The organism is Pseudomonas sp. BT76 TE3572 (assembly GCF_050435365.1).
Taxonomy (GTDB): Bacteria; Pseudomonadota; Gammaproteobacteria; order Pseudomonadales; family Pseudomonadaceae; genus Aquipseudomonas; species Aquipseudomonas fluorescens_W.
Genome location: NZ_JBNDKE010000001.1, coordinates 6,850,654 through 6,906,070 on the forward strand (window position 1 = coordinate 6,850,654; position 55,417 = coordinate 6,906,070).

The following is a 55,417-nucleotide window of genomic DNA, read 5'->3' on the forward strand; positions in this document are numbered from 1 at the left end:
GTCATGATGGCGCTCGTGAAGTCGGGAAAGTCTGAGTGTCGAGTTAACCATTTTGCGCGGCTTTTGGCACTCCGACTTAGGCATGAGAGGAGGGCTATGCGACACTTGGTCTTTGACGAATTTTCAAGGACTGTGCTGTGCAAATCGATTTGAACACTCCTGACGGCTTGACCCTTGAGGCGGTGCGTCAGCTGCTGGCCTCTGCCAGCGACGATGAGCACACTCAATTGCGAGTCACCAAGGGCGGCATCGCCTACATTTCGTCAGGCGTTGTGGGCGGCACTGATATCAGCGGGCTGTTGTTTCGTCTGGAGACGTGGGCCAAGGGTTCCGGTTATGTCGGATTGGTCGCGGCCAGTGACGAGGTCTGGGTCATGCAGATTTTCAATGCGCTGAAAGAGAACTGGCCGAATCCGCCATTCGACTACATTGACGTTTATTGAACGCTGTTCATATTCAGTCACGATTGAGTGGTAAACGGCAGGGCGATGCTCAGGCAAACTCGCCACGTGTCCGAATAGAGGGCAGGGAGCTAGTACTCCCTGTGAAACCAAACGCCAGATTGGCGGTCGCACGATCTCAGCTTAACTATTGAAAAAAGGAGGCTTCATGCCTTGGAAGCTCGCGTCATTGGGTACTTTGCTGGCCGTTGCCATGCTGGCCGGTTGCAGCACTACCTCCACCGAGTCGACAACAGATCCTGTCACGACGACTGACACGGGTCATAGCCGTTGTGAGGCAAAGGCTGCCGAATTCACCATTGGCAAAAAGGCTTCGCCTGAACTGCTGGAGCAGGCGCGTACTCGCGCAGGCGCGCAGAATGCACGGTTCCTCTTGCCCACCGACATGGTGACCCTGGAGTACCGCTCCGATCGCCTGAACCTGAATACCGATGCCAATCGGGTCGTCACCCGCGTCAACTGCGGCTGATCGCTTCAGGCTTTTGTTTCGCCCATAAAAAACCCCGTCACATGGACGGGGTTTTTTTAGTGCGGCTGAAAATTACTCAGCGCGGACTTGTGCAGCTTGCATACCCTTTTGGCCTTTCTCAGCCACGAAGGAAACGGTCTGGCCTTCTTTCAGGCTTTTGAAACCGTCGCTTTCGATAGCTTTGAAGTGTACGAACAGGTCGTCACCGCCACCTTGAGGAGTGATGAAGCCGAAGCCTTTTTCATCGTTGAACCATTTAACGGTGCCGGTTTGGCGATTAGACATGGTGTATCTCCAAGAAACATATATTTTCAGTAGTGCTGTGCTGCTCAGGCCAACTGGGCACACCGGGGTATCATAGTCGAAATGTTCGCTTTGGGAGCCCCCCGGACGTGCTGTTTGCCCTGCAGTCGCGTTCCGTTTGCTGCTTTGTTTGGCTGCAAGCCCCGTTTTAAAAGGCTTTCAGCCAAAAGTAAAGACAATAAAAAAACCTGTAAAACCTGAATAAATTGTACGAAAAAGCGGTTTTCAGAGGCTTTTTACTGTCGTTGCAGGCGCAAAAAGCGCTCTGTCGGGCTTATTTTTTGGCCTTGTTATCGGCTTTGCACGCGCTGATTTGCGTCAGTGCTTTTTGTTTCAGGGCGTCATTGGCGGTGTTGTCCATCAGGGACTGGATGTCTTTGGCAGGGTACGATTTGATTGCATCGGCGCCGCAAGCGCAGTGAGCTTTCGCTGCTGCAGCACCGATCTGCGGAGTGGCCGCTTCTGTGCACTGAGCCATGTATTTCTCGCGTTCGCCCTTAGGCCAATCGGCATGGGCGGCCAGTGGCAGCAGCAAAACGATGGGGGCGACTACTGCGAATAAACGTTTCAGATGCATGCTGGGATGCTCCTTGTGGGTCAATGTCTTGTTATCTGAGGGGTAAAGCGGGGTGCTAGTTCATCACTCTGGCATAAAATTACCCGATTTGCCCCAAGACAAAGCCTCGGTGCATCGACGACCGTTCATCTGTGCTAGCATGCCTGGCTCGGGCGTTTGCAGGCTCCGGATGACCTTCAGTCCCGGTAGCGGCAAATGTGCGAATAACCCTGATTTGAATCCCAGTCACTCTGGTTCGGTTTTCCGGTTGGCCGCAAGGCTCCTGCCGCTGTAAGGCAGGCGTTCGTCATTGAATGGCCTGGATCGGATCTTGTACTGGCTCATCCCAACCCACGTGACCTTTGGTAGGGGTCACCACTAGGAGAGGAGGCGCCATGCCAACTATTACTCTTCCCGACGGCAGTCAACGTTCATTCGATCACCCGGTATCCGTAGCCGAGGTCGCCGCATCCATTGGTGCAGGTCTGGCCAAAGCCACCGTGGCCGGCAAGGTCGATGGCAAGCTGGTCGACGCCAGCGACATCATCGGCAGCGACGCTACGCTGCAAATCATTACGCCAAAGGATGAAGAGGGGCTGGAGATCATTCGCCACTCTTGCGCCCACCTGGTTGGCCATGCGGTCAAGCAGCTGTACCCGACGGCCAAGATGGTCATCGGTCCGGTCATCGACGAAGGCTTCTATTACGATATCGCCTTTGAGCGTCCCTTCACTCCGGACGACCTCGCCGCCATCGAACAGCGTATGCAGCAGCTGATCGAAAAAGATTACGACGTGATCAAGAAAGTCACTCCGCGCGCCGAAGTGATCGAAGTGTTCAAGGCCCGCGGTGAAGACTACAAGCTGCGTCTGGTCGAGGACATGCCGAACGAACAGGCCATGGGTCTGTACTATCACGAAGAATACGTCGACATGTGCCGCGGTCCGCACGTGCCGAATACGCGCTTCCTGAAATCCTTCAAACTGACCAAGTTGTCCGGCGCCTACTGGCGTGGCGATGCCAAGAACGAGCAATTGCAGCGCGTTTACGGCACGGCGTGGGCAGACAAGAAGCAGCTGGCGGCTTACATCCAGCGCATCGAAGAAGCCGAGAAACGCGATCACCGCAAGATCGGCAAGCGTCTGGGCCTGTTCCACACCCAGGAAGAGTCGCCGGGCATGGTGTTCTGGCACCCGAACGGCTGGACTCTGTACCAGGTGCTCGAGCAATACATGCGCAAGGTTCAGCGCGACAACGGTTACCTGGAGATCAAAACTCCGCAGGTCGTTGACCGCAGCCTGTGGGAGAAATCCGGGCACTGGGCCAACTACGCCGACAACATGTTCACCACGCAGTCGGAAAACCGCGACTACGCCATCAAGCCGATGAACTGCCCTTGCCACGTGCAAGTGTTCAACCAAGGCCTGAAAAGCTACCGTGAGTTGCCGATGCGCCTGGCCGAATTCGGTGCTTGCCACCGTAACGAGCCATCGGGTGCACTGCACGGCATCATGCGCGTGCGTGCGTTCACTCAGGACGACGCCCACATCTTCTGCACTGAAGAGCAGATGCAGGCCGAGTCCGCTGCGTTCATCAAGCTGACCATGGACGTTTATGCCGACTTCGGCTTCAAAGACGTCGAGATGAAGCTGTCCACTCGTCCGGAAAAACGCGTCGGTTCCGACGAGTTGTGGGATCGCGCCGAAGCGGCCCTGGCTGCAGCCCTTGATAGCGCTGGCCTGCCGTACGATCTGCAGCCGGGCGAGGGGGCGTTCTACGGTCCGAAGATCGAGTTCTCGCTGAAAGATTGCCTTGGCCGCGTCTGGCAGTGTGGTACCCTTCAGCTCGATTTTAACCTGCCTGTCCGTCTGGGAGCCGAATACGTCTCTGAAGACAACAGTCGCAAGCACCCGGTGATGTTGCACCGGGCGATCCTTGGCTCCTTCGAACGTTTCGTCGGAATCCTGATCGAGCACTACGAGGGTGCATTCCCCGCGTGGCTGGCTCCGACCCAGGCAGTGATCATGAATATCACTGATAAACAGGCTGAATTCGCTGCTGAGGTTGAAAAAACTCTCAACGAAAGCGGATTTCGTGCCAAGTCTGACTTGAGAAATGAAAAGATCGGCTTTAAAATCCGCGAGCATACTTTGCTCAAGGTTCCTTATCTCTTGGTTATCGGAGATCGGGAAGTCGAGATGCAGACTGTCGCTGTGCGTACTCGTGAAGGTGCTGACCTGGGCTCGATGCCCGTCGCCCAGTTCGCCGAGTTCCTCGCTCAAGCGGTTTCCCGGCGTGGTCGCCCAGATTCGGAGTAATTACTATTAAGCGTGAAATGAGACAAGATAAACGAGCTGCACCGAAGGCCCCGATCAACGAGAATATCTCGGCACGCGAGGTTCGGTTAATTGGGGCTGAAGGTGAACAGCTTGGGATTGTGTCAATTGAAGACGCGCTTCTTAAGGCTGAAGAGGCCAAGCTGGATCTGGTGGAAATTTCCGCCGATGCAGTACCCCCTGTTTGCAAACTGATGGACTACGGCAAATCGATCTTCGAAAAGAAGAAGCAGATTGCCGCGGCCAAGAAAAACCAGAAGCAGATTCAGGTTAAAGAAATCAAGTTTCGTCCAGGGACGGAGGAAGGGGATTACCAGGTAAAACTGCGCAACCTGGTACGTTTCCTGAGTGATGGGGACAGGGCCAAGGTATCCTTGCGATTCCGCGGCCGTGAGATGGCCCACCAGGAGCTGGGGATGGAACTCCTCAAGCGAGTTGAAGGTGACTTGCTCGAGTACGGTTCGGTCGAACAGCATCCTAAGATGGAAGGACGCCAACTGATCATGGTCATCGCCCCGAAAAAGAAGAAGTAATCAATAGGGCACGGCAGGCCTTCTGATTATGTTTATCAACTGAATGCGGAGTATCCGAACATGCCAAAAATGAAAACTAAAAGTGGTGCTGCTAAGCGGTTTCTGAAAACTGCTAACGGTATCAAGCACAAGCACGCTTTCAAGAGCCACATCCTGACTAAAATGTCGACCAAGCGTAAGCGTCAACTGCGCGGTAGCAGCTTGCTGGCACCGTGTGACGTGGCAAAAGTCGAGCGCATGCTGCGCCTTCGTTAATTTAGTCAAGAATAGAGGAAGTAACTCATGGCTCGTGTAAAGCGTGGCGTCATTGCCCGTAAACGTCACAAAAAAATTCTGAAACTTGCTAAAGGCTACTACGGCGCTCGCTCGCGCGTATTCCGTGTTGCCAAGCAAGCGGTAATCAAGGCAGGCCAATACGCCTACCGTGACCGTCGTCAGAAAAAACGTCAGTTCCGCGCTCTGTGGATCGCTCGTATCAACGCTGGTGCACGTATCAACGGTCTGTCCTACAGCCGTTTCATCGCCGGCCTGAAAAAAGCGTCCATCGAGATCGACCGTAAGGTTCTGGCTGATCTGGCAGTGAACGAAAAAGCGGCGTTTGCTGCGATTGTCGAGAAAGCTAAAGCCACCTTGGCTTAAGTACCCCCGACAGTCACCCGGCCTCACCTCTGTGGGGCCAGGTGTTAAACGTCATAAATAGGGGAAGAGCCTTCAAGCTCTTCCCCTATTTTGTATCTGGAGTCTGTACATGGAAAACCTGGATGCGCTCGTCTCTCAAGCTCTAGAGGCTGTGCAAAGCGCTGAAGATATCAATGCCCTGGAGCAAATCCGGGTTCACTACCTTGGCAAAAAGGGCGAATTGACTCAGGTGATGAAGACCCTGGGGAATTTGCCGGCAGAAGAGCGTCCGCAAGTCGGCGCCCTGATCAACGTTGCCAAGGAGCGTGTCACAGAGGTTCTCAATGCGCGCAAGGCACTGTTTGAAGAGGCCGACCTGGCCGCCAAACTGTCCGCCGAGTCCATTGACGTGACCCTGCCTGGCCGTGGCCAGACCTCGGGTGGTCTGCATCCGGTTACTCGCACTCTGGAACGTATCGAGCAGTTCTTCACTCACATCGGCTACGGCATTGCCGAGGGACCTGAGGTCGAAGACGACTACCACAACTTCGAAGCGCTCAACATCCCAGGCCATCACCCGGCCCGGTCGATGCATGACACCTTCTATTTCAATGCCAACATGTTGCTGCGCACCCATACCTCGCCGGTACAGGTCCGCACCATGGAATCGAAAAAGCCGCCGATACGCATCGTCTGCCCAGGCCGTGTGTACCGTAGCGACTCCGATATCACCCACTCCCCGATGTTCCACCAGGTCGAAGGCCTGCTGGTCGACCGCGATATCAACTTCGCCGACCTGAAAGGGACCATCGAAGAGTTTCTGCGCGTGTTCTTCGAAAAAGAACTGGCCGTGCGTTTCCGCCCTTCGTATTTCCCGTTCACCGAGCCATCCGCCGAAGTCGACATGGAATGCGTGATGTGCAGCGGTAAAGGCTGCCGTGTCTGCAAACAGACTGGCTGGCTGGAAGTGATGGGCTGCGGCATGGTTCACCCGAATGTGCTGCGCATGTCCGGGATCGACCCGGAAGAGTTCTCGGGCTTTGCCTTCGGTATGGGTGTTGAGCGTCTGGCCATGCTGCGTTACGGCGTGAACGACTTGCGTCTGTTCTTCGACAACGACTTGCGGTTCCTCGCGCAATTTCGCTAGTCGTAACGAATTCTTAGGAGAGCAGGATGAAATTCAGTGAACAATGGCTGCGTGGCTGGGTAAGCCCGCAGGTAAGTCGTGACGAGCTGGTTGCTCGTCTGTCGATGGCCGGTCTTGAGGTCGATAGCGTTACGCCGGCCGCTGGCGAATTCACCGGTGTGGTGGTGGGCGAAGTGCTGAGCACCGAACAGCACCCGGACGCTGACAAGTTGCGTGTTTGCCAGGTCAGCAATGGCTCGGAGACCTTCCAGGTCGTTTGCGGTGCGCCTAACGTGCGTCCGGGCCTGAAGATCCCGTTCGCCATGCTCGGTGCCGAACTGCCAGGCGATTTCAAGATCAAGAAAGCCAAACTGCGTGGCGTTGAGTCCAACGGCATGCTGTGCTCCCAGGCCGAGCTGCAAGTCGGCGAAGGCAACGATGGCCTGATGGAATTGCCGGTCGATGCGCCGGTCGGTCAGGACATTCGTGAATACCTGAGCCTGGACGACGCCAGCATCGAGGTCGACCTGACCCCGAACCGCGGCGACTGCCTGTCCCTGGCCGGTCTGGCCCGTGAAGTCGGCGCGTTGTACGCTGCTGAAGTCACCCGTCCGGTGGTTGCTGTCGTGCCAGCCGTGCACGACGAAGTGCGTTCGATCGAAGTGCTGGCGCCAGCCGCTTGCCCGCGTTACCTGGGTCGTGTGATCCGTAACGTTGACCTGTCCAGGCCAACGCCGCTGTGGATGGTCGAGCGTCTGCGTCGTGGTGACGTGCGCAGCATCGATGCTGCCGTCGACATCACCAACTACGTGATGCTGGAACTGGGTCAACCACTGCATGCCTTCGATCTCGCCGAAATCAATGGCGGCATCCGCGTGCGCATGGCTGAAGAAGGCGAGAAGCTGGTGCTGCTCGACGGTCAGGAAGTCAGCCTGCGTAGCGATACGTTGGTGATTGCCGACCACACCCGCGCCTTGGCAATCGCCGGCGTGATGGGTGGCGAGCACAGCGGCGTCAACACCGCGACCACTCGCGATGTGTTCCTGGAAAGCGCGTTTTTCGATCAGATTGCTGTCGCTGGCAAGGCCCGTTCCTATGGCCTGCACACCGACGCCTCGCACCGCTATGAGCGTGGCGTGGACTGGCAGTTGGCCCGTGAAGCCATGGAGCGCGCCACCGGCCTGCTGCTGGAAATCACTGGCGGCGAAGCTGGCCCGATCATCGAAACCGTCAGCGAGCAGCACCTGCCGTCGATTGCGCCAGTTACTCTGCGTGCGCAACGCATCACTCAGATGCTGGGTATGGAAATGGATTCGGCCGAAGTCGAGCGACTGCTCAGCGGTTTGGGTCTGAAGATTTCTGCCGATGGGGCAGGGCAGTGGCGCGTAGAAGTGCCAAGCCATCGCTTCGACATTAGCCTGGAAGTCGATCTGATCGAAGAACTGGCTCGTCTGTACGGTTACAACCGTCTGCCGGTTCGCTACCCGCAAGCTCGTCTGGCGCCACAGGCCAAGGCTGAGGCGCGGAGCGATCTGCCTGAGTTGCGTCGTCTGCTGGTCGCCCGTGGTTATCAGGAAGCGATCACCTACAGCTTCATCGATCCGAAACAGTTTGAGCTGTTTAATCCAGGTGTCGAGCCGTTGCTGCTGGCCAACCCGATTTCGAATGACATGGCGGCCATGCGCTCGTCCTTGTGGCCTGGACTGGTCAAAGCGCTTCAGCACAACCTCAACCGTCAACAGGATCGCGTCCGTCTGTTCGAAAGCGGCCTGCGTTTTGTCGGTCAGCTGGAAGGCCTGAAGCAAGAGCCGATGCTGGCGGGTGTTGTTTGCGGTAGCCGTCTGCCGGAAGGCTGGGCGCAAGGTCGCGATGTCGTGGACTTCTTCGACGTCAAAGCCGATGTGGAAGCGGTGCTGGGCTTCGCCGGTGCACTGGATTCATTCACTTTTGTGCCGGGCAAACACCCTGCGTTGCACCCGGGTCAAACCGCGCGCATCGAACGTGAAGGTCGCTTGGTCGGTTTCGTCGGCGCTATCCACCCTGAATTGTCGAAAACCCTCGGTCTCGACCGTCCGGTCTTCGTTTTCGAGCTGGTTCTGGCCGAAGTGGCGTTGGGCAAAATGCCTGAATTCCAGGAGTTATCGCGCTTTCCTGAAGTGCGTCGTGACCTGGCCCTGATTGCGGCCACGGACGTTGCGGCCAGTGCTGTAATGGACGTAATCCGTGAAAATGCAGGCGAATGGCTGACAGACCTCAGGCTATTTGACGTGTATCAGGGTAAAGGCATTGATCCTGATAGAAAAAGCCTTGCAGTCGGCTTGACCTGGCAGCATCCATCGCGCACTCTTAATGACGATGAGGTGAATACTACGACGCAAAACATCCTCACCTCGCTCGAACAAAGGTTGAACGCCACGTTAAGGAAGTGACGTATGGGGGCTCTGACGAAAGCTGAGATGGCGGAACGTCTGTATGAAGAGCTGGGCCTGAATAAACGGGAAGCCAAGGAATTGGTCGAACTGTTTTTTGAGGAAATCAGGCACGCTCTTGAAGACAACGAACAAGTCAAATTGTCCGGTTTCGGCAATTTCGACCTTCGGGACAAACGCCAGCGGCCTGGCCGCAATCCGAAAACGGGTGAAGAAATCCCGATCACGGCTCGCCGTGTGGTCACCTTTCGTCCAGGGCAGAAGTTGAAGGCCCGAGTTGAGGCTTATGCTGGAACCAAGTCATAACGACGAACTACCCGTCATCCCAGGCAAACGCTACTTCACCATTGGTGAAGTCAGCGAGCTGTGTGCGGTAAAACCACACGTGCTGCGTTACTGGGAGCAGGAGTTTCCTCAACTCAACCCCGTCAAACGCCGCGGAAACCGCCGGTATTATCAGCGACAAGACGTGCTGATGATCCGGCAGATTCGCGCGCTTCTTTACGATCAGGGGTTCACCATCGGCGGCGCGCGCTTGCGTTTGTCCGGCGATGAAGCCAAAGACGACACCACTCAATACAAGCAAATGATTCGGCAGATGATCGCTGAATTGGAAGATGTACTGGTTGTGCTCAAGAAATAATTTCCTGCTTTTAAATACTTCCAGTTTTCAAAAGCTTGCGATATATTCTTGAGCGTTCTTCGAGAAGAGGAACGGGTTTCACGCCTAGTCGGGGCGTAGCGCAGTCCGGTAGCGCACTAGCATGGGGTGCTAGGGGTCGAGTGTTCGAATCACTCCGTCCCGACCATATTTTTCAATGACTTAGCCCAATCTTCACCGGTTGGGCTTTTTCATATCTGAAAAAATACTCCCACATTTACTCCCACGGATATCTTGGATCTCGGTAGCTATGCCATCTGAGAGGCGTTTGTTGGCGGTGATGCAGAATTGCCCTACCTGCTGGGGCAAGACTGCCCCAACATAGATAGGTAGATACCCAGCACAGACGGTCGTAGCTTTGAAAGCTCTTTGGGTCAGAGTTTTTTCGGCAGATGGGTCAATTCTTCATCAGCGCCTACAATCGTGGGGTCTCGTTAGTACCACTCGACCTCGGTGCGTACCCCGGCGCAGAGCACCATGATTCTTTTCGTAAGGTACTCATCGACTGGCGCTGCATTTTTGAGCTGAGTCTGCGCCCTGGGGAAGACCTTCGCGGCACCTCCAGCCTTCCCTCTGTACGTGTCAACGGTTATTGCCCCGATATCAAACCCAACTTCCCGGGCCATAAGCCAGTGCCCTAGCTCATGATGAATAACTCGTCTCACGTCTTGTTGATCGCTCAGTCTTGGCAACGCCATAATCAGCTCTTAATACATCGAAATGTCGCTTTACAGTCAGGAATCTTTGCCTTAGATGGCCTTGAAACCGATCTACTTTTGGGTTTTGTGAAATGGTTACTCCGCCGGATCGAAAAGTCCTTTGAGCCGGCGCAGTCATTTGCCAGTGCCTACCAGCGTTCGGCGAGGGCGGGGCGAAGGCTTACTAGGGCAGGCGGCAGCTCCTGATGACAGACCAGGCCTAGGTATGTCGCCGCTCGGGTGGCACCCACATACAGGAACCGTTCGAACAGCGCGGGTTTGGCTCTGACAAGCTCGTCCAACCCGATGAAGAACACTGCTTCGAATTCGAGGCCCTTGATGTGCTGGACATCGAACACGCGAATATCGGATTCGTTGCCCAATGACTGGCCATCTACGCACGGAGTCGCGCGCAGGCTCCGGCTTTCCAACTTGTCGGTCAACGCTTGAGCTACTGGTTTCACATGCGCCTCCGAGGTCACCAAAATGGCAATCGTAGGAACAGCTTCGCCCTTGGCGCGGATCTGATCTTCGATCTCGAAAATCCTCTCGGCTACCCAAGTGACGACCTCTTCACCCTCAAGGTTCTCCCCGAGCACCGGCTTAACGCCTTCGTGAGAAGAGTGCTCTGGTAGGCGACCTACCGCCTCGGTGTCTCCGTCCATGAGTCCAAGCAGCTTGATGGCAAAGCTATTCAAAAGGCGGCTCTGACGATACACAGTATTGATTCGGTGAGGCTTGAGGCGTGGCGAGATCCACTCGAGCTGATCTATGTGCTTGAGACCATTCCCAGTGATTCGTTGATTGAAGTCTCCGCAAGCGAAGAACGACTCGATCGCCGGGTCAGTCAGGCTCTCCATGCATGCCAGCTGGAGGGTTGAAAAGTCTGTCGCTTCGTCGACTAAGACCTGCTGCAGGAACTGGCTCGAGATTCTAGCCAGCTCCGTAAAGCGAGGTTCGTCGAGGTGCCGCTTAATGAAGTCCTGCCGGATGAGCTCTCGAGCGGAGCGAAGCATGAGGAGAAGAATTGCATCAAGCTCAGTCTCATCAATGTGGGAAGGCTGCTCTGGTCGTTGATAGCCGTACCGATCGAACGCCAAGCAATCGCGGCGGAATGCTCTGTAGCTTGCGGGTACATCAAGTAAGTATCTCTTCCATGCGTCTCTGAAACGCCGCAAGGCGTTCTGGAAGCTCATCTCTCGTCCAAGCGTTTTGAGCCATTCATCAGAAGGCACCCGGTCACCGAGCCAGTCTCGGATCTGCGTCGCTCGGCTTGTCTTTCCTAGATTGCTGTTGCGATAGCGAGTGCGTGCATAACTCTGGAGAAACTTTTTGTAGGCCTGGAAGGCTCTGAGTTCCGCGGTATGAGTGGGAGTAGGTGTCATGTCCTCTGTGGCGTCGTCATCAAACTCAGCCCCATCTTCGTCGTCATCATCGTTTTGACCGAGGCTTTCGAGGAATGTAGCCATCTCCCCGAAGACAGCTTTGTTACGGTTGTGAAGGAGGTTGCCTTGCTGCTGGATCAACTTGTCTGTGGTTGCACGACTGGATTTGATCATCGGATCAATCCGTGCCTCGAGGTTGTTCCATTCGGCGTAAGCGCTGAGCAGTCCCTCTGGTCGGAGCTCATTTGCCGTGACGTACAGTTTATGCACCACTGCATCTACTAGGTTAGGAGCCGAATCTCTCAGCAGAACTGCTCCCTCTTGGAGGGAGGAGAGCAAGCGGTTTTGGTGTAGTGATTTGAACTCTGCGAACCACTGGCGGGGATCGTCGTTGATTTCTAATGGAGCGAAATGACGATCCTCTTTGAGAATGCATGTACCGCCGTTACCCGTCTTGAGGATGCCAAATGCTGATCTAGCCAGTTCGTGCCGGCGCTTGCTCCAGGTTTTGATATGTTCATCGGAAGCTGGCACATTCTCACGACTGAAGGCCTCTTTTACGTAGTGCTTCAACAGCTCTGAAGGGGTGAACATCACCCACCGTGAACGTCTTGATTGAGGGCCTAGTAGCAGTCGCTCGTCCTGGCTAAGCGCCTCCCAATCGAGCTTCTGGCCGAGCCGTTTGATCAGCGTTGTTGTTTTACCTGTGCCTGGCGGGCCCAAGATAATCAGCTGGTGATCAATGGAAAGACGGAAGACCTCGTCTTGAAATTTGTCGAGAATTGCTTGGTCTCGCAGGGCCATAGCCTTTCGAATTTCGTGGCGTACACCTTTGCGGATTTTCTCAATTTCAGAGTGACCACCCAGCATTGCTAAGAATTCATCGCCATCGTCTGGCTGTACAACCTTCCGAAGAGAGGGAATCGTCTGCGGGGCTGAGCTTTCTTGTCGCCAAACGCCGTCGATGGAATCCCACAGCTCAGCGAATTTCTGCGGCTTCAGTTCTAGCTTGTCTAGGATTCGAAAGCTGACTTTCTTTCCCGCGATCTCTAACTCGACGTCCTCACCTACGTCGTGAGCAGCCAGTCGCCCGAAGGGGGTGCGATACCCCGCTAGCTTCCCCCGATTGAGGACGAATCCTCCAGTCGTGCGGCAGATGTAGTAAGTCTCAACCTGACCCCTATCGTTCTCCACAACTATCCGGGAGACTGCAGGTTCGCGGACGAGGCTCGCTAGCGATTTAGTTACGTCGTCAGAAATGGATGCTATCTGCTCCACTGCTGCCGAGCCGGTGAAGGTATTTACGACTGCCAAGGCATCGGAGGCCTCGCGACTGCCCGATGCGAGTTGTTTGGAGGCAATCTGTTCGATTTGGTGGAACGAATCTAGGGCGTCGTTGGCAAGATCCAACGCATCAGTGGTACTCATTGAAGCACTCCCTGTTTCAAATAATCACGACTACGCCTGCCAAAAATGCATGTGCGTAGCTTTATGTGCTCATGCGGCGATGTTCATCTGCTGCTCCAGATCCTAAATCCTGGCGCCTTTTGTTGCTAGCAGATTGCCATGAATGAGTACATCTATGTAGTCAGCGTCTATTAAGGCGTGGAAGAATCCGCTTATGGAGAGGGATCGGCAATATCCAGACTCCGCAGAATTTGGAATGTAGGCTTAAGCACTGCAGCGCTTTGACAAGACGGCCTATCCTTGGGCCGCTTCGCCGGGCGCTGCGGCTATTCCAGGCCAGCAGAGCGACACCTGCGCTGGATGGGATCGTCGCGGTGCAGGCAGGTTCGTCGCCGAATGCCGATGATCCCGACTGCAGCTTCTATTTTCCGGAGCTGCACCTGGGCGCTTGGCCTACCCCGACTTCCTTCACCAACACCTGCAAAGGCGAGCGGCTGCAAAAGGCACAGGCACGCTTGAAATCATCAGCCCGTTTTTGCCGAGAAGCCCACCAGTGGGAGCACCCAGGAGCTGATGAGCGAGTTCGCGACGGTATCGATACAAGTTTGCGAGATATGAGACTATGCTATCCATTTTACTGGCACTGTGCCATTTTTTGTGAGGTGCAAGCGAGTATGGCACGAGTCCGTAGAGGTGACGGGGTCGGCTCGGCAAACTGGCTGCCTTAAACCTGCGTTGGAACGCCAACCCGAATACCGGTGACAACAAGGCGCTGGTGTACGAGGGCGTGTCGATGCTGGGTGCTGAAGAGCGCAAGCATATTATCGAGGCCAGCCTGGCGTGATGGGCTCAGCCTGTGTGAGGCAATGCGGCGGTGTGCTGGCCTGTTGATGGGAGCTGGCTGGTGAGTAAAGGGCGCGTCTGGCTTTACCCACGATTCGTCAGTGTATATGTTGTCAGGCATCGCAAAATGGCAGATTGCGGTATACCAGGGATGGCCCTCCGAATGTGCTGCGGCAACCGCCGCATACCGCCGCGCCACCCTCCGACCCCGTCTTAATTGCCACCCCAGTTTGAATTGGGCTGGCCCGCACTATAGCAGGCGGCTGCGGAGTGCTGTGCATGAATGAGTTGAAGCAGGCCCTTCCGGACATCGTCTTAGAGCGGGACCGTGTGCGCTTTGATGGAACGGATGCGGAGATTGAGCGCTACTACGCCACCGGCGAGCCAACCACCTTATGGCAACTGGATTATCGTAACCATACGGAAGAAAAGTCTATTGATACGGGCGTTCTGGATGCATTGAAAAAGGAATTCGATCTGTATGTTTGATGAAATCGATCTTCCGCTGTCGATTAATACTTCTTCCGAAGATCCCAGCGCGATCTTCTTCGACCCGGTTCTAAAGAGAGCAGTCACCTACGACGTAGGTGTGGGGTATTTTACCTCCGGCTGGATTGCGGATACCGCTCAGGGTATCTCGCAGTTCGCCCGGTCCCGGGGCAAAGCTCGATGGATTGTCGGCCACGAGTTGCAGGAGAAGGACCTAGACTGCATCGTGAATTCGAAAGCGATGGCGGATAAGGAGTTTCAGGCCAAACGGATTTTTGAGGAAGAGGTGGATCAGGTGTTCTCGGCACTCAAAGAGGACGCCTGTCTAGCGCTGGCTTGGCTGATCAGAGATGGCATTGTTGAGCTGAAAGTGGCAGTGCCCACCAATAAGCTGAGTGGGATTTACCATGCGAAAAATGGCATCTTTTCGGACGAGGCGGGCAACGATATCGCCTTCAGCGGCTCGTACAATTTGACCTCCAGAGCCTCGTCCAACTGGGAGACCATTGACATTTATCGGTCGTGGGCGAGTGAGGAAGGTCGCCAGCGGTGCGAGAAAAAGAAGCGCGAATTCGAGAGCACCTGGCAAGGTAGAGACCCCAATCTCCTGATATTTACACCCACATCCACGACGCTGGATAAAATCAAAGCTTATGCCACGACGGGCTCTCGCCCTTACAGCTTGCCATCTGGCCACCCGGCCGTCCCCCAAGCCATTCAAAATGAAGAGGGAAGGATCCGGGGGTACCAGGAAAAAGCCATCAAAGCCTGGTTTGTTCAGAATGGGCAAGGGCTGTTCTGCATGGCCACCGGAGCCGGCAAAACCATCACCGCCCTGACGGCGACCACCCGGCTATTGGACCACTTCCGCACTCAACAAGCCAAGCTTGTCATCGTTATTACCGTTCCCTACTTGCACTTAGGGGAGCAGTGGGCGGACGAAGCGGCGTTCTTTGGCTATGACGCGATCAAATGCTACGGGGGCAAAGACAAGTGGTTGGGTACGCTGCAGTCCGCCTACAATCAGCTGCTGTCAGGGGACCGTGACCATATGGTAGCCATTGCGGTCAATGACACCTTCAAGAACAGCCAGTTCCAGTCGTTCCTTGATGGTATCCGTGCCAACTTGTTATTGGTGTCGGACGAGGTGCATAACATGGGCGCTGAGAACATTGTCCAGAAGCTGCCCCAACAGGCGCGATTCCGAATTGGGTTGTCGGCCACGCCCATCCGCCACAACGACCCCTTTGGCACCAAGGCCATCTTTGACTACTTCGGTGAGCCGGTAATTGAGTTTGACATCAAGGACGCCATCGACGCCGGCTTTCTGTGCAAGTACAACTATTACCCGATCGTCTGTGAGTTAGATCCGGAGGAGCTGGACGAATACATCCGGTTAAGCAAGAAGATTGCCCGGCTCATGGCCATGGGGAATAAAGACGATTTTTCGACCAGCCTAAAGCTCGAGCTTATCAAGCGCGCCAAGCTCACCGGCAGCAGTGGGGGCAAAAAGCGCAAACTGAAACAACTGCTGAACGAAAGTCAGGACCGACAACACACCCTGATCTATTCCAGTGAGGCCATCAACGACGGCGAACGGGATATCGACCGGATTGTTCAGATTGCCGGGAGGGACTGCCAATGGCGCGTGGCCAAATTCACGGCCGAAGAAAGCAAAGAACAGCGCGCCGAGATTCTTGGCAGTTTTAAGGCTGGCGACATTGACGCCATTGTTGCCATTAAGTGCCTCGATGAGGGCGTTGACATCCCGCAAACGAAAACCGCTTACATCTTGGCGTCCTCGACCAACCCCCGTCAGTTCATTCAACGACGGGGACGGGTACTGCGTCAGTACGACGGTAAGGGCCATGCATCCATCTATGATTTTATCGCGATTCCTCCCCTAGACAAGTTGGGGGAGGACGAAGAAACGTTCAATATCGAAAAGAGCATGGTAGAGCGTGAGCTTGATCGAATTAATGAGTTTGCCGAGATTTCCGAAAACTACGGACACACCCTTTCCACCTTACGCGACATCCGAAAAAAACTGAAACTGTTAGGTGCTTAATATGAAGAAGCCCAATGAGGTCATCAAAGCTGCTTCTCCGGAAGTCCAGTCGGTTATCAATCAAGTCCTGAAAATTCATCAAGAAGGCAAGCATTACAGAGATCTGCCAGGGGACATGGAGCGGGATTTCTGTGAGCGCATCATCAAGGTGATTAAGGACGAAGTGAAGGCATGAAATTAAAAAAATTAACCATCAGGAACTTCCGGCAGTTCTATGGCGAAGTGTCGATCAGTTTTTCAACCGATGACAAGGCCAGCGTCACGGTCATCCACGGAGAAAACGGTGCCGGCAAAACCTCCCTGTTGAACGCCTTTAAATGGGTGCTCTACGGAACCACCGACTTCGATACCAACAACCAAAACATTCTGAGTGAAAGAGCTATTGCGGAAGCGGGCCAGGACAGCCCGATCATCATGTCGGTGACGTTGGAGTTTGATGATGACGGATTCGCCTACACCGCGCACCGGGAGCAGAAATTTGTCAAAGGAGCGGGTTTGCACGCGGAGTCCTTGAGCCCCTCCGTACCGTTACTCAATTGGATTAATTCTGCAGGCCTATCCGGTCGTTCTTCGAACCCGGGCAGCCAGCTCAATCAAATCTTGCCGGAAGATATGCACGGCTATTTTTTCTTTAACGGGGAGCGCATCGAAAAATTAGCCTACAACAGTGCCTCCACTCAGGTCAGAGAGGCTATTAAGTGCCTAATGGGCCTGAATATTCTGGATCGTGCTGAAAAGCAGCTGAAAGGTCCGGTGATCCGGCATTTCAACAAAGAAGCCAAAGACAGTTCTTCTGGCAATATGACGGTGTTGCTGGAAGAGCAATCGAAGTTGACGGATAAAATCCAGCAAAAAGAAGACGAGATCAAGGGTTGGAAAAGTACCCTGAGTGAAATTGACCTAGAGATCGAAGCCATCGATAAACGGTTACAGTCGATCGAGGCGATCGCTGAAAAGCAAAAGCGGCGAAAGATGCTTGAGGAGCAGCTCGAGCAAATCATAATAGATAAAGCTGACGCCTCGGCTGCGCTCAACAAAAACGTCACAGAACGGGGCTTCCTGGCGTTTATTGATTCACAACTGACCGGGGTGAAACAATATCTGGATGAAATGCGGATCCGGGGGGAGATACCCAGCAAGATAAAAGCCACTTTTATCGATGATCTGATCGGTCTGGGTAAGTGCATCTGCGGTCAGCCGCTGGAGCCGGGAAGTGATTGTGTGATGGCACTTGAGTCGTACAAAACCACTCTCAAGGATAATGGCGTTGAAGAGCAGTTCATGACGCTGTTTGGTCACATGTCCCATTTGCAGTCCGAACGTAAAGCATTGTTCGCCAACATTAATGAGTCGATGACTAAATTGACCGAGCTGGACGACCGACGAATGAACTTTCTGGGGCAAATTGATGAGCTAGGCGAAAAGATTAAGGGCGTAGAGGATTCCGCCGATTTGGAGGAGCGGCGAGTGGGATTAAAGGCGGATAGCCGAAGACTCAACGCCAACTGCGCCGTCGGCGAGCACGCCAAATCCGACTGGGAAGAGCAGCTAAAAGACAAGGAAAAGGAAATTGAAAAAGAACTCGCCAATTCCAATCAGGCGGATTTGAGCCAGCGCAGAAAACAGCTGGCAAAGGAAGTAGCGGAGACCATTGGCGAATTTCACGAAGCGATGGCCCACCAGGTACGCTTAGATTTGTCGAAAAAAGTCGATGACACCTTCCGGAAAATCATGAAGAAAGATTATTGGGCGGAGATCGATGAGGGCTTTACGCTCAAAATATTTAAGAACATCGAAGGGCACGGTAAGCAGCCGGTGTGGGAGAAATCCACCGGTGAGAACCAGGTTACAAGCCTTTGTTTTATTAGCAGCGTCGTTAACAGCGCTAAAGAGCGGGTCACTAAATCGGGTGGGTTGCAAAAGGGTGGCATTTATCCAATCGTGATGGACTCGCCGTTTGGTGCGTTGGACCCTGAGTATCGCCAAAAAGTGGCGAACTTCATTCCTGCCCTTGCTGACCAGGTCATCGTCATGGTGTCGAAATCTCAGTGGCGCGGCGAGGTGGAAAGAGAGTTATCCAAGCGCCTGGGTAAGCAATACACGCTCACATATCATAAGCCTAACCCAGGCAGTGATGAAAAGTTCGAATATACAAAGTTGGAGGAAGGGTTCTATGGTTGATCGTGTCCGGAAACCAGCTAAACACACCGACACCTTAAGTTATCTGAAGGATGACGTGGGTGTCTTCGCCTCCTTTAAGGACGCCATGGTGTTTGCCGCGGCCTTGGGTTTTTCCAGAAAAAAGTCGGTGGCGTTCGACAAGTCTAGCGAGCCCATCCCCTTGTCGGTGTTTCGGGGGGAGTACGACGACGCTTTTATGAACGTGCTGGCCCTGTTCGAGCATCAGGATTCCAGTTACTTGGAGCCTGAGGGCGATAAATTTGACGCCAAGATCAAGCTCTTCGAAGAATACGCCTGCGGCGGTTTGGATATTATCAAAAGCACGATCATCGACCCGGGACTGGATGCACAAAGTGCCATCATTAGGCTGATTCTCGACGAGCAGGCCGAGCACACGATCATTGATGATATTACGGCGCTGGGCGCCTAAGGTCCGGCCTCCGGCTCCAAAACTGCAGAGTGCAGTGGGGCTTGCCGGTGACGTGGGAATGACGTAGGGAAAAAGTTTGAAAAGATTTAGCTGGGCGAAGTGTAAATCAATGGTTGAACACGATAGTCAGAAAATCAGAATCATAAATGATATTCGGAAAGCACACGTTAGAATGTAGTCTTAGTGTTTTTCAATTGAGCTTAACGCCATATAGGCTCGTTAATGGTTGAGCCCACCGCTGAAGGTGGGCTCTTTTTATTTACTTGCTATCAGCAAGGCTACGTCTTTCAGGGAGCGTACATGTCCCATTTTATGCAAGCCTACCTCGATGAGAGATGCGACATGCCTGACGGGATCCCACTCTAGAGCACTTTGATGCGTGAACTGCCTGAGTAGTGCTTCATAGATATCCAAGTGCTCGCCAAATAGAGTTGGGGCGTTAAATTCCTGGCCATCCAGGTCTGACACACTTGCATTGCCAAGCCCATTCTCGTCAGCGAGTGCAAGCGCGATCGCAAATCTACTCAAAATATTGGGCGTCAGGCCTGTCTTCGATTTTAGGTACTTCAGCTTTGCAGTGGATGAGGCTGATATTTTAAATTTGTGCGGAAATACGTTCATGCGTTTTGTGCCCACCGCCAGAAATAGCCTTCCTCTGCTTGAGTGGACCGGGTTTCTGGGTTGTATACCAGATGATAAGAGTGCGAAATACTTCCCTGTAGGCCTTCATAGAAGGCGTAATCAATTTCCGTATCCGTCGAGAGAATGATGACTTGGTGACTTGTTTTAGGGAAATAATTTTCCACGAGCTTTTTCCGATGAACCGAGTCCAGTCGGCCCAGTGGTGTGTCGATCACAACTGGCAGGCTTCGCCCTGAAGTGCGGGCCAGCGCTTCTAAGATCGAGATCGCAAAGATTTGCTTCTCGCCGGCTGACAATTCTTCTTTACGAAGTATTACGCCTTCATCGTCGATCAGTACGACCTCGAAGGTGTTTGGATCGATCTGAATGCTGAGATTCCGATCCTCTTTGCGAGCCAGGCCATTGAATGAGGTGTAAAACTGCGACTCGAGCTCTTTGAGTTTTTCAATTCGAGCGCGAGTAGAGAACTCTTTCAATACATCTTTGGCATTCTGTGCAAGACCGGTCAGGCGCTCCTCTTCCTGGGACTCCGCTATTTCGGTGTAGAGATCGTCTAACTGGCGTGCAGCCACCGAGAGACGTGCGAGGAGGGCCTTTGCCTCTTCAGCCAATACCGATTTCTGCTCCTCAAGAGCGGAAAGCCGTCCTTGTAGCTGCCCTTGTTTGTTAAACAGTGGGGTCAGTACTTTTTCGTCGGGCGCCCTAGCGATATTTTCCCGGGCGGATTCGATCTGGCTATCGGTTTCCTGAAGCGTCATCACTAAGTCAGCAGCACGCTGTTGGAGCGAGCCAACATCGTTCTGTAGGCGATGAGTGATGCTGAATCGTTGAGTATCCGAGAGCTCGTGTACTGGAGCTTGTTGTTCAGCGCTGTTCGCGACCTCTGAGCCGAATGTCCTCAGAAAAATATCTTGAAGGGCAGGGAGCTGATCCTTTGTCATAGCGAAGGCAGATTCGACTTCTGCTAGAAAATTGCTCTGCTGACGTTGCAAGTATTCGGAGAGTACCTGTGTTTTTTCCGCGCGTTGCTCAGCGTCTATTTGCGCTAGCAGTTTCTCGTTGAGACTTTGAGTTATAGCGAAAGGTAGCAGGCCGCTGAGCATGTCATGCAGGGTGTGCTCTATAGCTTTTTTGTCGCTAACCAATGCATCGAGGTTGACCGTTTCCTCTTGCCTGGAGGCGCTCCAGGCGCCACCGCGTGCATTGATGCTCGCTTCGATGTTGCCAAGGTTCTTGTTGGCCTCGACAGTATTCACGCGCATGAGGAGAAGCTTTTCGCGTACTTCTGCCAGTTGCTCGTTCAGATCGTTATATGTCCGTTCTGCTTCAACAATTTTTTGCTTGCGATCTTCAGAAGCCTTTTTGATCGAGCGCCCTCTAATGATAACGGAGAGGTCGGAGTGCAATCTATCGATGAGATCCAAGCCCAAAAGCTTGTTGATCGATTCACGCAAAGCATCTCCGGATGTTTCTTCGGCAAGGCTCGTGATTTTTTCGCCGTCGAAGAAAAACAGCTCAGAGACGCCGATTGGGATCAGCTCGTTGAGAAATGCTTGTGCCTGATCATAGGAAAGCTCGGTCAGAGGGTGCCCGTCCCTTGAAATGATCAGGCCTTCTTTTACCTTGCCAGCATGGTCAACAAACCAATCGCGTGTCAGTTGATAGCTTGAAATAACACCATATTGTGCATAGCGAAAAGTCAGCTCGACAGCCGATCGCGTAGGCTTGGCGATGCTGTTGTGAGCTCTGTGTATGCATTCACGAAGATACTGATGGTACTCGGCAACCGTTGCGCCGGAGCCCAGTACGCCTTTGCCGTACAAGGCAAGCTTCAGCGCGCTCAGAATGGTCGTTTTGCCGCCGCCGTTTAGGCCGCCAAACAAAACAATAGGCGCGTTTTTGCCTCTTTTGATCTTCGGAACCAGGTCAAAGTCGTGGGCTCCGCTAAACACGCGGAAATCTAGTACTGAAAGAGAGTCAATAATCATTGCAGCAAGCCATCTATGTCGGCTTTCAGAGATTCGAAAGCAGTCTTGTACGTATCGGTAACTTTAGGTACGGCGCGTCGTTCCATCGCCTCGTCCAATCCACCCCAGTCTTGCTCCAGGACTTTCTGCAGCTCGTCCAGAATGCCTTTTCGGCGTGAAAGCCCTGAGAATGACAACTCTGTATCGATGAGTTTCATGATCAGCACTGCTGGAACGCCGCGCTCAGCCTCGAGTGCGTTGAGAATGGCCGCATCAGGTTCAGTAAACGCGCCGGCATCATTTTTGATCCACTCGACTGTATCTTCGGGGTAAACCTCTCCGTAGATTTTAGGAAGCGAATCAATCCAGTCCGGTTCGTTTGGATCCTTGAGCCACTGTTGGCGAATCACTTGCAGCTCGTCGCGGCCGATCAGCTCAATCTCGCGATCAGTCTCACGAATACCCTTCTCAATTTCCAAAAGTAGCTTCAGCCACTCTCGACGATATTTCATCCAGTACGGACCAGGCACGTGCTTGGCGGCGGTATTGGAGTCGTCATCGATAGCCCCTCTTGCGAAGGTCACTTTCCCGGTACGGCGTTTGTAGTTACGGAATTCTGTCTTATTTTCGGGCAGCGAGCTGGCGTGCAGTTGGTTGCGGAACTGGAGCAGCGGTAGCATCCAGTCCTCTCCGCTGTTTACGAGTCCTTCGATCGCTTTGTCGTGTGTCACAACAGTGCAGGTCCAGCATCCGAAACGCGAGTTTCCGCACGATGGTGTATTGGTATCGATGACGAGCGGGCACTCTCCAGCATTGGAGTCTTTGTAGAGCTCAAACAGTACTCGGTTAGAGCCACCCCAAGGCCTTGCAGCGCTCATGAGGTATTCCCACACATCATCAGCGTGCCAAAGCTCAATGGGCATGTAGGTATACGCATTGTGCAATGTCGTGTGTCGACCCAGTGCAGAACCATCGATTTTGTGGCGTGTGATTACCTGGGCACGCGTGGAGCTTTCTTCTCGCCTGGAGCCAAGCACAACCACGACTTCACCGAAGCGAGCTACCTTATCCTTGATAAACTCGCTCACAGGGTCAATTTTCATCCGCTCAGTACACCAGCGGAATGCTTTGGTTGGGGCAGGGTAGCCTTTGCCCAGCAGGTTGGCCCAAAACGTCTCGCCGACTTTAGGAGTGACAGAGTGTGCTGTCATGGGTAGTTGATCCTGAATCGCCTGGGCGTTCACCGAATCAAGCACCTGGCGGATCATGTCGACGACTACAGGGGTTTCCACTCGAGTGTCGGAGGAAACCACGTACACATGCTTATGGCGTTCCTCAGGCGGCAACATCTTCAACGCGTAGTATGTGAGCGAGAGAATCACGGTGGAGTCTTTACCACCGCTGAACCCTACCACCCAAGGGCGATTATCTGCCTTGTAAATGCTCTGAAGCTCGCGGACAGCGTCCGCTAAAGGTCTACCAGCAATGATCGCTTCTTGGACGAAGTCATCGTGTGATGGATAGAGAAATTGATCATTACTCATTTTTGAGGAAACCTGTTTTCTAACTCGCGTTCAACCGTGGACAGCGGGACACCAAGCTTCTTCTTGATGAGACTGGCGGTGAGTGCAACGTTCGTTGTGGCTTTGGAGATCCGGCCGTGAACCATGGCCCGGCCTTCCCATTCAGGATTGGCTCTGGACCAGTCGATGGTGCGCAGTTGGCTGATGGTTTTTTTCCACTCGGATTCTTTGCGGATAATCAGCTCAGCACCGACGAGTCCCATCGCTTGCAGCATCACGCCGTGGGCATGGATGTAGTTGTCACGTAGCTCAGACGTCGACAGCTCTTTGTTTTTGGCCCTTATCCAATCGGGCATCTGTAGAGATACCTCTTCCCAGAAAGATTTTGCGAGCTCTCTCTCGTTTTGCGCGATGAGATCACCTTTCCCTTTTTTCAAGAGGACACGGGACGCATTTTTGATGGCGCTGAGAGTAAAGAGCTTGGAACTGCGAGGGGAGAGACTGGACTTCTCCAGCTCAGTCATCCTAGAAAAGACGTCTACATTTTTTGCCAGATACCTGGCCAGATCAGAAATCTGATCGCGGTGGTCGTACAGGGTGCTGATTGAGTTGCTCGGCCGTACGGCATGCTTGTTGAGGTCGGCGAACATTTGCTGGCTGCGATTGAGCCCTTCATCAATAAAGAAAAGGACTGGGATGTTGTCGTGGCCAAGCTCTGGATTCTCACGAATTGCTTGCTCGATGGCTGCGCGGCGATGCTGGCCGTCGTTGATCAGGATCGGAGCTTCCATGGGGATTGTGAGCGTGCCGATGCTTTGCCCCAATCCAGTGTCGGAAGCAGGGGTAAATTGGACTGCCCCATCAACTGAAGCGGTGATTGCAGAAAGGGTGTAGTCATCGCGATTATCAAGCAAATATGCGGAAATCTCAGGAACTCTAGCCAAGTTCAGCGTGCGCTGCGCGCGCAAATCCGCAGGCACGTTTTCCTCGTTGAAAATGAAGATTTTCGGCACGAGGCGCATCGGGCACATCGCTATGTAGCATGGCCTACCGGCTTGAATGCCTCTGACGCAGGGGAAGGAGTGGATATAGGTCGTCATGTGTTCGCATGTCTTTTCTCAGCAGGTACGTTATTTTGCATATTTTTAACATACACGCAAGGTTGGATACCACGACGGTAGGTCTTGCAGCTTGCCTATGAGCGGGAGGTCGGTCAGTGGGGTGTAAGCAGCGGAACGTGAGTGTCGCAGAAATCATGCCGCGCGGCGCGGCGCTGAGACAAGAATGATCGTATGTAAGCTCCTGTAATGGAGGTGCGTTAACCTCCATTGCTTTGCGCCCATTTAACCTGCTCGAAGCCATCGGTTACTGTCGTCAAGGCACCATGAAGGAGGTCAGTTGATGAGCTTGCAGCGCTCGTCGAATGGCTGCGGGGACTTCCCATTGTGGGTCCTTTATCAAGTGCTTTCGTGTTTGCATATATACATCGTGCCAAAGAAAATTTTGCTGATTCGCGGCTTTTTCAATTTTGAGAATTTGTCTGATGACCGCGCGGGCAAACTCATTCGCCAAACTGGCACTTGGTTTGACGTCACCATGGGTGTAATGAAATTTGTTGCGCAGGTCGATGTAAAACTTGCAGGTCAAATAGTCCGCGTTCTGTTCTAAGTTGAAGTAAGTACCTATACCCTTAAACACGGGCGTAAAACCCAAGATACGCTGGTTGTTGATCATATACGAATCAAGGCTTGTCCCGCTTTTTGTATGTAAGCGAATCGTCGCATTGTCAAGAAACAGAGCTCCCGATGTGTAGCACTCATATGCTCTAAAAATGTGCATAAAAGCTTTGCTGAACAGGTTGCGCTCTATGGCGAGCTGATAGGCCAAGTAGTGCAAAACCGACATCACTTTGTAGATACAGGGAAATCCATTTTGCAGCGCGGCCGTCGCTTGGATGTTCGCCAAATCTGAGGCGCTGCTGGGGCAAACTGCCAACAGGGTGTTGCAATGAGTGATCAGGTCTGTCAGCTCTTCTTGGAGCAGCGTAAAAATAGGCACGAGTCCAGTAAGGTGGCCAAGGAATGCTTGGAGCTCGTGCAGCTGTAGCGCATCGAGATCGCTGCCGGCGCTTTTGCTTTTCAGCTGCTGATCTGGCAGAAAGCTGTAGCCAATAAGTAAACGGCACACCAATCTAGTTACCTCGTTGTGCTGCGCACAAGCTGCTTCTACGACACTTTTGACTACCGGATGCAATCCCTGCATACCCGGCTCATAGTAGACGTGCAGATTGGCGTCAATCTTGAAACTGGCATCGCGTACTTGAGGTACTAGCGCCACCTTTCCCGTATCAAGGCATACTTTTAAAAAGCGGCGATTGGCGTCTTCATGTAGGTAAGCATGGTCAAGGAAATGTTCAACGGTCAACAGGAGGGCGTTGCTGGATGCCAAGACACATATCGGGCGGGCCGCAATTGTTGCATGTACGTATTGCGACAAATCGGTCAACAAGCGCTCACTATCCCCTACGAGGATGAACTCCTCATATTCTAGCACCGCCGCGCTCAGCAGTTCGCGGGGGCCGGGGGCGAGTGCGTCCCCTTCGACAACGGCGAAGTAGGTGTCCTTAGAGCTCTTCATCAAGCTCTTCACTCTTCGAGTAAAGGAAGTCTTTAAATTTCAAGGTGCGGGCTAAATCGTCGAACGAGTCCTTGAGATTATCAGCAATGAGATCATCCACCAGACGATCGAAGGTGGTCTTGGATGAATCCCCTGCCAGCTCTTTCATTTCTCTCGACTTGTCCAGTTCGGCGGCATGCAGCCGTTCCCGATCGATTGCCGCCAAGCTAAAGTTGGTGCGGTAGGATTTTTCGAAAACCTTACGTTTATCGTCGCGCATCTGCTTGATGAAGCTGCCGACTTCCTCCTTGGCCAGCGCCGAGATCACGCTTTTTTCCTTGGCATCTTCACAAATTGCCTTCTCGCCATTGGATAGGAGCAAGCGGACAATCTGGCGCTTGGCCGACTTGGTCACCTTAATACGAGAGCCACTGAAAATTGTATCTTGCAGATACAGATGTCGGTCGTCGAACAGGCCTGCCTTGACCGCAAATGAGTGCTCAACAAACTGTTTTATGTAGTGCGCGGCGCGGTTCACAGGTATATCGTGAGCCACAAACTTTGAGCAAAGCAGCGACCAGGCCTCAATCATGGCTTTCTGAAAAATAGCCTTCCGCGAGAAGTCGGGGATGATGCCAGTAATCAATTGCCCCAAGTCCGCACGTACATGAGCATGCATGGCCTGCGCCGGCTTGATGAGCATGCCGTTGAACAGCACATGGTCCTTCACATTGGAGAAAATGTTCTGGTCACTGCGTCGTTCGCGGCGTATCTCGTCTTCTGTATTAACGAAAAAGTCCTGGAATTCCTGGCAATAGCGCGAGAAGAAGGTGGTGTTAAAGAACATCTCGATGAGTGAAGGGGTGATTGTCTCGTTGACTAGTCCTACTAAACGCTCGCGATGGCGGGACAAAAAGTCACGCCAAGGGAAATACTCCGGCGCGCTCTTTTCTTCGTCGTACTCATCTGTGCCAAAGTCGAATTCGCTAGCACGCTTGTCAATCCCCAGTATGGCGGCGAGCAGTCGAACACCACTTTTGGTTTTGAAAATTTCTTCGAATGCATTATTGATAACGCCGATGCTGGTCAGGGTGTGCTCGCGCGAAATTTCCAATGATTGCTTGTGATTTTTCGTGTTCCATTCTATTAAACCTAAGCCTTCACTATGCTTCTGCTCGAGCACAGCTTTGCAGAATTCGCGACAGATAATCGAACCGAGGGTCTGTTCCGACAAGAGGGTCAGGAAATGACCGCTGACACGCTCCACAGTGGAGTTAACATCGACAAACAGATTGCGCAACACCTCGGGTACTTTAGGTTGGCTGTCTGAATTGTGTGCAATCGAATTAGGCGGATACACAAGACAAATCGGCAGTGTCAGCCCCTCGATCAACGAGCGGTCGTGAGTCATCAAGGTGTTTAGAGCGAACAAGCGATGCTGCCCATCAATGACTACTAATCGTGCACCTTTGACATTATCACGAGTCAAGTTGACCTGAATTTTAGCACTGTCGACCGTCACGGAGACCTCATGATCCCCATCCGCACAGCTGAATGTACGCGACTGCTCTTGAGCCATCGCGTAGTTGGTCACCTTTAAAATACCTGGCCACTCGCGAACGTAGAGCTCGCCAACCGAGTCTGCGTCCTCGGAAAATGTGGAGTCGGGGTAGTAGTCATCCAAGCAATTATCATGATCAACGGAGACCACGGCGACCAGCAACGGGGGGAGAAAGACGATGTCTTTCTGCACTACACCCTCTTTTGCGGCGAGGTATTGACTTATCTCGGCGATCGCTCTGTCTTCATCAATGTCACGTTGGATTAAGTAATCAAAATTGAGCTCGGTATTGACGTCTTTTGCGTAAGAGAGATACGGCAGTTCGTCGACCTTGAAGGAGGTCATGAAGTATTCAATAGGAACGGAACCATTAGTCTTGAAGACGCCAAACGCGCCATTTTTTTCGAATTCGTAGCGGAATGGTGCTGCGGCTTGACGTCTGGACATAGGTACTCGCACAGATTTCTTGAATGAATTTGAGGGCGACAAAGGCGCGCGCCTTGGGTCAGCGGGAGCCGGCCCTCGAACGATGGAGCATGGTGATCAAACGTAGCACGTAAGTCTAGCGGTGTAGGTAACTGGCGGTTGGTCCTGACCATCGTCAAAGACCAAGCTACGGCAGGGCGCTCGCCACGGGGGGGCAATTGTTGCTGTGATCCAGCGGCTTGCTGATAAACATTATCCTCTCCGCCAAGACCAGGCTGAAGGATTGCTCCGCATATTTGATACCTTGATTGATCTTGGTGATCGCCGAAGCGCGGCTTTGGAGCAGAGCGAAACGTTCCGAGAAGTGCAGGTCATGGACTGAAAAATCGGAAGGCCTGAATTGTAAGTGGCAAAAAACAGAGGGATCTTGGACGTTTTCTTGCCAAAGCAATACCCAAAAAACCAGTCGGACCTGGGCTATCGATGCTAGGTCGCTAGCCATCATCAACCGCGAGGAAAGGGTTGTTTGGTGGTATCGATGGTAAAAGTAACGTCGACTCCCCAATCAGGTACCCCTTCAAAGTCGATTTCTTCCTGGGCCCTTGCACGTTGCATATCCAGATGTTTAAACCGTTGTCACGCTTCTTGTGGATCTTCAGTTTTTCGAACTGCTTCTGCACCCAACGCCATTCTTCACCTTGAGAGTCTGCCCCCATTGAGATGCCCGGAAACTCCTGGACATAACGTTGGAAAAGCCCCGGTGTTACTAGAAACAAAGTACCGCTCACCGTGTGGATTTTAGCCTTGCTGTCATTGATCATCAGCTTGTGATTCTGGATGCCTTCTCTGACCCAATTTAGGAATGCCTGGCCAGGGTCATCCGATGGGAGGGGGGAGGTCTCGGGCGGGCGTTCTGACGGCGAGTCACTGGCCTCTGGCTCCTCCAAGTCGAACATATTGAGCAGAGTTCCGAGGCAGTCGGTATCTTCCATCGCCATGGGATCTCTCGGCGAAGAGCTCTGACGCAATCCTGTACTCACAATCTTCGGCGCCGGTGGTGATGCCGAAGCGTCATTCGAGTGGTCATCAGCTATAACGCCCACCGTTCCGCTGAAGGCCTCAGGCCGAATTTCGCTCCCCCAAATCAACGCCGGTTGAAGGCGCAGAAAGGTAAAACGCTGCTGCCAGTTTCCCTGCGCGACAAGTGCAGTCCAGATAGCTTTGCCTTCCAGGGTGGACTCGACCAATCCGTGCGATTGCAGTTCGTCGAACACGGCGATATTGGACGAGGGAATGCCCTCAATTGATTGCGACAGCAAATAGGCTCGCAGCTTGTCGGTGACCGTCTTGCTGACCAGCCACAGCGCGTCTTGAGTCAACCAACCCGCGGCACCTGGTTGGTTGAGTTTCAACTCGTGTTGAACCAGATGACGCAGTCCGCTGATCAAGTGGTGTTGCAGCGAATGAATCGGTGCTTGCAGCGCCTTGCTCGGGTTACCACCGATGTTCTGTGCGGTGGAAACACGGTCGGCCTGCATCACCAACTCACCGAGCACGCCGGCACGTTCGTACTGGCCCGCCAGGACATACAGCAGACTGACCCACAGTGGCGGAAATCCACTGAGCCAATCGAGGATTGGGCGGTCGAGAATTTGGGTGTAGAGCAAGCCTGCGGCGGCGCCGTGCAGGTGGTAGTCACGGTCCTTGAGGTAACGAAAACGGTAGGGCTGATCCAGGGAGCCCTGCCAAGGATGCCAAACACGGCCATCCTGGCGTTCGACCAGCAGGTCCACGGCGATCTTGCCGATGTCATGCAGAAGGGCGCCATAGGCGATTCCAGCCGACCAGGCATCGGTCTGGGCGGCTTGGTCTTCAGGCGCGGCGCCGGTGGGCAGCAGATAGGATTGACGCAGTTTCAAACTACAGGCTACCAGTTCCAGTCCATGGTCGAGCATACCGCCGAGATACGCATGGTGGTGCGTTTCGCTGGCCGGGAGTTGCTGGACCAGTTCGGCATAGCGATGAATCGGATGCAAGTAGAGCTGGGTGAATTGGGTGTGGAAGAGGGCGGTGTACTGCCAGATGCGATCGAGTAACTGGCGGCGGTGCTCCGCGGCTAACAAGCTGTGAGCCGACTCGATGGGCAGGTAACCTTCGGCGATGTTGACGGTCGTTGGCGGAAGGGGCTTCTGCCTTTTGCGGCGAAACAGGTTGAGCATCGTGACCTCCGGGAAGTGGCTGGGTCAGTGGCCTTTTAGCCTTTTCGGATAGAGCTCTTACCCTTGAGTCCCCATTCCCTTCCAACCCTTACCCGTCCTTTTTGGCTCGTGTCCCTTTGCATGACAATCGGAATATGGATACTGCTAGGCATCGTTTTGTTGGGGCTAGTACGGCAAAGACAAGAGTCGGTACACTGCGGTGCATATTTTTTGGGTCTTGCCATGAACCTCACTGACGCCACGCTCGTGCTGCTGCTCGCGGCACGTATCCATGGGACCGACGAAGCCGTCCGGGCCTCGGCGAAGAGCGTGGTCAAGAAGTTGCCGCGCAGTAAGCGTGATCTGATCTACAAGGTAATCGATAGCCGAAGTCCGCTCGAGCTGGTGGATTTTCTGGCGCAGAACCTGGATGCGGAATGACAGGCTGCGGGTGTGTGCCCATCCCTGACTCTTTGCATCAGAGCCCCGCGGCATGGTGTTTTCCGGGCGCAGAAAAAAGGGCTCAACTCGCGTTGGGCCCTGTGAAGCGATTGCGGCGGTGAGGTAACGATTAAGCTCCATCGTTCATGCACAGCGAGTCATCCAAGACCGCTTGCTTCAGTTGCTGATCCAGGTTGAGTACATATTCCGAGGCGCTTCGGGCCTGGCCACTGGCACGAAAGATCGCACGCTTGTCAGCCTTGAGCAGGCCGAGCCAGGCGTCGATGTAGCCCTCGTGCCGAAGCTCTCCCTGTATGCCGGTGTAGGCACATAAAAACGCAGCACCCATTTCGGCGATCAACTCTTCAAACGCGTAGCCTGGTGAGCCGTACGGACAGACTGACGTCAAGCCTTCGCGCTGTAACCGAGCGTGATGCCCGGTCCAGTGCGTCAGCTCATGCAGTGCGGTGGCGTAGTAACCACCGTCATCGTGAAATTGTGCTTTTGTCGGCAGTTGGATGAGATCCCTGATCGGATGGTAAAAGGCTTCGTCGGCAGATCGATGAACGATCTGTGCACCCGAACTTAACAGCAGATTTTCCGCAGCACTGTTGGGCTGGAAGGGATCACTCTGTTCCGTCTCGAGCAGGGCGTCATTGAGCATTTCGAGCCCCTCCGTTTGCTCGATGTTGAACAGAAAATGTGTCCTGAGAATGCCAAAGTGAGCGACCTTGGGTTGACCGTTCTCATCGAGGACCGGTTGGCCTGACTCGGTCTGTTCCTCGCGCTCCATTGGCTTGTAGAGCACCGCCAGAGTGCTGTGCTCACCCTTACGAATGTGCCCGCCAGTTTTTTTGGCTTGATTGAAAGTCAGCCAACGATCTTGAGTGAACCCGTGCAACCTGGCCTCGGCCCAGAGCAACGGTAAATTGATCCCCGAATAGCGACGCCGCGTGATGGCATTGATGGGGTAGGGTTGATGACCGATATCAACTGAGCCACTTGAGGACCAGGGTTTGATCCAGGGTGCAACGCCTTGGTCTAACGCGGTAACGATCTTGTCTGTCACGTCTTGGTAGATATCGCGCATGGCAATTTCCTCGAGAGAAAAACGGAGGAACACCTTGCCCGTCGGGGAGGGATCCCCGTTTGGGTGATGGGTTGGATTGATGCAGGTCTTGCATGGCGTCCGAATGTGGAGGTGGGCGCCGCCCATTGCGCTTAGCGCTGGTGTTCTCCTGCAAGCGCTATGAGCAAGGCGCCAGGCTGACCCGGTTCTTGGAGTAGGCTCAGACTCAATTGCAGCAACGGGTCGTGGTCTAAGTAATCGGTTGGTTCAATGTGTATTACCTCGAACAGCACATAAGGTTTGTGTGGATAGGCCAGGTGGGCTTCGAAGGCTGCGCGCAACACGTGGCTCAACCGATCGACCTGCAGCTTCTCAGCGTGATCGGAGTGCTTGAGCAGGACTGCGCGTTGCCACGCGCGAGGGGTGAACACGATGGGCAACCGAAGGCTGTTCAGTGTTTCCGGTGTCAGTGAGTCGGGCATGGTATGTCTCCGTTGAAAACGCGAAGAAACCTGTCCCGTGCGGGAAAAGATTTCCCCGCAGTGGGTTGAAGAAAATCAAGAGGATTTTCCTGACGAGCAGAGCTCGAAAGGCGCTCAGGAGAGCAGTAGGCGTTCATCACCGTAGAAACGGTCACCGTGCGAGCTACCGAACGCTAATCGCACTTGGGGAGAGCCATCATCGAAGTGACGTAGCCTTTAAGGTTCTGGCTACCTGGGCGGGGTGCTGTCGATAACAGCGATCCGTACCTTGTATTTAGCCGGCCGATTTGTATGGGTCAATGACTGTAGAGATGCTGTTTCACGGGGCTTGTCTTCTGTCTTCCAGTGAAGATTTTTCGGCTGGGAAAACTGATAAACGGTCAGGCACGGACCGTTTTCAGTAGTAGGCTGTTACTCCTGTCTCAACCATGAAAACGCTCAGAAGAGGGCGAGACCATGCCGACTCAGAACCCTGTTCAGAATTCACGTTCCCACCGCTGGGCGTACGCCTGTGGCATGTCGGTAAAGCGTGGTTATCGCAAAATGAAAGCGTTTGAGTCCCGCCTGGCTGAACGTGCGGTGACGTCAGGTATGCCTGCGGGTAAATTATTCGTTCGCGGGAGCTTTCTGATTGCCAAGCTGGCATTGATCGGAGGATTGCTTCTTGTAGGTTTTTGGGCGTTCCTGTCGTTGATGACTCTAATGGTTTTGTATTGGGTAATCGCCCATCGTCGACTCAACGATTCAAAGGACTTTTACGGTGCTAAGGCATTCGGTGATCCTCATGGCGAGTACGAACTCAATCGTGCACCGGGACAGCCTGATCTGGACTAGCAGTCTTGGGTTGTCATTAGCTTTTTCTGATTGAAGTACCCGCAGATATCAGGGCATCAGTTCCTTTCGAACCCGCATTTTGGGCACTGAGTGTCCCTTTTCCTAACATGCCTTCTGCGATGGAACCTACGCTATATCCGGCCCAACTCATGGCGGCTAGAAAAACCATTGGCAGCACGATGAACATCGCCCCCATCACATACTCAATTACCTGCGCCGTGACCGTCCCATCCATAAAACCGGATGTGGGCAGCGATAACAGCACTTGATTAGAAGTCGAAACTTGGTTGTACAAGGTGTCGAGCATGCTGGAGTCGACCCAGCGGGCTAGTTCCCACCAGAAGCTCAGCATGTGCAAGGTGAACAGCGCAAACGTCACCGTCATGACGGTCTTCAACTGGTAGGTACTGACCAACAGAATCAGCGGCAAGCTGATGATGACGCCCATGATCAGGAAAGCCTGCACCATCGGCAAGGCGGCGCGTAGCGCGTTCATTGCCGGGAAGTTGCTGAAGGAGCCGAGGGCCAACCCAGTGTTGGTGGCCAGGTTATTGAGCCCCTGATTGATCGAGCCGCCGCGGGCACTGGAGCCATAGTCCTGGTACACCTGTCCGGGCGACATGGACATCGATTGCTGGCGCGGGCTGACCAGCTCACGCAGGGTGGCATCCTCGATCTCGTTGCTCGAACGACCAGTCAACCAACCTTTCAGTTGAGTCAGCAGCGAGGGGTCGACCTGCTGGATCAAGCGCTCGCGCAAGCCAACACCGCTATCACTCCACCACTGCTTGCAGGTGGGGTAGCCCGCGCCATTCTCCATTCGCGGTAAGGAAACATCGCGGCTGTCGTCATACGGCCAACTGACTCGCGGTGTGCGTGACCGATCGGTGTCGTAGTAGCCGGACGTGTCGAGAAAATAGCTTGAGCCGATCCAGGACGCGTCGTGGCTTTGTACCTTGTCCAACTGCGGACGGTTGGTGAACAACCGAGAACGGGAATAGCCATAGCAGTCGCGGGTGAAGTCGGCGACTTCCTGCAGCAGTACCTGGCTGTCGATGCGCGAACTGTCGATCTCCATGCGCATCTGCCGGATATCCGGTGCGCAAGGGATGGAGGCGGTGGCCGCGGCGGTCACACCTTTGCTCAAGGCATGCACCAAAAACCACCAGATCGGTACGTTGGCGGAGCGTTCGCCGATAGTATTGAAGGTCGTCCCCCAGGCGGTTTCCGTCGGTTGGGCCACACTCACGCCGCAGCGCTGACTCGCCGCCTCATCGAACGTCATTGACGAGAGGCTCAACGGAAACACTGGCGCGCAACCGAACAACACGACGATGTAGGACAGCCACAATCGGTTCTCGATCCGCGGCACCGAGAGCAGTCCCTTGTTGCCTTCATCCGCGCCTTGCTGACGGGCCGACAACCACTCCTGCAAGATGATTGCACCAAAGGGCGCGGCGAATAGCCCGGTGTCGGACAGGACACTCCAGAGGCCGTTGTTGATGATCCAGGCCAGCAGCGAGAGGTAAAACTCCAGGTAGCTGTTGGTGCTCATGAGCATGGTGGTGACCTCACAGTCGGGTGAGTTCGACGCAGATAAAGAGCACGAGCGTTAATGCTCCGATGCGTTGTACGCGCAGTCGATCCTGTGGTCGATGGCGGCAGCGCCGAAGCAGATCCCACCAGAGCGCAAACAGAGCGGCGTAGAGCAGGGCGCGCCACCACCGCAGATAAGGTCGTGCGGATTCGAATGCCTGCTGCCAGACCTCGAAACTACCCAGCGCAGTGCGGCCGATCCAGGCAACCAGTGCGGCGGTCAGGATCATCACCGCGGCAATCCCCAGACCCGAAAACAAAGTGAATAGCGGTGAGCGTTTCATGGCTCACTTGCGCCTGGCGTCAGCATCATTGAGTCGACCGGGCTCGGGGTCGCCTTGCTCGACGGTGCGTGAAGCATCGGCACCACCGACATGCCGATCGAGCACCAGGCTGGCGGTATTGGTGGCCAGCATCTGCCGGACCTGCAGTTCGGTCTGCAACAGGCGTATTTCGCGCTCCAGAGCGTCGATGTTTTTCGTCAAGGCAGTTTGGGCCGGCTCGGCGGAGGCGATGTTCGGTTCGTGACTGCCCGCCAGCAGGGTGCGCAGTAGCAGCAACGCTTTGTCGAGCACACTGGACAAGGCCGTCTCACTGGCCAGGCGCCGTGCCAACAGATCCTGTTCGGGATCGTCGCGCAAGGCTTCGATCACGCCACGGGTCACTGGCAGTATTGGGCTCGAGGCTTTAGCCAGATTGTCAGGGGTAGGCGGCAGTGAACCCGACAGCAACCCTTGCAGAGCCTTGAGGCGTTCGCTGTAAGCCTCCTGGATCAGCGGCGTCAATCCGCTGCCAGCGGTCGCCCGCAGGGTTTCGCAGGTGTCGCAGGTCGCGACTTCGTTCTCGCCCAATACGCGAACGGCCCATTCGGATTCCTCCTGGGGCGAGCTCCAGGTCTGGCAAATGGCCCCACCCAGGCAATCGCTGCTACTGATCGAGGCACTGTCATCCACCGTCCGGTTATGCAGCAGATTGTAGCCTGCTCGCACTACGTCGGAGGTCACCCGGATGGGTGTCTGCCCGCTACCTCCAGCCTTCTGGCCGCCGACCCAGGACACCCCGTTGTTGCCGTTATGGGCCTCGGTGTTTTTCACCGCGGCCACCGCATCACCGCCGGTTTGCTCCAGATTGCCCTGCATCTCCTGGTTCTTGGCCAGCGCACCCCAGCCGGCTTGGCCGACCTTGTCCGCCATTTTCTCGGCCATGGCTTGACAGGTCAGTTTGGAGCGATCGAAGTCGATACGCCCCTGCATCACCCCGTTGCTCAACAATTCATAAAGGCCGGGGTTGGCGCGCTGGATGATCAACGCTGGCAGCGACATCACCGCTTGGGTCGCGTTCTGCACAACGCTGCCCATGATCTGCTGGAAACCTTCGGTGGCACCGTTCAGCTGGTTTTGCAGGGTATTGGTGAGGCTCATGTTTCCGCACATCATGTTCGCTCGCCAGGACCCGCCGACACCGAGACCACTGGGTCGGTAGAGCGAGCTCGGTGAGCCGACTGCCGAGCCGCCACCGATGGTGTACATCACTCGGTCGTCGAGCACTTCGCCTTGAGTGCCCAGACGGTAATTGTCCTCGGTGGCGTGGACATGGAGGGCAATGGTCAGCAGTCCGCAGAGCAGCAGGCTCTTCACGGCACGCCATGGTCGCGCGCGCAATCGGCTCATGATGCACCGCCTTCGAAGTCGATACTGAACAGAAAGGTCTGCCCCTCACGTTTGCAGCAGCTATAGGGACGCCACAGCGACCAGGCATAGCCGCCATCCGAGCTCTGTACCGGATCGCTGGGAAAGATGGTGCACGTGGGCTGAACCTGGGGGTAGAGCAATTGCCATTTGTGGGTTGAAGCATCGTTTTCAACGATCGGACCCGGCGGCCAGTAGCCGTCGCTTGGTGCGGGTGTGAGCGGCAAGTACACATGTGGTTGCCCGTTACGGGTGATGACATCGCCGGCCCGTTGCGCCATCACCGCGGCCGCCTTGAAATCGTCGGGCTGTACCAGAAAACCCTGCCGGGGATAGACGTTGCCCCACATGTTTCCCAAGGCCTGCCGACCGATTTCACGGATCCCCGGCATGAGCGACTCGGGGTAAAGACTTTCCGGTATGCCATGGCGCCAGGCCAGCGAGTCCAGGGTGCTCAGGTAGTAGGGCATGAACGCAGTAGCGCCGCTGGCGCAGGCGTAGCCGGAATGCGAGGCCAGTTGAGTGGCGGCCCAGCCACCTGGATGACCGATGCCATCAACGTTTTTGAAGCGAGGCAGGTTGTCGCGGTGGCTGTTCGGCGTGATCAGGTTGCCGCCACCTTCCGCACCGCCAATGGGAGAGGAGAGGGTGGCCATCTCGGACCATGGATTATTGCCCGTAGTGGCGTAGCTCGAGACCACCAGCTCAGGAATAAAATGACGCACCTTGGTCGAGGTTTTGACTTTGCAGCCGAAGGGCGTGCAGAGCAGCCAGAAACAAATGCCGACGACCCTGTAGGCGAGGCAATTTGGCGACAACACCGAGGACGTGATGCTGCCGGTGTCCAGCGCCACGCTTGGCCCGCACGCCAGCAGGAGGCTCAGCGCCAAAGGTCGTAGCTTCTGGGGCGCAATTGATGGGCATACGACAGGCATGATCCAGGCTCTTTGGGCTAATGGCCTGGACACGTTCAATGATTGAACCTACACCGTCAGTGATAAAGCTGAAGCTGACGTTGTCGGTTTACAAGGATTTTCAGGGCGACGAGGTGGCTATTCGATGTCCAGCACACGGCGAAGGGCGTCTGGCTCGGTGAGTAGCTGATCCGTCGTAACCTCAAGGATATTGGCGAGCTTGCACAGGACCATCAGCGACGGGTTGCCCGTGCATCGTTCGATTTGACTGACGTAGGTACGATCGACCTCGGCCATGAGCGCCAACTGCTCTTGGGTAAGGTTCTTTATACGTCGCATCCAGCGGATGTTTTCCGCCAGTTGCAGACGCAGCTGTTCGTAGTCTTGAGTCATGCGCGCAAATTGCGCCTTGAGGGACTCTCAATCCACGGGATATAGTCTACATTGGTATTGATCTAGGCCATTTGATGCTCATGTCTGTTATCGAGCGTTCATTTGGTTACGTTATGATTTCGAGGCTGGGTCCAGCGTCTAACAATAAAATCAGACATCTAGGGTGTGTATGGACGAAAACTACATTTCAATTCCTGCGGCGGATGGTTGCCCAAGTCTTCTGACACCTTGGGGCAACGAATTTGCTCCGATGATCGAACGTGGCGTGCAATGCGCCCAGGTTTGGCTTGATACGCCCGGTGAGATTCCACTGTGGTGGGAGCTGGCGCAAACACGCAAGACCTTTCCTGTCGGTGACTGTCAAGATGCTTTTGAAGCCGGATTCTTGTTGCGGATTCAGCAGCGGCTTCGAGGCGCATCGCAATAACCTATCCCTCGCTCTAGAGCGCGTTACCTGAATAGATTCCCCTATGTGGGTTCTATGCCTCGCGCTCTATCGATCCGTTCGGCTACCCGGTAAGCCGCTTCCAACTCTGAGCAGCCATTCTCCTGCATCAGTGTCCAGCGCTCGGCTTTTTCCTCGGGCTCTGTCATCGCCAGTGCGAGGTAAAGACTGGGCGGCACGGCCCGGAACAGCGTTTCGAGCTTTTTCGACAGCACCACTCCTTCGGTGTATTTCCCCGGCTCCTTGCTGGCGGAGAGCAACAAGGCTTTCTGTGCCGGCGTGAGCTTCTTGAATCGTGCGATTTCCTCAATCTCCGCGGGCGGCATGTTCAAACAAATCCACCATTCGATCATGTTGAGCATGGTCTGCGCGGCCGTGGGGAAATCGGCAAGGTTCTGCGTCGCCAACCAGAACCAGGCACCGAGTTTGCGCCACATCTTCGTGCCCTTGACCACGAATGGCGCCAGCAGCGGGTTTTTGGTGATGATATGGCCCTCGTCGGTGACCATGATGATCGGCCGGCCCAAATACTGATCGCGCTCGGCGAGGTTGTTCACGGTGTTCATCAGGCTGATGTAGCTGATGGACATCTGGGCTTCGTAACCTTCACGAGCATAGGTGGCCAGGTCGACAATGGTCACATCGCTCTCGGGCCAAGGCGTGCCCTCACGATCGAACAGTTCACCCTCGAAACCCTGGCAAAACAGGTCGATGGACTCGCCCATTTCCTGGGCACGCTCACGACGCTTCTCCGGCAAGTGCGGGTCGGCGGCGACGCGCAGCAAGGCGTCGCGCACGTCACGGGTCAGCACCTGACGACCCGCCGCGACACAGGTCTGCGCCGCATCGAGAATGCACTCGCGGATCAAGCTGCGATCGGCTCGACTCAGGCGCGCCTCTTCCTTGGCCTCGCCCCCGGTGATCATCAGCCGGGAGGTGATTTCCAATTCGCCGAGAACATCGCGCTGGTCTTCGCGACTGCTTACCGCCTCATCGTCCAGCTCGTCGATCGACAGACTCGCCACCCGATCCGGCTGCTCGACCAGGCGCCAAGCATCGGCGAACGGGGCGAGACTGACCGAGGCGCCAGGTTTCAATTGGATCTTGTTGACCGACAGGCTCTGTGTCGCGAAGTAGTCTCCCTGCAAGCCGAATGAGTTGCCGGCCTCGACGATAAACAGGCGAGGGCGGTACACCGCCATGACCTGCATCAGCAGGGTGACCAGGGTGGCCGACTTACCGGCGCCGGTGGGGCCGAACAACAGCAGATGGCCGTTCATGGCCCGGTCTAGACGTGACAACGGATCAAAACTCAACGGTGAGCCACCACGATTGAACAGGGTGATGCCCGGGTGGCCGGTGCCGGTACTGCGGCCCCACACCGGAACCAGATTCGCCAGGTGCTGGGCGAACATCAGGCGGGTGTACCAGTTGCGCGTGTCGCAGGCCGGGTTGTACGCCATTGGCAACCAGCGCAGGTAGCTGTTGCAGGCGGCGACCTCGTCGCCTTCACGTACTGGTTGCAGCCCCGCACCCAGCAGCGCGCTGGCCAGGCTGACCGAGCGCTGGTGCAACTGCTGTTCATCGTGACCGCGCACGTAGAACGCCAGGGTGCCACGGTACAGCTTGTGCTGGCGGCCGATGATCGCGCGAGCCTCTTCGACATCCTGGCGGGTCTGGGTCGAGGCCAGGTTTTCACCGATGGCTTTGCGCGCCAGTCGGTTCAACTGCTCTTCGAGCACATCCTGCGGTTTGACCACCAGGGTCAGGCTCATCACCGTACCTTCGGGTAACTGGTCGAACAGGGCATTCACCGCGTCACCCTTGCGGGTTTCGCCAGTGAGTTGGCCAATCAAGGGTGCCCGCCGCAGTTTGTCCACTACCATCACGCGGTGGGGCTGCTCATCGAAATACCAGAGTCCGCGATGCACATCCGAATGCGGCTCATTGAAAAATAGCCGCTCGGCGAAGTCATGATCGAAGGGCAGTTCCAGCGACTCACCATCGCCCGATTCCGGATAGGCCACGCGGCGGTAGAAGTCCTCAGGCTTTTCATCGCTAAGTTTGGGGGCCGGATTGAACCAGGGCAGCAGCCAGGCATACAGACTGCGGCCATCGACTCGCGTCGATTGCACCCCGCACGCCTGCAACGAAGCACCGATACGTTCGCAAGCCTGTTGCAGGGATTGCACCGGGCTGAGTCCCGTCTCCTCATCGCCAGACCCGAGCCAGCGATAAACCACCAGGCGCACCCGGCGGTTGTTGCCACGCCAGGGCAGGCGCGTCACCACCTTATCCTCAAACAGACCACCGGGCTTGGCGATGGCCTGCAGATGACGACGAGTGAGTTCCAGGTACGCTCTGGTGAAGATCGTGCCTCGTGCGCGGTCGTGCACATAATCGGTGAACCGGGTCAGGTAGGGGGTGAAGTCGTTGTCGTCTTGGCAGAAAAACTGCGCCACCCAAGGCGCTTGATCCAGCTCGTCAAAGCTGTCCTGCAGGGCATCCTCGAGGGCATCGCGGGCGGCCATCAACCAATCGGGTTCACGCCCTTCGGTGCCGATGGGTAGTAGCTCGAACACCGCACCCACCGAGCGATTGTCATCGAGCAGAAAACACTGCTCGCTGTCGAGGTACTCGACCCACGGCAGGTGATCGGTGAAGCTGGGGTTGTGCGCGTAGAGTGCAGCTTCATCGGCCAAGGTCGCGCGCGGGCGCAATGGGTTGCGCCAGGCTTTCCACGTGGCAGTGCGGTTGCCCGCATCGCTGGTACGCACTACAAGTCTTCCTGACGTTCACCAGGCAATGCGTACTGCACCCGTTGGTAAAACGGAAAGACGGTCGAGTACCCCGGGATCGGTGCCTGCTCGGTGCCACTCAAATGCGGATACACGTACAGCACCAGATCGGGATTGGGCAGGCGAGGGAACAAATTGTGGATCTCGTTCGTCTCTGTGCGCGTGTACGGTTCCTGGAGAGAAGCGGAGAAGTCTGCCTGAGCCAGCGGGCGGCGTAACTGCTGCCGAGCATCCAGCAGTTGCTGCTGAGTGCCTTGCGAACCCGCGCCGTTCCAGATGTCCAGCATGGTTTGCTCACCATGGGGCAGCAGCGTCTCTTTGTCGGTGGAGCACCCCGCCAAGACCAGGCAGAGCAAGCTAATCCAATTCAGACAGAGAGGCATGGTCTTTTTCATGGCGAACGCTCCGGCCCTTGGGCTCATAGTCGATGGTGATCTCATGGTCGAGGTGCAGGGCGACCTGTGCGGCAGGTGGCACGTACACGGCAGCAAAGGCTTCGCCATACAGTTTGTTGACCCACTCACGGATGTCGCTGACCCCACCACTGAGAATTGAATTCAGTGCGCTATTGCCACTGCTGCTGGTGACCCCGAGCGTACTGCCGCCCGAACTGATCACGCTGCTGTTGTTCTGCTCATCCCCGAGCAAGGCGGCGACACCCGCGCCGGCTGCAGTGATCAGACTCTGGCTGCCGAGGTACTGCTGGGCGTTCGAGCGACGCTCGCCGGCAATGCAAGGAATGCCATACGGATCGGACAGGTAACCGAGTCCACCACGGATCTTGTCGGTGCTCGAGCTCTGGGCGGTGGAGGCATTGCGGGTGGCTACTGCCTTCGGCTGAGGCACTGTACGGATGGTGCCATCGATAAACACAAAGGTGATTGACTCGACCTGTCCGCGTACGCAAGACAGGGTCCAGTCACCGGACGCCGTGCCGCTCATTACGGCCCCCGCGACGTCCGGCAGGTCGATGCCGTTGGCGGTCAGGTTCTCGGGGCCGACCAGCACCTTGAAGGGATAGGGATCATTCACGGTGCCGTCCACCGGGACTCGGCCGATCAGCGCGGTCATGGCGACCGAGCCCATCAGCGTAGCGTTTTCGGGGATGGTGTAGACCGGCTTCGCACCTTCGGTACGATCAACGGATCGCGTGAGGTCATGCTCACCCTGGGTGACCGCACGTAGCTGTTTCTGGCCGCGATCAATCGCGTTATCGTTCAAGCCTTCCAGTGAGTTGAAGGCAGTAGGCAGACTCAGTGCGGAGGCGGTCTTGGTTTTGCCTCGGGCGTTGGTGGACGGAGCATCCGAGGGTTCAATCCACTGCAGCGCATCATTGGCAGAGTGTTGCCCCTCGAATTGAGCCCCATCGCCCGGCTCAAGCCCCAATCCGATCGGCATGTCCTTGCTTTTGCCAGCCAGCCCCGACAACTGTTCCTGCAATTGCGTCAGCAGGCCGCGAGCCTGACGACTGTCTTGTTCCGCTTTGAGTCGGGCCTCGTTGGCTTGGCGGCGGCCTTCGTCGACCTGCTGGGTCACACTGCCAAGCGCGGTCTGGAGACGCGAATCGACACTGTTTTCCCGCTCGCGTAGGCGGTTGTTTTCCGTCTGCAGTGAGTCATTGTGTTTCTTCAAACCAAGCATGTCGCTGCGCATGGCCTTCACCTGGCCGACCAGGGTGGCGACAGTGTCGCTTGGGGTATCGCCCGCAATGCCGAGCGACTTGGCTTGCTCGGCGGATAATTGAATATTGCCCTGATCAACTGGGTGCGCTGGAGTAGGTGTGCTGCCACCCGGGACCCAGGTTTTCAGGATGATCAGCACCACGCCCAGCAGCGCAGCCGGTACCAGCCATTTGAGCAAGGCGTTAGCTTTCATCGTCAGCACCTCGCGCAATAGGCAGGAGCAGCACGGCTTGCTCGAGGCCGGCACCACGAGTGACGAGGTAGGTGATCGTGGTGTCTTCAGGACTGCCGACCGGCCCGAGGACAGCATGTTGGAAGGTCGCGGCGAATAGCTTGGCCTGCAGTCGGCGCGGATCGAGTTGCACCGTCTCTGAACCACGATTGCGCAATTTCACCGCCGTCACCCAGTAATCACCGAGTCGCCAGGCGGCGATGGGTGTGCTGGACACGTTTTCGGTCGGCAGCAGGGTCGGCAGTTCGGTGCGCAGCTTGAGCGGTACGTGGCGTATGCCGGGCAGGGACTCCACGGTGCGCAGCGGCGCGTACAGGCTTTGCGCGGCGTAGCGCGTCAAAGCGACCGGGATCGGTGTACGTTCTGGAACAGGGACGGTGCTCGACTCAGCCTCGGTAGCCTGCACCTGAGCATTCTTGAGAATACGCACGGGCTCCAACGGTTGATCACCAGGCGTGGCCGCGATATCCAGCAGGATGATCTCGCCCGTCGCGACCGATTGCAGTTGCAGTCGGGTCGGGGCAATGGCTTCCGATGCGCGCAGGTACAGCGTGCCGCCGGTTGATTGCACGCGCAGCTTGCCCGTCAGGATTGAGGGCACGCCGACGCGAACAGCCTCATCGACAAAGACCACCCGCTCCTGATTGATCACCAGTGGGACCGCAAGGGGAAGGCGTTCCCAGTGCATCAGCTCGACGGCCTGCGCTGCAACTCCCCATAACATCAGTGCGACTGTCACTCCCAGGGTAGACATCCGCTTCATGGCTCACCTCCAGGCAGGGAGATTTTTTGCGGCGTGCCCTGATAACAATCCAGTGCCAGCCCCCACTTATTGCGTTCGGGGTCCAGGTCGAAACGCACCACGCGCAATGGATAGCGCACCACCACCCGTTTCACCGGTTCAGCGGCGTAATACTCATCGGCGTTGAGGTCGAGCTTGACCAGCCAGCTGTCACGGTCGAGTTGCTTGACCCGGAGTTCAGGATCCTCGCTGTAGCCTCGACCCAGAATTTCGTAGACGCCACGAACTCGCTGACGCAGTTCGCCGGCGGCCTTGCGGTACTCATAATCACCGTCAAGGAAGGCCTTGCAGGAGGGTGTCAGGTAGGACTGTAAGCCATAGATGGCGCGGCGATAGTCCTGTTCTCCATCTGAGGGCCAGCGGTTGAGCTGACCAAAGATGTACAGGGCAAAGGCATACACATTCTCTGAGGGGATATCCCACCACTTGCGAGTGCTGCCCGAGCGCAGATCCGGTGGTACATGCACGGTCAGATCGGTCGGTGCCGAGCGCCAGCCGTACCAGAGCCCGGCACAGACCAGGGCAAGGATTATTACCGCCAGACGCAGGCTGAAGATATGGGCCTGTTGGGCGTCCACCTTATTCCGAAAACGACTCATGGTTGCCACCGGGACAGGGCAGGGCGCAGTCGATGCGAACGGCGAACCGTCCAGGCGCCAGAGTGGAGAATCAAACTTCCGCGCCCCAGGCGCCAACGGCTGGCGAGTATCCATTCGAGCTTGCGGTACAACCAGGTCTCGGGGCGAGCCCGTTTGGCCAGACGCAGTAGTGTGCCACCGGCAAATAACACCACCGCCATGCTTGCGATCATGCTGGTCGGCGCCACGGCAATGGAGGCGGTGGCGATCGCCAGAGGAACGCCCAGCAGCAGGCCAATGACGGCGCCGGTGCCGAGCGCTACCCACATCTCATCATTGGTTAAACCGCGCAATACGGCGGGATCACGATTGAGTCGCTCTGGCAGAAAGACCAAGGTGCCGTCGGCAAGGCGTTCGATTTTGTCGTTCATGCCGACCTCACAGAATCGCGGCAGCCTTGGTCAGGAACCAGATGATGATCACCACCAACAGAGCACCGATACCGACCACCGCACCCAAGTCCTTCCAGGTCTTGCGCTGGTTCTGCACGTCGGCATAGACGGTCAGGGAATGCCAGGCCACGCCGAGAAACGCGAGCAGGGCGATCAGCAGGCCGAGCAGGATACCGCCGTCGTAGGCGTAGTTTTTGATCGTCTCGATCAACCCGGAGCCTTCGCCGCGCGAGGGGGCTTCCATGGTGGGGAGCTCGGCTAAAGCCAGGCTTGGGCCGAGCACCAGCAGCAGACCGATCAAGCGTTGGCTCGTACGATCACGCAGGTTGTTTTTCAGGGGGACAAGGCACTTGAACATGACGGCGATCTCCTGGATTAGGAAAGGGTGAAGAACATCAGAACCAACAACACGAGCAGGACGCGGGCGGCGCTGCCGCCCAACGCACCGAAGCGCACGCTGCCAGCCGCCCAACCCCGGTAAGCCGTCCACATCACCCAGGCACACCACAGCAAAACCAGGACGAGAACCAGGGACAGCCAGAGCGTCGAACTGCTCTGCGGTGAGAAACCGGACGCGTTTTGAAAGGCAGCGGTCTGAGCCTCAGTCATGCTCATGGCGAGGGCTCCGCAGGCGGAGTGTCGAAGCGATAATCACCGACCAGTTCAATGGGATCGCGGGGTTGCGCACGGGAAGGGAACAGATAGCCCTGCACACCTTGGCGGATATGCTGAATGTCTTGGGAGAGGCGGGGGTAGTCGAAGCGATAGCGATCGTCTAGTTGAGACGCGCTGGCTGCCTCAGCTCGTTCCGCAAGGCGTTCGATAATGTCGAGTTGCTGCTGGACTAGGCTGAGCTGTTCCTGCTCATGAGCCGACGCGGCATAGCCGCTGCCATGAGCGATGGTCAGTGAAAGGAGTAAAAAGCAACGAAAGACGGTATTCGACATGATGCTGGTCCATGTGGAGATGGAGCCAGCATCAAGTTAGCGCTTGAATTACTCATTATAAAACGCGAGATGGGATGTATCGCATTTTTGGAGGCGGGCGGAAGAAGTTTACCCACACCTACACCAGCAATCGATTGGGTGAAAAAGAGAGCCCAGTCTAGCAATCCTTCCCCATTAGTAATGTGTTGCTCATAAGGCAATGAGTGGATTCACTTCTGCTTAAAGCGCGTATGGGTGACGAAGAGTCAATCATCGCTTAGCATGGAGGCGTTCACTTCTCATTTCCCTAACTCGAAGGAAGTTTCGCATGTCTCGTTTGGCTGAATTTCGTAAGCTTGAACAACAACTGGCCGAACAGCTCGCAGAGCTCGAGTCGATGAAAAGTGACTCCGGTCTGAAAAAAGAAATGGAATTTGAGAGCAAACTACGTGCGTTGCTTGGCGAGTACGGCTTCAGCTTGAAGAACATCATTGGCATCCTGGATCCAGAAGCTGGCCGTCGTACTTCGACACCAATAGCTACCCCCGTAAAGGCAGTCCGTAAGGCTCGTGAAGTGAAGATTTATAAAAATCCGAACTCTGGTGAGGTGATCGAAACCAAGGGAGGAAATCATCGTCAACTGAAGGAATGGAAAGCCGAGTTTGGCGCAGACGTTGTTGACTCGTGGCGTACTCAGTAAGATCGGTTTGATGATCAGGGGCCTGTAAGGGCCCTTTTTTATCGGTGAGTAAATCCAGAGTGCAAGTCTTGACCCAGTCCTGCACCAGTTTAATTGGTGGTTAGATCCTTGATATTCCCCAAATCTTGGAAACCTACATTCCATCTGATGCTCTAACCCATAGTGGGAGTCGAGGACGACCTCTAGCAGCTTTATTTACATTCGTGTGATGTGTCAGTTTTCGGTCGCGGGATAACTATCCTGGCATCGGGGTATGTAAAAGAAAGATTGGTTTTTCCGAATCAGAGATACTTCTTGAATGTGGTTGCCGTGATTGCCGTAGTGATGCCGAGCATCACCGCACAAGGCAAAAACACGGCAGTGGGATTGAGCGAAAAGGGCAGGGACAGGTAAATGACCCAGGGCACGATCAGCAGTGGCATCACGGCTCGTTTAGCACGATGGTAGACAAAACTGCTCTCTCGCCCAGCGCCAAATTTTCGTAGGTCACGGCGCATCAGTCCATCGACAAAACCAGTGAACATGGCCAGCAGAAACAGGGGGATGGCCAGGACCAGAATGGTAAGGCGCACCACGAAGGTAAAGGTCACATACACCGCCGCCAGCACGAAATCCTCAATACTCACGTAGAGTTGATTGGTCCAGCTCCAGAAGCCGTTGCCCTGGTTCGACACTCGCGCCTGCCGGGCAAAATCCGCAAAGCCAGTCTTGACCAGCAGCCACTGATTGAGGAGCTCCAGCCACTGGCCAATCGTTTTTCCGGGCTGTTGGAGAATGAGTGAAGATTTGAAGTGCTCACTCAGCCAGACCAATTCGCTGCTCAGCATGGCCTGACTATGCCGCCAGCCCTGATCACCCCAGAACAGCAGCAAGCCGGCGAACTCAATCAGAATCGAGAACAGCAACGAGGTGATCAGTACACCGATGATGCGCAGGACCAGGTTGATGGCTGAGACGATCATTCCCGGATGCTGGATCGGTTGTGGCGGCGTGTTCTGAGCGGAAGTCGTCATCGTTCACTCCATTGTGCGCTGCAGAGGTGATGTGGTCACGATGCCTTTTGGATAGTTTTCTATTGAATAAAAATCGGTGGCGGGGGCGGGTTACCCCACCTGTTCTAAATCGAAGTCAATTGTTGGCCCACCACCGCTTGCGCTCCACCATTGCCCCGCCTGCTCGTTGTAAGCCGCTCGCATCCGTTGGGTGAGCTCCTGCAGGTCCTTGGGCATGGCATCATCGTTGGAGGGTTTGGGTAACGGCATACGGACTTTCCAAAGCTGGCCACCGGCCTGGAAAGAGAACATTTGTCCCTTGGGTAAACTGACGATATGAGCAGGCTCGATCAACGGCACGCTGGTGCTGCTGACGCGGTCCTGCAAGGACGAAGTGAAGTCTGTATTGGCTTCAGGATCGGAGGTGTCAGTCGCCCCCGACACCAGGGTTTTGGTCAGCACGTTTACCTTGGGCAATTGCTGGGTGAGCAGTTCCGCAGTGGCGGTTTCGCGCACCCGCAGCATCTGCAGGGTGTTGAAGTTGCCAATAACCTGGCCAGCTTTGGCGCGGTTGCCGATACGTGCTTCGATATCGCTGAGGGTCTGGGTGTAGGCGGTTACCTGGATACCGGCACCGCCACCCTTATTGATCAGCGGGATGAATTCATCGCCCATCAACTCGTTGAACTCGTCGGCGTGCAGGTTGATCGGTAACTTGACACTGCTCCTGCCCGATGCGGGCAGGCCATGGTCGATGCCATGTTTGTAGATGTGGCCGGCGACCGAGACCAAATCGGCGAACATGGAGTTGCCCACAGCGGCGGCCACTTCGGCGTCGGTCAGTGCATCTAGGCCGACGTAGACGATGCCGCGTTTTCGGATGATCTGCATCCAGTCGAAGATTGGCCGCGGGTCATCTAAATCGGTGTAGTTGGGGGCCAGTAACTGTGCGGTCTTGCCGGTGGTGAGTTTCTCCAGCAGCGGCAGTAGCGAAGCCACGATTTTGTCGAAGTAAGTACGGTCGTAGCGTACCGCCGAACGCAGTCCGTCCAGTACCGGATCAAATACCCGTTTCACCGCCAGGTACTGCTCGATGGCCACCACGCGCTTTTCGCGCCCGACCATATGCCGGGGAATGTTCTTCTCGGTGAGCTTGCCTTCAAGCTGGACAATCACTTCCCACGCTTTTGGGTCGGTCTTGGCAAAGAACTGCTGGGCGTACTCGATGAATAGTGCGTCGATGTTCACCACATGTCGCTGAATCTGCAGGTAGTCCGGACGTCGGCCCAGTTCGATCAGAGCGCGGGCAATGATGTTGACGAAGCGCCAGGCAAACTCGCGAAATGCCGCGGAGTTGCCTTCACCGCTGAGCTGACCGGCAATGCGAGACGCCACCTCAGAAATGCGTCCGAAACGTCCCACGGCGTTGTAGCGAGCGGAGATCTCTGGCCAGCCCAGATGGAAGATATAAAATTCCTTTTCTCGACCGGCCCGTTTGGCTTCGACGTACATGCGCTTGAGCAAGTCAGCGTCGCCCTTCGGATCGAAGACGATGACTACCTCGTGTTCGATGCGATGAATGTCCTGGGTGATATACACCTCGGCGAGCCGGGTCTTGCCGACACGGGTCGTGCCCAGCACCAGGGTATGTCCGACCCGTTCGCCCAGCGGCAGACTGATTTCCGTTTCATCGGGCTCGACCCCATGCAACAGCGGCGACCCACCGACCGGGGGCAAAGGGCGCATCGGATTGAAGGCACTGTCCCAGGCCGTGACACGGGCCAGTATCGAGAGTGGAAATGGTGCATGCTCCAGGCGCCGTTCGAGACCACGGGCCAAGCGGTAGCTGGTCGGTTGGTCGACATAGTGGGCGACCGCCGGATCCTGGGCCTCGACCAAGCGCTGGGTGTGCAGGCGGGTCCAGCGAAAGCCGCGACCCATGAACAAACGCTTACGGCTGACCGGAATCTGGCGACTGGTCAGTTCGTAGCGGGGCAGCCGACGGATATTGCGCCGATAGCGCAACACCTCCCAGGCTTGGCGCAGACGAATCAGGCCAAACAGGGCATAGGCCAACGCTGCAACCAGACCGATCTCGGGTGACAGGGCCACGGCCCAGGGCGAGTACACACACAGCACGGCGGCGGCGATGCAGATCGCCACGGTGTACAGCTCCACCGCTGGCCGGAGCTTGGACTCCATTGCATGGTCGGCCATGGCTTGGACTCACTGTTCCAGTGATGTGGCGGTGATCAATACGGGGTAGTGCTCTATCTGCAGGCGAGTGGCGATGTCGTTGCCGTTGACCGGCAGGATGGTGATGCCCGGAGCGGCTGCTCGAATCCGGGCTAGGACTTCAGTATCGGCCACTTCGACGGCGAGGCCGGCCGCGCCCATTTCCTGCAGTTCAGCTGCGCGTTGACGCAACCAAGCCAGTGATTGGGGATCCTCACCGACCAGGAAAAATGGCCGCAAGCCCGGCATGTTCAGGGCGCGAGGCGTGATTTTGCCGGGGCTCAACTGAGAGCTGCGGATGGGCAGTATCCAGGCTTCATCGGTAACCGTGGACAGGTCCGCATGCATGGCCCGATCAGGCTGGATCTTGTTGTTTATTAGCGGCCTGGCAACCTGAAAATGGGGGCGGGTGAAGTCGCTAGGCTGATCCCCGGCTACGGTCAACTCCGGCTGCGCGAAAGGTGCCAAGAGCAAGATGAAGTAGCATGTAAGTGGCATTTGCTTCATGGTGGTGTGTCCTGTTTGAAGGCAATCAGCAGTCGTTCGAGTTGCCGGGAAAAACCTGCGCGGTAACGTGCGGCTGGCGCTCCTCCCGCCGGGCGGTGATAGCGTCCGGCAGCCAAAACCCAATCACCGGTGGTAGCGTGATGCTCCTGCAACAGCTCGGCGGTCACCGCGAGATTTCGGTAGGGATCAAGGGCTTCGCAGGGACTGGAAAAGCGTTGTCCGTGGTAACCCAGGTTGGTTTGCCCGAGACCGACATCGACCCGCTTGGCGTCATGTCGGGCGAGTGCCTTAAGTAAGGCGTGACAGGCGGCCTGGCGAGTGGCGAAGCGGTAAGGGCTACCGGCGATGTTCAGGGTCCAAGGCCAGGGCCGCAGGCGACCACGGACGCGGATACCACTCTCCTGCAGGGCAATCGCGAACAACACCGTAGAAGGAATGTCGGCGTCATGCGCCGCCAGTTGGTAGGCAGGAGGCGGCAATTCGTCAGCTTGGACGGCGAGCATCGTCAGCATGAGCGCAATAGCACTCAGTCGAGGCGTTGCCATTGTCCGTTCACCTGTTGAAATGTGGCAGGCAATGGCCCCGGGGCACCCAGGTTGAACCAGCGACCACGGTCATGGTTCAGGGTGATCTGCCGACGTTGGACCCTTGCCGGATCGATGTCCGCTTGCCGAGCCCAGCTACGGATGCGTTCATCCTGGCCTTGGCTGCCCACCAGATAGATATCGAACGCCGTGTCACTGTTTTGCAGACGCTGCGCTTCGGCGGTGCACGCTGGGCAATGGTCCTCGACAAACAGAGCTTGGCGCGGCGCGACCGCTGAGTTGGTCGGGGATGGGGATGCCATGCCCTGGATCGGCAGCAGCCCGGGAAACAGCTTGGCCCAGGCTGCGGTGTAAGCGTTCTGGTAGGCCAGTTCGCGCTCGGCGCGTTTGGCTTCCAGCGCTACCTGTAATTCGGCATAGCGTTGGCGCTCTTGGTCGGTCTCGGCCTCGACTCCGAGTGCGGTCAACGGATCGAGGTTCGGGCTCCAGAACCCGCGCGGGCCGGCTTGGATCTGTTCGAAGCGCGTCCACTCCTGCTCGGTCAGCCCCCAGCTCGCCGCCTGTTCAGAGTCAGAGCGCCCCAGCGGAGCAGACTGCGTGTCCTGGGTCCGAGACTGTATCGTGACGGGGTTGCCCATCGCAGCGCCCATGGCCAGTAACGAAGCGAGACAGACAACGGTGGGCAGTAGCGCTCTGTTCATGATCACTTCTCAAGGGAGGAGCACGGTCTGATCTGACTGAGCGGCCACCGCGAAGATGGCTGAGTTCGGCTCCAGCACTTTCAGGTGCCAAGTTCCGAGATGCTCGCCGCTATGCAGCAGTCGAACATCCATGAGAGCGCGACTGTCATGAGGTGCGACCGCTAGAAAGCGCTCACCCCCGCGGGACTCGACACCCAACACCGAGAACGGGGGTGAGAGCGGGACGGGCTTGGGGCGAGCGGCTTTTCTCGGTTTGGTTACGGAAGACGTCAGCGGTGGGTGGGATGACTGGGTCCTGAGGTCCAGAAGCTGCTGCTCGACGAGCTCAAGGCGTGCGTGTAGCGCTGTTATGTCTGCTGCGTTGGCGCGGGCTGCCAGACCATCGCGCAATTCCTGTATCTCTTGCGCCCACTGATCCAACATCGGATCAAGGGTATTGGCCTGTTGCTCACCGGTATCGACCATCTGCTTCAGGTCTTTCAGCGCGTACTGCAGCTTCTCCTGTGCATCCTTGAGGGCGTTTGAATCACGTTGCAGGATGTCCAGGGTTTGTAGGTGTTGAGTGTTCGTGCTCTGCAGTTCGGCCACGCGTTGATACTGGTTATACAAACCACCACTCAGGCCGGCGACCACTAGGCATAGCAGCCCAATGATGAGGGTTTGAAACGTCGAGGCTTTCATGGGCGTAACTCCGACTGATCGGGCGAGACGGGTGTGATCAGCACGATGCCGGCATCAGTTTTTTTCTGTTCGAAGCAGACCGAACGGCTGACATCATCGGTCGTGAGTTGCCAGGCGGGGCCAGCGAGCACTTGCAGCGCGCTGTGCAACGGGATTGGGCCAAGCCGGTAATGAGCTGCGGGCAGAGGGCGGGTAAACAGCACCTTCACCGACGCGGAAACAGGACAGAGCGCATAGCCCGAGCGTTGCAATACATACTGCAACGCATCCTGCACTGAAGGGCTCAGGCTGGATGGGATGTTCACGTCAATAATTTGGGCAAGAAGATCGCGTTGTTCCATGGTGGGCTCGGTGCTGACCAGTGTGTAGCGGCCATAACGAAGTTCTGCCGGATGCCTTTCGTCGGCTGTGACCCTCGAGTGCTGGGCCCGATTGAAGCCACTGTCTATCTCTGGATTGGTCGGCAAAGGGTCGGGGATTTGCGCGGTGCAGGCGCTCAACAAACCCAGCAGGCAGACAGGCGTGAAAAAACGCTCCATGGAAGAAACCTCATGTCAGATTCAGTGCAGAACCTGACATGAGGTGAAGGAGCGATTCAGTGAGAAAGTTGATTCAAGGTGGGTCGTGTTAACACTGAACACGTTGCTATTCATCGAAAATGGCGAGCCCATCCAAGACGGCAGCGTCGGGGTCGAAGATCAACAATCGCACATCCGTCAACGCCGCCAGATACAGTACGTTGACCAAGGCTTCCGGTGTGCCTGCGTCGAGTTGTTCTTGTCTCAAGCTCGAATAACGATTGCCCTCAATGTTCAACAAGTTCTCGTCCGTCCATGGCATTCCGATCAGTTTGCAACCGATACCGCAGCAATCTGGCAGCGTAAAAAGTTCGAACAAGAGGCCGGTTTGCCGCAGAGCGAAGTTACTGACCCACTCCTCCAGATAAAGCATCGATTCTTCGGGAAGGTGCGCGGTACTGATTTCCCAGGCTCGACTGTAGTGTCCCGTTTCGAAGCTCAAGCCATGAACCATGGCTTGTGCCTCTTCCAGGGAGTACAGGTCTGCGACGTGATACGGCTCGTTGAGCATTTCGCCCATCACAGCGTAGATCACTTGGCGCACCAGGCCGGTGGACTGACAGCGTTCATCCAAATCATCCGGAATGGATTGGCCTTCGCTGATCACGGCGAAATCGTCATTGAACAGGCAGGCGAACAGTTGCAGCTCATTGTCGGGCAGATGGGCTTGTGAGTTGTGCACGTGTCGAAAGCAGGGAGGGCAGTCGTCTTCGTAGGTGATCAGTAGCAGCCGTTCGATATGAAGGTTGTCGTAACCGCGAGCAAATGGGTTTGAGGCTGTCAGCAGGGCTGCAGCTTGGTGTGTGGGGTTCATGAGGGTTCTCCAGAATGAAAATGAACAAGGCGCCCGAAGACGCCTGTGAGGGTTAAAGCCAACCAAGTTCGGCAAGGGAAAGTGGACGACCTTCACCCACGATGAAGTGATCCAGTACGCGCACTTCGATCAAGGCCAAGGCCTCTTTCAACCGTGCGGTCAAGACGCGATCCGCCTGGCTGGGTTCTGTACAACCTGAAGGGTGGTTGTGAACAAAAATGGCGGCCGCAGCGTTATGCGCGAGGGAACGCTTGACGACTTGGCGGGGGTAAACGCTGGCGCCATCAATGCTGCCGTGAAAGAGGACTTCGAACGCCAACACCCGGTGTTTGGCATCGAGAAATATCACACCGAAGACTTCATGCTCTTGTTGCACAAGATGCAGTTTTACGTATGAGGCCACAGCGTCAGGCGACGTCAGGTTAGGGCCGCGGGCGAACATCCGACGATCCAGAATATGCAGTGCTTCGTCGATCACCTGGTTTTCTTGGACGATACGATCAGCCTCGAAATCCGAAGTCTCGATCAGTGTGAGTTGGGTGCTCATGGTGGTACCTCCGAAGGGAACAATCAGGGGTACACACCCGAGGGGAGTGGTGTCCCCGAGGTGGATATAGAGTTGCGGGCGTCAGCAGATGGCGCGCTGTTTACAGCCGCGTGAATCGGTGGCGTTGACCGTGTAGGTGTGAACCACAACCGTCGCAGGGCAATGGGGAAAAGGCTTTTATTCCCCAGCCAGTTTCGGGATCGAAGTCGGCACTGATGGGCATTAACCGAACCAGTCCTCGATGTATGCCGGCGATGCGTTTCTCAATTTTATCCGTCGTGTAATAGAGCGATAACGTGCTGTAGTCCTCGTAAGCAGTAGCGAACAGGCAGTCGTCGCAAAGCCAGAAGGATTCCATGTTGGTTCTCCTGTGCGGATTGAAGAAAAGGCGCTCGACGGAGCGCCTTGATGAGGAACATCGTGGACTGTTCAGGCGGACTGAACGGTACGGGTGGCATCACGGCGGGCCGTGCGGGGAGTGGGTGGAGATTCAGGTTCGACCCGAGTCTCTGTTGGGTTTGCGGTCTCCTCAGCTTCGGTGTCAGCCGATGATGGGGATGGCTCACTGTTTGGCGCTTGCTCAGCAGGTGCTATTACTTCGTGCCTGGCGGGCGCTTTGTATTCGAACGTGCCGTTGACCTTGATCCAGTCGATGAACAGCAAACGACCTTTCAGGCTGGCGCCCGGTTGACCTTGTTTATCGCCTTTCTCGTAGAGAAACGGATCGATCCACAGGTCGCCGATACGGAACGAAAGCAAGACCTTTTTCTCGGCTTTGACGGCGTCGATATAGAGACGAATCAAGCGTTCAGCTTCACCCCCAGCGACTTTGCAGTCGAAACGGGTGTACTCCACCGCATCGGTGGCACCGTGCAGGGCGGCGATATCGCAAGCCATGAATGGCTGGCCGCGGCGGACTTGTACTTCACGAACACGGTTGAGATAACCGATACCGACGGTGTGCAGATTGAAGTAAGTGGTCGCTTCTTGGGAGTGGTTGGCGTGGGTCATGGAGGTTCTCCTGTTTCAAGGGAAAACGGCGACGCACAGCCCCTGACGGGGAAGTGAGCCTCCGTCAGGGTGGGTAAGGTGAAGGCGAGCGATGAACGACTCGCCACCGGCAAGCCGATGACGATCAAAACGATGCGTCTGGGGAAATAGCGGTGCAGCAGAGGAGCGTCTGCGGTGGTGATTCGCAGGCATGAGGTAGTGGGCATTCATTACCGCTGAAGCGGTAACCGCGCGAGCTTCCGAACGCTGATCGCACTTGGGTAAACCACCACGAACGTGGCGTAGCCTTGAAGGTTCTGGCTACCTGGGCTGGGCTGTCAACGACAGCGAACCACGCCCTTTGTATAAGCCTGTCATAGGGGAGCGTCAAGACGCTGCCACCCGATTTTTTATGGCCGGAATATAGTGGTAGTCACTGGACTGAAGAAAGTGAAGAGTGGGCCTGGCGGGGTGCCAGGCGAAGAAGAGAAAAGCCACCTTTGACGGTCGTACGCAGTCGACAAACTCCTCGCAAAACTTTACTCACTGCGTCACGCTTCGCCAACCGACCCTTGTCGTGGCCCGGGTCGGAACATGCTGGCACGCATCCGCGCACAAAGGGTGCCCAGTGTTTCCCCGGTGGGCTCCGGAACTGAATACGATCGCTGAAGCGGATGACCGCTATTGCCTGGTAGAGGCAACAGTGGTCATCCGCCACCGTGATCAGGTCGAGCACAAATCAGGAATGAAATTCCGCAGAAAGAGAAGGCTCCGAACTCAAGGAGTTCGACCGAGCTGCCCGGAGCGATTCGGTCTTGGGTCGCCGTTGGCGATGATCCTGAGACACTACAGCAGAGAGGGTGGGATCA

At 55.7% G+C, this 55,417-nt stretch carries 57 protein-coding genes and 1 tRNA gene (1 of these 58 cut by a window edge); 20 read left to right on the forward strand and 38 right to left on the reverse strand.

The window, feature by feature from the left end:
- On the reverse strand, positions 1-5 hold the beginning of the coding sequence (locus tag ABH912_RS31335; RefSeq protein WP_429512706.1) for a hypothetical protein. The gene continues 208 nt to the left of window position 1, outside the view; only the first 5 of its 213 coding nucleotides appear in the window; it begins with the start codon at positions 3-5; its stop codon lies beyond the left edge, outside the window.
- Positions 6-137: 132 nt separating this feature from the next.
- Here ABH912_RS31335 and ABH912_RS31340 point away from each other — a divergent pair, with 132 nt between their 5' ends.
- Together ABH912_RS31340 and ABH912_RS31345 are read left to right on the forward strand one after the other, a co-directional pair.
- Entirely contained in the window at positions 138-443 is a 306-nt protein-coding gene (locus ABH912_RS31340) for a hypothetical protein (RefSeq protein ID WP_008145652.1), read from the forward strand.
- 166 nt (positions 444-609) lie between these two features.
- Positions 610-930 (forward strand): I78 family peptidase inhibitor, encoded by a 321-nt coding sequence (locus ABH912_RS31345; protein WP_033061805.1) that lies wholly within the window; start codon positions 610-612, stop codon positions 928-930.
- 72 nt (positions 931-1,002) lie between these two features.
- Here the strand turns inward: ABH912_RS31345 and ABH912_RS31350 are convergent, their stop codons facing one another.
- Positions 1,003-1,215 carry a cold-shock protein gene (locus ABH912_RS31350; protein ID WP_007905882.1) on the reverse strand — a complete coding sequence of 71 codons (213 nt, stop codon included), beginning with the start codon at positions 1,213-1,215 and terminating at the stop codon, positions 1,003-1,005.
- 292 nt (positions 1,216-1,507) lie between these two features.
- Positions 1,508-1,810 carry a hypothetical protein gene (locus ABH912_RS31355; RefSeq protein ID WP_129443097.1) on the reverse strand — a complete coding sequence of 101 codons (303 nt, stop codon included), beginning with the start codon at positions 1,808-1,810 and terminating at the stop codon, positions 1,508-1,510.
- Between the two features lie 374 nt (positions 1,811-2,184).
- Here ABH912_RS31355 and thrS point away from each other — a divergent pair, with 374 nt between their 5' ends.
- The 9 genes from thrS (at position 2,185) to ABH912_RS31400 (ending at position 9,640) form a co-directional block, all read left to right on the forward strand.
- Positions 2,185-4,107 carry a threonine--tRNA ligase gene (gene thrS / locus ABH912_RS31360; RefSeq protein ID WP_033061803.1) on the forward strand — a complete coding sequence of 641 codons (1,923 nt, stop codon included), beginning with the start codon at positions 2,185-2,187 and terminating at the stop codon, positions 4,105-4,107.
- Entirely contained in the window at positions 4,107-4,658 is a 552-nt protein-coding gene (gene infC, locus ABH912_RS31365) for a translation initiation factor IF-3 (protein WP_169857083.1), read from the forward strand. The genes thrS and infC overlap by 1 nt, the downstream gene beginning before the upstream one ends.
- Positions 4,659-4,718: 60 nt before the next feature.
- Positions 4,719-4,913 (forward strand): 50S ribosomal protein L35, encoded by a 195-nt coding sequence (gene rpmI, locus ABH912_RS31370; RefSeq protein ID WP_008145659.1) that lies wholly within the window; start codon positions 4,719-4,721, stop codon positions 4,911-4,913.
- Between the two features lie 27 nt (positions 4,914-4,940).
- Positions 4,941-5,297, forward strand: a complete 357-nt coding sequence (gene rplT, locus ABH912_RS31375) for a 50S ribosomal protein L20 (RefSeq protein WP_007905879.1) — start codon at positions 4,941-4,943, stop codon at positions 5,295-5,297.
- 109 nt (positions 5,298-5,406) lie between these two features.
- Complete coding sequence (gene pheS / locus ABH912_RS31380) at positions 5,407-6,423, forward strand: phenylalanine--tRNA ligase subunit alpha (protein ID WP_054596661.1); 1,017 nt, start codon at positions 5,407-5,409, stop codon at positions 6,421-6,423.
- A 26-nt stretch (positions 6,424-6,449) separates the two neighbouring features.
- The gene (gene pheT, locus ABH912_RS31385; RefSeq protein WP_429512710.1) at positions 6,450-8,831 is read left to right on the forward strand and encodes a phenylalanine--tRNA ligase subunit beta; all 2,382 of its coding nucleotides are present in this window, start codon (positions 6,450-6,452) and stop codon (positions 8,829-8,831) included.
- A gap of 3 nt (positions 8,832-8,834) precedes the next feature.
- A complete protein-coding gene (gene ihfA / locus ABH912_RS31390) occupies positions 8,835-9,137 on the forward strand; it encodes an integration host factor subunit alpha (RefSeq protein ID WP_002553164.1) in 303 nt (100 codons plus the stop codon).
- Positions 9,118-9,474, forward strand: a complete 357-nt coding sequence (locus ABH912_RS31395; protein ID WP_003179985.1) for a MerR family transcriptional regulator — start codon at positions 9,118-9,120, stop codon at positions 9,472-9,474. The genes ihfA and ABH912_RS31395 overlap by 20 nt, the downstream gene beginning before the upstream one ends.
- An 89-nt stretch (positions 9,475-9,563) precedes the next feature.
- Positions 9,564-9,640 (forward strand) — tRNA-Pro (locus tag ABH912_RS31400).
- Positions 9,641-10,339: 699 nt separating this feature from the next.
- On the opposite strand, the gene ABH912_RS31405 is transcribed toward ABH912_RS31400, so the two are convergent.
- The gene (locus tag ABH912_RS31405; RefSeq protein ID WP_429512712.1) at positions 10,340-13,003 is read right to left on the reverse strand and encodes an ATP-binding domain-containing protein; all 2,664 of its coding nucleotides are present in this window, start codon (positions 13,001-13,003) and stop codon (positions 10,340-10,342) included.
- Between the two features lie 1,101 nt (positions 13,004-14,104).
- Here ABH912_RS31405 and ABH912_RS31410 point away from each other — a divergent pair.
- From ABH912_RS31410 to ABH912_RS31430, 5 genes are read left to right on the forward strand one after another with little or no spacing between them, the layout of a single operon-like run.
- Entirely contained in the window at positions 14,105-14,314 is a 210-nt protein-coding gene (locus ABH912_RS31410; protein ID WP_213605982.1) for a hypothetical protein, read from the forward strand.
- Positions 14,307-16,382, forward strand: coding sequence for a DEAD/DEAH box helicase family protein (locus ABH912_RS31415; protein WP_429512713.1), 2,076 nt, complete (start codon positions 14,307-14,309; stop codon positions 16,380-16,382). Before ABH912_RS31410 ends, ABH912_RS31415 begins: the two co-directional genes overlap by 8 nt.
- 1 nt (position 16,383) lies before the next feature.
- On the forward strand, positions 16,384-16,557 hold the full coding sequence (locus tag ABH912_RS31420; protein ID WP_415264200.1) for a hypothetical protein: 174 nt from the start codon (positions 16,384-16,386) through the stop codon (positions 16,555-16,557).
- The gene (locus ABH912_RS31425) at positions 16,554-18,563 is read left to right on the forward strand and encodes an AAA family ATPase (RefSeq protein ID WP_429512715.1); all 2,010 of its coding nucleotides are present in this window, start codon (positions 16,554-16,556) and stop codon (positions 18,561-18,563) included. Before ABH912_RS31420 ends, ABH912_RS31425 begins: the two co-directional genes overlap by 4 nt.
- Positions 18,556-18,993, forward strand: coding sequence for a DNA phosphorothioation-associated protein 4 (locus tag ABH912_RS31430; RefSeq protein WP_213605980.1), 438 nt, complete (start codon positions 18,556-18,558; stop codon positions 18,991-18,993). Before ABH912_RS31425 ends, ABH912_RS31430 begins: the two co-directional genes overlap by 8 nt.
- Positions 18,994-19,248: 255 nt before the next feature.
- Here the strand turns inward: ABH912_RS31430 and ABH912_RS31435 are convergent, their stop codons facing one another.
- From ABH912_RS31435 to mobH, 7 genes are all read right to left on the reverse strand, one after another.
- Positions 19,249-19,614: a DndE family protein gene (locus tag ABH912_RS31435; protein ID WP_213605979.1), complete on the reverse strand. Its 366-nt coding sequence runs from the start codon at positions 19,612-19,614 to the stop codon at positions 19,249-19,251.
- Complete coding sequence (gene dndD, locus ABH912_RS31440) at positions 19,611-21,623, reverse strand: DNA sulfur modification protein DndD (RefSeq protein ID WP_429512717.1); 2,013 nt, start codon at positions 21,621-21,623, stop codon at positions 19,611-19,613. The genes ABH912_RS31435 and dndD overlap by 4 nt, the downstream gene beginning before the upstream one ends.
- Positions 21,620-23,146: a DNA phosphorothioation system sulfurtransferase DndC gene (gene dndC, locus ABH912_RS31445; RefSeq protein ID WP_415264204.1), complete on the reverse strand. Its 1,527-nt coding sequence runs from the start codon at positions 23,144-23,146 to the stop codon at positions 21,620-21,622. Before dndC ends, dndD begins: the two co-directional genes overlap by 4 nt.
- Positions 23,143-24,225, reverse strand: a complete 1,083-nt coding sequence (gene dndB / locus ABH912_RS31450) for a DNA sulfur modification protein DndB (RefSeq protein WP_429512720.1) — start codon at positions 24,223-24,225, stop codon at positions 23,143-23,145. Before dndB ends, dndC begins: the two co-directional genes overlap by 4 nt.
- Before the next feature lie 274 nt (positions 24,226-24,499).
- The gene (locus ABH912_RS31455) at positions 24,500-25,762 is read right to left on the reverse strand and encodes a hypothetical protein (protein ID WP_429512721.1); all 1,263 of its coding nucleotides are present in this window, start codon (positions 25,760-25,762) and stop codon (positions 24,500-24,502) included.
- Positions 25,749-27,749 (reverse strand): hypothetical protein, encoded by a 2,001-nt coding sequence (locus ABH912_RS31460; protein ID WP_429512723.1) that lies wholly within the window; start codon positions 27,747-27,749, stop codon positions 25,749-25,751. The genes ABH912_RS31455 and ABH912_RS31460 overlap by 14 nt, the downstream gene beginning before the upstream one ends.
- Positions 27,750-28,222: 473 nt before the next feature.
- Positions 28,223-29,947: a MobH family relaxase gene (gene mobH / locus ABH912_RS31465; protein WP_429512725.1), complete on the reverse strand. Its 1,725-nt coding sequence runs from the start codon at positions 29,945-29,947 to the stop codon at positions 28,223-28,225.
- Positions 29,948-30,169: 222 nt separating this feature from the next.
- Here mobH and ABH912_RS31470 point away from each other — a divergent pair, with 222 nt between their 5' ends.
- Positions 30,170-30,367, forward strand: coding sequence for a hypothetical protein (locus tag ABH912_RS31470; protein WP_007901093.1), 198 nt, complete (start codon positions 30,170-30,172; stop codon positions 30,365-30,367).
- Positions 30,368-30,497: 130 nt separating this feature from the next.
- On the opposite strand, the gene ABH912_RS31475 is transcribed toward ABH912_RS31470, so the two are convergent.
- Both ABH912_RS31475 and ABH912_RS31480 read right to left on the reverse strand, forming a co-directional pair.
- Positions 30,498-31,457 (reverse strand): ArdC family protein, encoded by a 960-nt coding sequence (locus ABH912_RS31475; protein ID WP_429512727.1) that lies wholly within the window; start codon positions 31,455-31,457, stop codon positions 30,498-30,500.
- Positions 31,458-31,588: 131 nt separating this feature from the next.
- Positions 31,589-31,918: a hypothetical protein gene (locus ABH912_RS31480; RefSeq protein ID WP_429512729.1), complete on the reverse strand. Its 330-nt coding sequence runs from the start codon at positions 31,916-31,918 to the stop codon at positions 31,589-31,591.
- Between the two features lie 456 nt (positions 31,919-32,374).
- Here ABH912_RS31480 and ABH912_RS31485 point away from each other — a divergent pair, with 456 nt between their 5' ends.
- The gene (locus tag ABH912_RS31485; RefSeq protein WP_429512731.1) at positions 32,375-32,752 is read left to right on the forward strand and encodes a DUF3742 family protein; all 378 of its coding nucleotides are present in this window, start codon (positions 32,375-32,377) and stop codon (positions 32,750-32,752) included.
- A gap of 16 nt (positions 32,753-32,768) precedes the next feature.
- Here ABH912_RS31485 and ABH912_RS31490 read toward each other — a convergent pair whose 3' ends face one another.
- The 5 genes from ABH912_RS31490 to ABH912_RS31510 all read right to left on the reverse strand — a co-directional run bounded on the left by ABH912_RS31490 (position 32,769) and on the right by ABH912_RS31510 (position 37,343).
- Complete coding sequence (locus ABH912_RS31490; protein WP_429512733.1) at positions 32,769-34,313, reverse strand: conjugal transfer protein TraG N-terminal domain-containing protein; 1,545 nt, start codon at positions 34,311-34,313, stop codon at positions 32,769-32,771.
- A 10-nt stretch (positions 34,314-34,323) separates the two neighbouring features.
- A complete protein-coding gene (locus ABH912_RS31495; protein ID WP_429512734.1) occupies positions 34,324-34,632 on the reverse strand; it encodes a hypothetical protein in 309 nt (102 codons plus the stop codon).
- Positions 34,633-34,635: 3 nt separating this feature from the next.
- Entirely contained in the window at positions 34,636-36,018 is a 1,383-nt protein-coding gene (locus ABH912_RS31500) for an integrating conjugative element protein (RefSeq protein ID WP_429512736.1), read from the reverse strand.
- Entirely contained in the window at positions 36,015-36,971 is a 957-nt protein-coding gene (locus ABH912_RS31505; RefSeq protein WP_429512738.1) for a TIGR03756 family integrating conjugative element protein, read from the reverse strand. The genes ABH912_RS31500 and ABH912_RS31505 overlap by 4 nt, the downstream gene beginning before the upstream one ends.
- 117 nt (positions 36,972-37,088) lie before the next feature.
- Positions 37,089-37,343: a helix-turn-helix domain-containing protein gene (locus ABH912_RS31510; protein ID WP_122426628.1), complete on the reverse strand. Its 255-nt coding sequence runs from the start codon at positions 37,341-37,343 to the stop codon at positions 37,089-37,091.
- Between the two features lie 169 nt (positions 37,344-37,512).
- Here ABH912_RS31510 and ABH912_RS31515 point away from each other — a divergent pair, with 169 nt between their 5' ends.
- Positions 37,513-37,770 (forward strand): LasR-specific antiactivator QslA, encoded by a 258-nt coding sequence (locus tag ABH912_RS31515; protein ID WP_429512740.1) that lies wholly within the window; start codon positions 37,513-37,515, stop codon positions 37,768-37,770.
- 41 nt (positions 37,771-37,811) lie between these two features.
- On the opposite strand, the gene ABH912_RS31520 is transcribed toward ABH912_RS31515, so the two are convergent.
- The 9 genes from ABH912_RS31520 to ABH912_RS31560 are packed head-to-tail and all read right to left on the reverse strand — an operon-like array spanning position 37,812 to position 45,279.
- On the reverse strand, positions 37,812-40,565 hold the full coding sequence (locus tag ABH912_RS31520; RefSeq protein WP_429512741.1) for a conjugative transfer ATPase: 2,754 nt from the start codon (positions 40,563-40,565) through the stop codon (positions 37,812-37,814).
- On the reverse strand, positions 40,565-40,981 hold the full coding sequence (locus tag ABH912_RS31525; protein WP_429512742.1) for a TIGR03751 family conjugal transfer lipoprotein: 417 nt from the start codon (positions 40,979-40,981) through the stop codon (positions 40,565-40,567). Before ABH912_RS31525 ends, ABH912_RS31520 begins: the two co-directional genes overlap by 1 nt.
- Positions 40,944-42,461, reverse strand: coding sequence for a TIGR03752 family integrating conjugative element protein (locus ABH912_RS31530; protein ID WP_429512744.1), 1,518 nt, complete (start codon positions 42,459-42,461; stop codon positions 40,944-40,946). The genes ABH912_RS31525 and ABH912_RS31530 overlap by 38 nt, the downstream gene beginning before the upstream one ends.
- Positions 42,451-43,263 (reverse strand): TIGR03749 family integrating conjugative element protein, encoded by an 813-nt coding sequence (locus ABH912_RS31535; protein ID WP_429512745.1) that lies wholly within the window; start codon positions 43,261-43,263, stop codon positions 42,451-42,453. The genes ABH912_RS31530 and ABH912_RS31535 overlap by 11 nt, the downstream gene beginning before the upstream one ends.
- Positions 43,260-43,901: a PFL_4703 family integrating conjugative element protein gene (locus ABH912_RS31540; RefSeq protein WP_223473666.1), complete on the reverse strand. Its 642-nt coding sequence runs from the start codon at positions 43,899-43,901 to the stop codon at positions 43,260-43,262. Before ABH912_RS31540 ends, ABH912_RS31535 begins: the two co-directional genes overlap by 4 nt.
- On the reverse strand, positions 43,898-44,311 hold the full coding sequence (locus tag ABH912_RS31545) for a TIGR03750 family conjugal transfer protein (protein WP_429512746.1): 414 nt from the start codon (positions 44,309-44,311) through the stop codon (positions 43,898-43,900). Before ABH912_RS31545 ends, ABH912_RS31540 begins: the two co-directional genes overlap by 4 nt.
- A 7-nt stretch (positions 44,312-44,318) precedes the next feature.
- Positions 44,319-44,690, reverse strand: a complete 372-nt coding sequence (locus ABH912_RS31550) for a TIGR03745 family integrating conjugative element membrane protein (protein ID WP_429512747.1) — start codon at positions 44,688-44,690, stop codon at positions 44,319-44,321.
- Between the two features lie 17 nt (positions 44,691-44,707).
- Complete coding sequence (locus ABH912_RS31555) at positions 44,708-44,947, reverse strand: TIGR03758 family integrating conjugative element protein (protein WP_429512748.1); 240 nt, start codon at positions 44,945-44,947, stop codon at positions 44,708-44,710.
- Positions 44,944-45,279 (reverse strand): RAQPRD family integrative conjugative element protein, encoded by a 336-nt coding sequence (locus ABH912_RS31560; RefSeq protein WP_429512749.1) that lies wholly within the window; start codon positions 45,277-45,279, stop codon positions 44,944-44,946. The genes ABH912_RS31555 and ABH912_RS31560 overlap by 4 nt, the downstream gene beginning before the upstream one ends.
- Before the next feature lie 307 nt (positions 45,280-45,586).
- Here ABH912_RS31560 and ABH912_RS31565 point away from each other — a divergent pair, with 307 nt between their 5' ends.
- Positions 45,587-45,958 (forward strand): histone-like nucleoid-structuring protein, MvaT/MvaU family, encoded by a 372-nt coding sequence (locus ABH912_RS31565; protein WP_429512750.1) that lies wholly within the window; start codon positions 45,587-45,589, stop codon positions 45,956-45,958.
- Between the two features lie 281 nt (positions 45,959-46,239).
- Here the strand turns inward: ABH912_RS31565 and ABH912_RS31570 are convergent, their stop codons facing one another.
- The 11 genes from ABH912_RS31570 to ABH912_RS31620 form a co-directional block, all read right to left on the reverse strand.
- A complete protein-coding gene (locus tag ABH912_RS31570) occupies positions 46,240-46,971 on the reverse strand; it encodes a TIGR03747 family integrating conjugative element membrane protein (protein ID WP_429512752.1) in 732 nt (243 codons plus the stop codon).
- A 90-nt stretch (positions 46,972-47,061) separates the two neighbouring features.
- Positions 47,062-49,167, reverse strand: a complete 2,106-nt coding sequence (gene traD / locus ABH912_RS31575) for a type IV conjugative transfer system coupling protein TraD (RefSeq protein ID WP_429512753.1) — start codon at positions 49,165-49,167, stop codon at positions 47,062-47,064.
- 9 nt (positions 49,168-49,176) lie between these two features.
- The gene (locus ABH912_RS31580) at positions 49,177-49,692 is read right to left on the reverse strand and encodes an integrating conjugative element protein (RefSeq protein ID WP_429512755.1); all 516 of its coding nucleotides are present in this window, start codon (positions 49,690-49,692) and stop codon (positions 49,177-49,179) included.
- Positions 49,689-50,237, reverse strand: coding sequence for a lytic transglycosylase (locus ABH912_RS31585; RefSeq protein WP_429512757.1), 549 nt, complete (start codon positions 50,235-50,237; stop codon positions 49,689-49,691). The genes ABH912_RS31580 and ABH912_RS31585 overlap by 4 nt, the downstream gene beginning before the upstream one ends.
- Entirely contained in the window at positions 50,219-50,938 is a 720-nt protein-coding gene (locus tag ABH912_RS31590; RefSeq protein ID WP_429512758.1) for a TIGR03759 family integrating conjugative element protein, read from the reverse strand. Before ABH912_RS31590 ends, ABH912_RS31585 begins: the two co-directional genes overlap by 19 nt.
- Before the next feature lie 9 nt (positions 50,939-50,947).
- Positions 50,948-51,619 carry a chemotaxis protein gene (locus ABH912_RS31595; RefSeq protein ID WP_429512760.1) on the reverse strand — a complete coding sequence of 224 codons (672 nt, stop codon included), beginning with the start codon at positions 51,617-51,619 and terminating at the stop codon, positions 50,948-50,950.
- A complete protein-coding gene (locus ABH912_RS31600; protein ID WP_429512762.1) occupies positions 51,616-52,158 on the reverse strand; it encodes a PilL N-terminal domain-containing protein in 543 nt (180 codons plus the stop codon). The genes ABH912_RS31595 and ABH912_RS31600 overlap by 4 nt, the downstream gene beginning before the upstream one ends.
- 106 nt (positions 52,159-52,264) lie before the next feature.
- Positions 52,265-53,011, reverse strand: coding sequence for an ABC transporter substrate-binding protein (locus ABH912_RS31605; protein WP_429512763.1), 747 nt, complete (start codon positions 53,009-53,011; stop codon positions 52,265-52,267).
- Positions 53,012-53,063: 52 nt separating this feature from the next.
- Complete coding sequence (gene radC, locus ABH912_RS31610) at positions 53,064-53,558, reverse strand: RadC family protein (RefSeq protein WP_429512764.1); 495 nt, start codon at positions 53,556-53,558, stop codon at positions 53,064-53,066.
- Between the two features lie 100 nt (positions 53,559-53,658).
- Entirely contained in the window at positions 53,659-53,916 is a 258-nt protein-coding gene (locus tag ABH912_RS31615; RefSeq protein WP_429512766.1) for a hypothetical protein, read from the reverse strand.
- Positions 53,917-53,987: 71 nt separating this feature from the next.
- A complete protein-coding gene (locus ABH912_RS31620) occupies positions 53,988-54,569 on the reverse strand; it encodes an STY4534 family ICE replication protein (protein WP_429512768.1) in 582 nt (193 codons plus the stop codon).
- Between the last annotated feature and the right edge of the window lie 848 nt (positions 54,570-55,417).

What these genes read in the sequence shown, in the direction of transcription:
- ABH912_RS31590 (WP_429512758.1), bottom strand. Translation starts at nt 50,938, where the DNA reads ATGAACAGAGCGCTACTGCCCACCGTTGTCTGTCTCGCTTCGTTACTG.
- rplT (WP_007905879.1), top strand. Translation starts at nt 4,941, where the DNA reads ATGGCTCGTGTAAAGCGTGGCGTCATTGCCCGTAAACGTCACAAAAAA.
- ABH912_RS31455 (WP_429512721.1), bottom strand. Translation starts at nt 25,762, where the DNA reads ATGAAGAGCTCTAAGGACACCTACTTCGCCGTTGTCGAAGGGGACGCA.
- ABH912_RS31605 (WP_429512763.1), bottom strand. Translation starts at nt 53,011, where the DNA reads ATGAACCCCACACACCAAGCTGCAGCCCTGCTGACAGCCTCAAACCCA.
- ABH912_RS31540 (WP_223473666.1), bottom strand. Translation starts at nt 43,901, where the DNA reads ATGAGTCGTTTTCGGAATAAGGTGGACGCCCAACAGGCCCATATCTTC.
- ABH912_RS31580 (WP_429512755.1), bottom strand. Translation starts at nt 49,692, where the DNA reads ATGAAGCAAATGCCACTTACATGCTACTTCATCTTGCTCTTGGCACCT.
- ABH912_RS31555 (WP_429512748.1), bottom strand. Translation starts at nt 44,947, where the DNA reads ATGAGCATGACTGAGGCTCAGACCGCTGCCTTTCAAAACGCGTCCGGT.
- rpmI (WP_008145659.1), top strand. Translation starts at nt 4,719, where the DNA reads ATGCCAAAAATGAAAACTAAAAGTGGTGCTGCTAAGCGGTTTCTGAAA.
- ABH912_RS31350 (WP_007905882.1), bottom strand. Translation starts at nt 1,215, where the DNA reads ATGTCTAATCGCCAAACCGGCACCGTTAAATGGTTCAACGATGAAAAA.
- ABH912_RS31530 (WP_429512744.1), bottom strand. Translation starts at nt 42,461, where the DNA reads ATGAAAGCTAACGCCTTGCTCAAATGGCTGGTACCGGCTGCGCTGCTG.
- ABH912_RS31515 (WP_429512740.1), top strand. Translation starts at nt 37,513, where the DNA reads ATGGACGAAAACTACATTTCAATTCCTGCGGCGGATGGTTGCCCAAGT.
- ABH912_RS31435 (WP_213605979.1), bottom strand. Translation starts at nt 19,614, where the DNA reads ATGAACGTATTTCCGCACAAATTTAAAATATCAGCCTCATCCACTGCA.
- ABH912_RS31535 (WP_429512745.1), bottom strand. Translation starts at nt 43,263, where the DNA reads ATGAAGCGGATGTCTACCCTGGGAGTGACAGTCGCACTGATGTTATGG.
- ABH912_RS31550 (WP_429512747.1), bottom strand. Translation starts at nt 44,690, where the DNA reads ATGTTCAAGTGCCTTGTCCCCCTGAAAAACAACCTGCGTGATCGTACG.
- ABH912_RS31560 (WP_429512749.1), bottom strand. Translation starts at nt 45,279, where the DNA reads ATGTCGAATACCGTCTTTCGTTGCTTTTTACTCCTTTCACTGACCATC.
- ABH912_RS31395 (WP_003179985.1), top strand. Translation starts at nt 9,118, where the DNA reads ATGCTGGAACCAAGTCATAACGACGAACTACCCGTCATCCCAGGCAAA.
- ABH912_RS31585 (WP_429512757.1), bottom strand. Translation starts at nt 50,237, where the DNA reads ATGGCAACGCCTCGACTGAGTGCTATTGCGCTCATGCTGACGATGCTC.
- ABH912_RS31460 (WP_429512723.1), bottom strand. Translation starts at nt 27,749, where the DNA reads ATGTCCAGACGTCAAGCCGCAGCACCATTCCGCTACGAATTCGAAAAA.
- traD (WP_429512753.1), bottom strand. Translation starts at nt 49,167, where the DNA reads ATGGCCGACCATGCAATGGAGTCCAAGCTCCGGCCAGCGGTGGAGCTG.
- ABH912_RS31600 (WP_429512762.1), bottom strand. Translation starts at nt 52,158, where the DNA reads ATGGAGCGTTTTTTCACGCCTGTCTGCCTGCTGGGTTTGTTGAGCGCC.
- dndC (WP_415264204.1), bottom strand. Translation starts at nt 23,146, where the DNA reads ATGAGTAATGATCAATTTCTCTATCCATCACACGATGACTTCGTCCAA.
- pheS (WP_054596661.1), top strand. Translation starts at nt 5,407, where the DNA reads ATGGAAAACCTGGATGCGCTCGTCTCTCAAGCTCTAGAGGCTGTGCAA.
- ABH912_RS31545 (WP_429512746.1), bottom strand. Translation starts at nt 44,311, where the DNA reads ATGAACGACAAAATCGAACGCCTTGCCGACGGCACCTTGGTCTTTCTG.
- ABH912_RS31495 (WP_429512734.1), bottom strand. Translation starts at nt 34,632, where the DNA reads ATGAAACGCTCACCGCTATTCACTTTGTTTTCGGGTCTGGGGATTGCC.
- ABH912_RS31405 (WP_429512712.1), bottom strand. Translation starts at nt 13,003, where the DNA reads ATGAGTACCACTGATGCGTTGGATCTTGCCAACGACGCCCTAGATTCG.
- dndB (WP_429512720.1), bottom strand. Translation starts at nt 24,225, where the DNA reads ATGACGACCTATATCCACTCCTTCCCCTGCGTCAGAGGCATTCAAGCC.
- ABH912_RS31475 (WP_429512727.1), bottom strand. Translation starts at nt 31,457, where the DNA reads ATGCGCGATATCTACCAAGACGTGACAGACAAGATCGTTACCGCGTTA.
- ABH912_RS31620 (WP_429512768.1), bottom strand. Translation starts at nt 54,569, where the DNA reads ATGACCCACGCCAACCACTCCCAAGAAGCGACCACTTACTTCAATCTG.
- ABH912_RS31480 (WP_429512729.1), bottom strand. Translation starts at nt 31,918, where the DNA reads ATGCCCGACTCACTGACACCGGAAACACTGAACAGCCTTCGGTTGCCC.
- ABH912_RS31345 (WP_033061805.1), top strand. Translation starts at nt 610, where the DNA reads ATGCCTTGGAAGCTCGCGTCATTGGGTACTTTGCTGGCCGTTGCCATG.
- ABH912_RS31410 (WP_213605982.1), top strand. Translation starts at nt 14,105, where the DNA reads ATGAATGAGTTGAAGCAGGCCCTTCCGGACATCGTCTTAGAGCGGGAC.
- ABH912_RS31485 (WP_429512731.1), top strand. Translation starts at nt 32,375, where the DNA reads ATGCCGACTCAGAACCCTGTTCAGAATTCACGTTCCCACCGCTGGGCG.
- ABH912_RS31470 (WP_007901093.1), top strand. Translation starts at nt 30,170, where the DNA reads ATGAACCTCACTGACGCCACGCTCGTGCTGCTGCTCGCGGCACGTATC.
- ABH912_RS31425 (WP_429512715.1), top strand. Translation starts at nt 16,554, where the DNA reads ATGAAATTAAAAAAATTAACCATCAGGAACTTCCGGCAGTTCTATGGC.
- ABH912_RS31615 (WP_429512766.1), bottom strand. Translation starts at nt 53,916, where the DNA reads ATGGAATCCTTCTGGCTTTGCGACGACTGCCTGTTCGCTACTGCTTAC.
- pheT (WP_429512710.1), top strand. Translation starts at nt 6,450, where the DNA reads ATGAAATTCAGTGAACAATGGCTGCGTGGCTGGGTAAGCCCGCAGGTA.
- ihfA (WP_002553164.1), top strand. Translation starts at nt 8,835, where the DNA reads ATGGGGGCTCTGACGAAAGCTGAGATGGCGGAACGTCTGTATGAAGAG.
- ABH912_RS31500 (WP_429512736.1), bottom strand. Translation starts at nt 36,018, where the DNA reads ATGAGCCGATTGCGCGCGCGACCATGGCGTGCCGTGAAGAGCCTGCTG.
- ABH912_RS31430 (WP_213605980.1), top strand. Translation starts at nt 18,556, where the DNA reads ATGGTTGATCGTGTCCGGAAACCAGCTAAACACACCGACACCTTAAGT.
- ABH912_RS31490 (WP_429512733.1), bottom strand. Translation starts at nt 34,313, where the DNA reads ATGCTCATGAGCACCAACAGCTACCTGGAGTTTTACCTCTCGCTGCTG.
- ABH912_RS31420 (WP_415264200.1), top strand. Translation starts at nt 16,384, where the DNA reads ATGAAGAAGCCCAATGAGGTCATCAAAGCTGCTTCTCCGGAAGTCCAG.
- mobH (WP_429512725.1), bottom strand. Translation starts at nt 29,947, where the DNA reads ATGCTCAACCTGTTTCGCCGCAAAAGGCAGAAGCCCCTTCCGCCAACG.
- ABH912_RS31505 (WP_429512738.1), bottom strand. Translation starts at nt 36,971, where the DNA reads ATGCCTGTCGTATGCCCATCAATTGCGCCCCAGAAGCTACGACCTTTG.
- ABH912_RS31595 (WP_429512760.1), bottom strand. Translation starts at nt 51,619, where the DNA reads ATGAAAGCCTCGACGTTTCAAACCCTCATCATTGGGCTGCTATGCCTA.
- ABH912_RS31565 (WP_429512750.1), top strand. Translation starts at nt 45,587, where the DNA reads ATGTCTCGTTTGGCTGAATTTCGTAAGCTTGAACAACAACTGGCCGAA.
- radC (WP_429512764.1), bottom strand. Translation starts at nt 53,558, where the DNA reads ATGAGCACCCAACTCACACTGATCGAGACTTCGGATTTCGAGGCTGAT.
- ABH912_RS31525 (WP_429512742.1), bottom strand. Translation starts at nt 40,981, where the DNA reads ATGAAAAAGACCATGCCTCTCTGTCTGAATTGGATTAGCTTGCTCTGC.
- ABH912_RS31355 (WP_129443097.1), bottom strand. Translation starts at nt 1,810, where the DNA reads ATGCATCTGAAACGTTTATTCGCAGTAGTCGCCCCCATCGTTTTGCTG.
- ABH912_RS31510 (WP_122426628.1), bottom strand. Translation starts at nt 37,343, where the DNA reads ATGACTCAAGACTACGAACAGCTGCGTCTGCAACTGGCGGAAAACATC.
- thrS (WP_033061803.1), top strand. Translation starts at nt 2,185, where the DNA reads ATGCCAACTATTACTCTTCCCGACGGCAGTCAACGTTCATTCGATCAC.
- ABH912_RS31570 (WP_429512752.1), bottom strand. Translation starts at nt 46,971, where the DNA reads ATGACGACTTCCGCTCAGAACACGCCGCCACAACCGATCCAGCATCCG.
- dndD (WP_429512717.1), bottom strand. Translation starts at nt 21,623, where the DNA reads ATGATTATTGACTCTCTTTCAGTACTAGATTTCCGCGTGTTTAGCGGA.
- ABH912_RS31415 (WP_429512713.1), top strand. Translation starts at nt 14,307, where the DNA reads ATGTTTGATGAAATCGATCTTCCGCTGTCGATTAATACTTCTTCCGAA.